The 55,910-nt window shown below is 62.0% G+C and carries 57 protein-coding genes, 1 other RNA gene and 1 pseudogene (2 of these 59 running past the window's edge); 34 read left to right on the top strand and 25 right to left on the bottom strand.

Translation table 11 applies throughout. The annotated features are described in order from the left end of the window. From tolQ to glmM, 9 genes are all read left to right on the top strand, one after another. Positions 1-276, top strand: the 3' end of a protein-coding gene (tolQ, locus tag HFC70_RS04295) for a protein TolQ (RefSeq protein WP_168471976.1). Its footprint begins 444 nt before the window's first position; 276 of the gene's 720 nt are visible here — the last part of the coding sequence; the start codon falls outside the window, past its left edge; it ends in the stop codon at positions 274-276. A gap of 55 nt (positions 277-331) precedes the next feature. Continuing rightward, on the top strand, positions 332-796 hold the full coding sequence (gene tolR, locus HFC70_RS04290; protein WP_168471975.1) for a protein TolR: 465 nt from the start codon (positions 332-334) through the stop codon (positions 794-796). Positions 797-805: 9 nt separating this feature from the next. Beyond that, entirely contained in the window at positions 806-1,918 is a 1,113-nt protein-coding gene (locus HFC70_RS04285) for a hypothetical protein (RefSeq protein ID WP_168471974.1), read from the top strand. A 20-nt stretch (positions 1,919-1,938) separates the two neighbouring features. After that, positions 1,939-3,246 (top strand): Tol-Pal system beta propeller repeat protein TolB, encoded by a 1,308-nt coding sequence (gene tolB, locus HFC70_RS04280; RefSeq protein ID WP_168471973.1) that lies wholly within the window; start codon positions 1,939-1,941, stop codon positions 3,244-3,246. 169 nt (positions 3,247-3,415) lie between these two features. Continuing rightward, positions 3,416-3,946, top strand: a complete 531-nt coding sequence (gene pal / locus HFC70_RS04275) for a peptidoglycan-associated lipoprotein Pal (protein WP_168471972.1) — start codon at positions 3,416-3,418, stop codon at positions 3,944-3,946. A 162-nt stretch (positions 3,947-4,108) separates the two neighbouring features. Then, a complete protein-coding gene (gene ybgF, locus HFC70_RS04270) occupies positions 4,109-5,074 on the top strand; it encodes a tol-pal system protein YbgF (RefSeq protein WP_168471971.1) in 966 nt (321 codons plus the stop codon). 16 nt (positions 5,075-5,090) lie between these two features. After that, positions 5,091-6,395 carry a tRNA lysidine(34) synthetase TilS gene (tilS, locus tag HFC70_RS04265; RefSeq protein ID WP_168471970.1) on the top strand — a complete coding sequence of 435 codons (1,305 nt, stop codon included), beginning with the start codon at positions 5,091-5,093 and terminating at the stop codon, positions 6,393-6,395. Between the two features lie 122 nt (positions 6,396-6,517). Beyond that, the gene (gene ftsH, locus HFC70_RS04260; RefSeq protein ID WP_168471969.1) at positions 6,518-8,467 is read left to right on the top strand and encodes an ATP-dependent zinc metalloprotease FtsH; all 1,950 of its coding nucleotides are present in this window, start codon (positions 6,518-6,520) and stop codon (positions 8,465-8,467) included. 215 nt (positions 8,468-8,682) lie between these two features. Further along, entirely contained in the window at positions 8,683-10,035 is a 1,353-nt protein-coding gene (glmM, locus tag HFC70_RS04255) for a phosphoglucosamine mutase (RefSeq protein ID WP_168471968.1), read from the top strand. A 130-nt stretch (positions 10,036-10,165) separates the two neighbouring features. Here glmM and HFC70_RS04250 read toward each other — a convergent pair whose 3' ends face one another. Both HFC70_RS04250 and HFC70_RS04245 read right to left on the bottom strand, forming a co-directional pair. Then, positions 10,166-10,486 (bottom strand): low molecular weight protein tyrosine phosphatase family protein, encoded by a 321-nt coding sequence (locus HFC70_RS04250; protein WP_168471967.1) that lies wholly within the window; start codon positions 10,484-10,486, stop codon positions 10,166-10,168. 80 nt (positions 10,487-10,566) lie between these two features. Next, positions 10,567-11,313 carry a YebC/PmpR family DNA-binding transcriptional regulator gene (locus tag HFC70_RS04245; RefSeq protein WP_168471966.1) on the bottom strand — a complete coding sequence of 249 codons (747 nt, stop codon included), beginning with the start codon at positions 11,311-11,313 and terminating at the stop codon, positions 10,567-10,569. A gap of 220 nt (positions 11,314-11,533) precedes the next feature. On the opposite strand from HFC70_RS04245, the gene HFC70_RS04240 reads away from it, so the two are divergent. After that, the gene (locus HFC70_RS04240) at positions 11,534-12,037 is read left to right on the top strand and encodes a pyridoxamine 5'-phosphate oxidase family protein (RefSeq protein WP_168471965.1); all 504 of its coding nucleotides are present in this window, start codon (positions 11,534-11,536) and stop codon (positions 12,035-12,037) included. 63 nt (positions 12,038-12,100) lie between these two features. Here HFC70_RS04240 and HFC70_RS04235 read toward each other — a convergent pair whose 3' ends face one another. The 5 genes from HFC70_RS04235 to HFC70_RS04215 form a co-directional block, all read right to left on the bottom strand. After that, positions 12,101-12,880 carry an MBL fold metallo-hydrolase gene (locus HFC70_RS04235; RefSeq protein ID WP_246735652.1) on the bottom strand — a complete coding sequence of 260 codons (780 nt, stop codon included), beginning with the start codon at positions 12,878-12,880 and terminating at the stop codon, positions 12,101-12,103. A gap of 187 nt (positions 12,881-13,067) precedes the next feature. Continuing rightward, the gene (locus HFC70_RS04230) at positions 13,068-13,892 is read right to left on the bottom strand and encodes a TIGR00282 family metallophosphoesterase (RefSeq protein WP_168471963.1); all 825 of its coding nucleotides are present in this window, start codon (positions 13,890-13,892) and stop codon (positions 13,068-13,070) included. A gap of 12 nt (positions 13,893-13,904) precedes the next feature. Beyond that, entirely contained in the window at positions 13,905-14,483 is a 579-nt protein-coding gene (locus HFC70_RS04225) for a 5-formyltetrahydrofolate cyclo-ligase (RefSeq protein WP_168471962.1), read from the bottom strand. 59 nt (positions 14,484-14,542) lie between these two features. After that, a complete protein-coding gene (locus HFC70_RS04220; protein WP_168471961.1) occupies positions 14,543-14,749 on the bottom strand; it encodes a hypothetical protein in 207 nt (68 codons plus the stop codon). A 47-nt stretch (positions 14,750-14,796) separates the two neighbouring features. Continuing rightward, positions 14,797-15,564, bottom strand: a complete 768-nt coding sequence (locus HFC70_RS04215) for a Crp/Fnr family transcriptional regulator (RefSeq protein ID WP_168471960.1) — start codon at positions 15,562-15,564, stop codon at positions 14,797-14,799. A 419-nt stretch (positions 15,565-15,983) separates the two neighbouring features. Between HFC70_RS04215 and HFC70_RS04210 the strand changes: the two genes are divergently transcribed. Both HFC70_RS04210 and HFC70_RS04205 read left to right on the top strand, forming a co-directional pair. Then, complete coding sequence (locus tag HFC70_RS04210; protein ID WP_168471959.1) at positions 15,984-18,026, top strand: methyl-accepting chemotaxis protein; 2,043 nt, start codon at positions 15,984-15,986, stop codon at positions 18,024-18,026. Between the two features lie 278 nt (positions 18,027-18,304). Next, positions 18,305-19,546: a cyclopropane-fatty-acyl-phospholipid synthase family protein gene (locus tag HFC70_RS04205; RefSeq protein WP_168471958.1), complete on the top strand. Its 1,242-nt coding sequence runs from the start codon at positions 18,305-18,307 to the stop codon at positions 19,544-19,546. A gap of 7 nt (positions 19,547-19,553) precedes the next feature. Here HFC70_RS04205 and HFC70_RS04200 read toward each other — a convergent pair whose 3' ends face one another. The 4 genes from HFC70_RS04200 to HFC70_RS04185 form a co-directional block, all read right to left on the bottom strand. Beyond that, on the bottom strand, positions 19,554-20,195 hold the full coding sequence (locus HFC70_RS04200) for an FMN-binding negative transcriptional regulator (RefSeq protein WP_168471957.1): 642 nt from the start codon (positions 20,193-20,195) through the stop codon (positions 19,554-19,556). A gap of 160 nt (positions 20,196-20,355) precedes the next feature. After that, positions 20,356-20,514: non-coding RNA, 6S RNA (gene ssrS / locus HFC70_RS04195), on the bottom strand. A 62-nt stretch (positions 20,515-20,576) separates the two neighbouring features. Further along, on the bottom strand, positions 20,577-20,963 hold the full coding sequence (gene zapA / locus HFC70_RS04190) for a cell division protein ZapA (protein ID WP_168471956.1): 387 nt from the start codon (positions 20,961-20,963) through the stop codon (positions 20,577-20,579). A 44-nt stretch (positions 20,964-21,007) separates the two neighbouring features. Continuing rightward, entirely contained in the window at positions 21,008-21,277 is a 270-nt protein-coding gene (locus tag HFC70_RS04185; protein WP_168471955.1) for a DUF4164 domain-containing protein, read from the bottom strand. 333 nt (positions 21,278-21,610) lie between these two features. Here HFC70_RS04185 and tkt point away from each other — a divergent pair, with 333 nt between their 5' ends. The 6 genes from tkt (at position 21,611) to HFC70_RS04155 (ending at position 30,366) form a co-directional block, all read left to right on the top strand. Further along, positions 21,611-23,593 (top strand): transketolase, encoded by a 1,983-nt coding sequence (gene tkt, locus HFC70_RS04180; RefSeq protein WP_168471954.1) that lies wholly within the window; start codon positions 21,611-21,613, stop codon positions 23,591-23,593. Positions 23,594-23,674: 81 nt separating this feature from the next. Further along, entirely contained in the window at positions 23,675-24,685 is a 1,011-nt protein-coding gene (gene gap, locus HFC70_RS04175) for a type I glyceraldehyde-3-phosphate dehydrogenase (RefSeq protein WP_168471953.1), read from the top strand. A gap of 283 nt (positions 24,686-24,968) precedes the next feature. Further along, positions 24,969-26,804, top strand: a complete 1,836-nt coding sequence (locus tag HFC70_RS04170; protein WP_168471952.1) for a potassium/proton antiporter — start codon at positions 24,969-24,971, stop codon at positions 26,802-26,804. A gap of 77 nt (positions 26,805-26,881) precedes the next feature. Continuing rightward, positions 26,882-28,084: a phosphoglycerate kinase gene (gene pgk, locus HFC70_RS04165; RefSeq protein ID WP_168471951.1), complete on the top strand. Its 1,203-nt coding sequence runs from the start codon at positions 26,882-26,884 to the stop codon at positions 28,082-28,084. Between the two features lie 256 nt (positions 28,085-28,340). After that, positions 28,341-29,237 carry a fructose bisphosphate aldolase gene (locus tag HFC70_RS04160; protein ID WP_168471950.1) on the top strand — a complete coding sequence of 299 codons (897 nt, stop codon included), beginning with the start codon at positions 28,341-28,343 and terminating at the stop codon, positions 29,235-29,237. A 217-nt stretch (positions 29,238-29,454) separates the two neighbouring features. Beyond that, positions 29,455-30,366: a PhzF family phenazine biosynthesis protein gene (locus HFC70_RS04155; protein WP_168471949.1), complete on the top strand. Its 912-nt coding sequence runs from the start codon at positions 29,455-29,457 to the stop codon at positions 30,364-30,366. Positions 30,367-30,372: 6 nt separating this feature from the next. Here HFC70_RS04155 and HFC70_RS04150 read toward each other — a convergent pair whose 3' ends face one another. Next, positions 30,373-30,528 (bottom strand): hypothetical protein, encoded by a 156-nt coding sequence (locus HFC70_RS04150; protein WP_168471948.1) that lies wholly within the window; start codon positions 30,526-30,528, stop codon positions 30,373-30,375. A gap of 175 nt (positions 30,529-30,703) precedes the next feature. Between HFC70_RS04150 and HFC70_RS04145 the strand changes: the two genes are divergently transcribed. The 4 genes from HFC70_RS04145 to HFC70_RS04130 all read left to right on the top strand — a co-directional run bounded on the left by HFC70_RS04145 (position 30,704) and on the right by HFC70_RS04130 (position 33,332). Next, entirely contained in the window at positions 30,704-31,996 is a 1,293-nt protein-coding gene (locus tag HFC70_RS04145; RefSeq protein WP_168471947.1) for an MFS transporter, read from the top strand. Further along, complete coding sequence (locus tag HFC70_RS04140) at positions 31,993-32,184, top strand: DUF1192 domain-containing protein (protein ID WP_168471946.1); 192 nt, start codon at positions 31,993-31,995, stop codon at positions 32,182-32,184. Before HFC70_RS04145 ends, HFC70_RS04140 begins: the two co-directional genes overlap by 4 nt. A gap of 434 nt (positions 32,185-32,618) precedes the next feature. Continuing rightward, positions 32,619-33,134, top strand: a complete 516-nt coding sequence (locus HFC70_RS04135; RefSeq protein ID WP_168471945.1) for a DUF1465 family protein — start codon at positions 32,619-32,621, stop codon at positions 33,132-33,134. A 36-nt stretch (positions 33,135-33,170) separates the two neighbouring features. After that, positions 33,171-33,332, top strand: a complete 162-nt coding sequence (locus HFC70_RS04130) for a hypothetical protein (RefSeq protein WP_168471944.1) — start codon at positions 33,171-33,173, stop codon at positions 33,330-33,332. A gap of 22 nt (positions 33,333-33,354) precedes the next feature. Here the strand turns inward: HFC70_RS04130 and rpmE are convergent, their stop codons facing one another. Continuing rightward, on the bottom strand, positions 33,355-33,576 hold the full coding sequence (gene rpmE / locus HFC70_RS04125) for a 50S ribosomal protein L31 (protein ID WP_168471943.1): 222 nt from the start codon (positions 33,574-33,576) through the stop codon (positions 33,355-33,357). Positions 33,577-33,765: 189 nt separating this feature from the next. On the opposite strand from rpmE, the gene HFC70_RS04120 reads away from it, so the two are divergent. After that, positions 33,766-35,568 carry an ABC transporter transmembrane domain-containing protein gene (locus HFC70_RS04120; RefSeq protein ID WP_168471942.1) on the top strand — a complete coding sequence of 601 codons (1,803 nt, stop codon included), beginning with the start codon at positions 33,766-33,768 and terminating at the stop codon, positions 35,566-35,568. Between the two features lie 10 nt (positions 35,569-35,578). Here the strand turns inward: HFC70_RS04120 and HFC70_RS04115 are convergent, their stop codons facing one another. The 7 genes from HFC70_RS04115 to HFC70_RS04085 form a co-directional block, all read right to left on the bottom strand. Further along, on the bottom strand, positions 35,579-37,222 hold the full coding sequence (locus tag HFC70_RS04115) for an FAD-binding dehydrogenase (RefSeq protein WP_168471941.1): 1,644 nt from the start codon (positions 37,220-37,222) through the stop codon (positions 35,579-35,581). 189 nt (positions 37,223-37,411) lie between these two features. After that, a complete protein-coding gene (locus HFC70_RS04110) occupies positions 37,412-38,443 on the bottom strand; it encodes a peptidoglycan -binding protein (protein WP_168471940.1) in 1,032 nt (343 codons plus the stop codon). A 3-nt stretch (positions 38,444-38,446) separates the two neighbouring features. After that, entirely contained in the window at positions 38,447-39,484 is a 1,038-nt protein-coding gene (locus tag HFC70_RS04105; protein WP_168471939.1) for a flagellar motor protein MotA, read from the bottom strand. Positions 39,485-39,587: 103 nt separating this feature from the next. After that, positions 39,588-40,388: an inositol monophosphatase family protein gene (locus HFC70_RS04100; protein WP_168471938.1), complete on the bottom strand. Its 801-nt coding sequence runs from the start codon at positions 40,386-40,388 to the stop codon at positions 39,588-39,590. Between the two features lie 150 nt (positions 40,389-40,538). Next, a complete protein-coding gene (locus HFC70_RS04095) occupies positions 40,539-41,810 on the bottom strand; it encodes a DUF4010 domain-containing protein (RefSeq protein ID WP_168471937.1) in 1,272 nt (423 codons plus the stop codon). A gap of 77 nt (positions 41,811-41,887) precedes the next feature. Then, complete coding sequence (locus HFC70_RS04090) at positions 41,888-43,000, bottom strand: tetratricopeptide repeat protein (RefSeq protein WP_168471936.1); 1,113 nt, start codon at positions 42,998-43,000, stop codon at positions 41,888-41,890. An 8-nt stretch (positions 43,001-43,008) separates the two neighbouring features. Beyond that, the gene (locus HFC70_RS04085; protein WP_168471935.1) at positions 43,009-43,662 is read right to left on the bottom strand and encodes a thiamine phosphate synthase; all 654 of its coding nucleotides are present in this window, start codon (positions 43,660-43,662) and stop codon (positions 43,009-43,011) included. 100 nt (positions 43,663-43,762) lie between these two features. Between HFC70_RS04085 and HFC70_RS04080 the strand changes: the two genes are divergently transcribed. Continuing rightward, the gene (locus HFC70_RS04080; RefSeq protein ID WP_168471934.1) at positions 43,763-44,527 is read left to right on the top strand and encodes a sulfite exporter TauE/SafE family protein; all 765 of its coding nucleotides are present in this window, start codon (positions 43,763-43,765) and stop codon (positions 44,525-44,527) included. Between the two features lie 90 nt (positions 44,528-44,617). Further along, entirely contained in the window at positions 44,618-44,878 is a 261-nt protein-coding gene (locus HFC70_RS04075) for a helix-turn-helix transcriptional regulator (protein WP_168471933.1), read from the top strand. A gap of 144 nt (positions 44,879-45,022) precedes the next feature. Here HFC70_RS04075 and HFC70_RS04070 read toward each other — a convergent pair whose 3' ends face one another. Next, positions 45,023-45,199, bottom strand: a complete 177-nt coding sequence (locus tag HFC70_RS04070; RefSeq protein WP_168471932.1) for a YdcH family protein — start codon at positions 45,197-45,199, stop codon at positions 45,023-45,025. Positions 45,200-45,433: 234 nt separating this feature from the next. On the opposite strand from HFC70_RS04070, the gene HFC70_RS04065 reads away from it, so the two are divergent. The 6 genes from HFC70_RS04065 (at position 45,434) to HFC70_RS04040 (ending at position 49,345) form a co-directional block, all read left to right on the top strand. Then, positions 45,434-45,637, top strand: coding sequence for a YdcH family protein (locus HFC70_RS04065; protein ID WP_168471931.1), 204 nt, complete (start codon positions 45,434-45,436; stop codon positions 45,635-45,637). An 18-nt stretch (positions 45,638-45,655) separates the two neighbouring features. Then, entirely contained in the window at positions 45,656-46,156 is a 501-nt protein-coding gene (gene purE, locus HFC70_RS04060) for a 5-(carboxyamino)imidazole ribonucleotide mutase (protein ID WP_168471930.1), read from the top strand. Beyond that, on the top strand, positions 46,153-47,208 hold the full coding sequence (locus HFC70_RS04055; protein WP_168471929.1) for a 5-(carboxyamino)imidazole ribonucleotide synthase: 1,056 nt from the start codon (positions 46,153-46,155) through the stop codon (positions 47,206-47,208). The genes purE and HFC70_RS04055 overlap by 4 nt, the downstream gene beginning before the upstream one ends. 169 nt (positions 47,209-47,377) lie before the next feature. Continuing rightward, on the top strand, positions 47,378-47,503 hold the full coding sequence (gene ykgO / locus HFC70_RS04050; protein WP_168471928.1) for a type B 50S ribosomal protein L36: 126 nt from the start codon (positions 47,378-47,380) through the stop codon (positions 47,501-47,503). 122 nt (positions 47,504-47,625) lie between these two features. Beyond that, the gene (locus HFC70_RS04045) at positions 47,626-48,246 is read left to right on the top strand and encodes a hypothetical protein (protein ID WP_168471927.1); all 621 of its coding nucleotides are present in this window, start codon (positions 47,626-47,628) and stop codon (positions 48,244-48,246) included. Positions 48,247-48,343: 97 nt separating this feature from the next. Then, the gene (locus HFC70_RS04040; protein WP_168471926.1) at positions 48,344-49,345 is read left to right on the top strand and encodes an alpha/beta fold hydrolase; all 1,002 of its coding nucleotides are present in this window, start codon (positions 48,344-48,346) and stop codon (positions 49,343-49,345) included. Positions 49,346-49,446: 101 nt separating this feature from the next. Here the strand turns inward: HFC70_RS04040 and pyk are convergent, their stop codons facing one another. Further along, complete coding sequence (pyk, locus tag HFC70_RS04035) at positions 49,447-50,886, bottom strand: pyruvate kinase (RefSeq protein WP_168471925.1); 1,440 nt, start codon at positions 50,884-50,886, stop codon at positions 49,447-49,449. Further along, positions 50,886-51,284, bottom strand: a pseudogene (locus HFC70_RS04030) (DUF1036 domain-containing protein); the annotation flags it as partial. The pseudogene HFC70_RS04030 and the gene pyk, both read right to left, overlap by 1 nt. A 282-nt stretch (positions 51,285-51,566) precedes the next feature. Here HFC70_RS04030 and HFC70_RS04025 point away from each other — a divergent pair. The 3 genes from HFC70_RS04025 (at position 51,567) to HFC70_RS04015 (ending at position 53,039) form a co-directional block, all read left to right on the top strand. Beyond that, a complete protein-coding gene (locus tag HFC70_RS04025) occupies positions 51,567-52,361 on the top strand; it encodes an N-formylglutamate amidohydrolase (protein ID WP_168471924.1) in 795 nt (264 codons plus the stop codon). Between the two features lie 15 nt (positions 52,362-52,376). Continuing rightward, a complete protein-coding gene (locus HFC70_RS04020) occupies positions 52,377-52,682 on the top strand; it encodes a DUF1244 domain-containing protein (protein ID WP_168471923.1) in 306 nt (101 codons plus the stop codon). Positions 52,683-52,775: 93 nt separating this feature from the next. Next, positions 52,776-53,039 carry a DUF2312 domain-containing protein gene (locus tag HFC70_RS04015; RefSeq protein ID WP_168471922.1) on the top strand — a complete coding sequence of 88 codons (264 nt, stop codon included), beginning with the start codon at positions 52,776-52,778 and terminating at the stop codon, positions 53,037-53,039. Between the two features lie 120 nt (positions 53,040-53,159). Here the strand turns inward: HFC70_RS04015 and HFC70_RS04010 are convergent, their stop codons facing one another. Both HFC70_RS04010 and HFC70_RS04005 read right to left on the bottom strand, forming a co-directional pair. Continuing rightward, positions 53,160-54,989, bottom strand: a complete 1,830-nt coding sequence (locus tag HFC70_RS04010; protein WP_168471921.1) for a DUF882 domain-containing protein — start codon at positions 54,987-54,989, stop codon at positions 53,160-53,162. A gap of 541 nt (positions 54,990-55,530) precedes the next feature. Next, positions 55,531-55,910: the 3' portion of a sigma-54 dependent transcriptional regulator gene (locus tag HFC70_RS04005; protein ID WP_168471920.1), read on the bottom strand. 1,183 nt of this gene lie beyond the right edge of the window; 380 of the gene's 1,563 nt are visible here — the last part of the coding sequence; its start codon lies beyond the right edge, outside the window; the stop codon is at positions 55,531-55,533.

Here is a 55,910-nt window from a genome sequence, read left to right as displayed (position 1 = left end):
CTGTTCGGCACCGTCGTCGGCATCATGACCTCCTTCCAGGCCATCGCCGGATCGAAGTCCACCAACCTGGCGGTCGTGGCGCCCGGTATCGCCGAAGCGCTGCTGGCAACCGCCATCGGCCTGGTGGCCGCCATTCCCGCCGTCATCGCCTACAACAAGTTTTCCGGCGAGGCCGGCAAGCTCTCGGCGCGCATGGAAGGCTTTGCAGACGAATTCTCTGCCATTCTTTCGCGCCAGATCGATGAGAAGCTGCAGCCGCGTCAAGCCGCGCAGTAAGGGCAGCGCGTTAGTGGCAGCGCAGTAAACAAGCTTGAAGGCTGAGGGTTAGACGATGGGTATGGCAGCTGGAGGAAATGGCGGCGGAGGCGGCGGTCGTCGCGGACGGTCGCGGCGCGGCGGTGGCAAGCGCGGCCTGGTCAGCGAAATCAACGTCACGCCGCTGGTCGACGTCATGCTGGTGTTGCTGATCATCTTCATGGTCGCCGCACCGATGATGACCGTCGGCGTGCCGATCGACCTGCCCGAGACCCAGGCCAAGGCGATGAACTCCGATACCCAGCCGATCACCATTTCGGTCAATCCGGCGGGTGAGATTTATCTGCAGGAATCCGTTATCGCGCTGGAGGAAGTGGTTCCGAAACTCGAGGCGATCGCCACCACCGGCTACAATGAACGCATTTACGTGCGTGGCGACACGACCGCCGCCTACGGCACTGTCATGAAGGTCATGGCGCAGATCTCTGCCGCCGGCTTCAAGAATATCGGCCTTGTAACACTGCAACAACAGGACGAGTGATCCGCCGCAATGAAGGGCAGCCTTGTCACATCTGCTATTCTGCACGTCACCGCGCTGGCATTCGCGCTGATGTCGCTCGGCTCGCCGGCCTCTTTCGAGGTCGCCGATGTCGAAGCGTTGCCTGTCGATATCGTGCCGATCGAGGAACTGACGCAGATCCAGCAGGGCGACAAGAGCGCGCCGCTGAGCGAAAAGCCCGCCCCCGTTCCGACCAAGAAGCCGACGCCCGTCGAAAATGCCGAAAACGTCGGCGACAACGATGTCGACCTGAAGACCCCGCCGACGCCGATCAACAAGCCCGTGGTCACCGAGACCGCGGCCGCGCCTGAAAAGGTCGAGAAGGTCCAGCCGACGATCGACGACGAGACCAACGACGTCAAGGAAGTCGCCAAGGAAGAAACGGTGACGGCACCGGCCACGGAAGTTGCCGCCAAGGCCGAGCCGCCGCGCGAGGTGACGCCGGAGACCAAGCCCGAACCGACGCCGCAGGAACAGCCGCCGGAAGAAGCCCAGGCCGAAGAAATCCCGCTACCCGAAAACGTGCCAGTGCCGGCTTCCAAGCCGAAGCCGGAGCCGACCAAGGTGGCCGAGGCAAAGCCCGCCGAGACCAAGCCCGCCGAAGCCCAGACCGCCAAGACCCCGGACCGCAAGCAATCCGACAAGGCCCAGGAAACCGCCAAGTCGAAATCCTCCAAGGAGAGCGATTTCAATGCCGACGAAGTGGCGGCCCTGCTGAACAAGACCGAAGCCGTCGGCGGCGGCGCCAAGCGCTCGCCCGACAAGGCCTCGGCCGGCGGCAAGAAGACCACCGGAACCAAGCTCAGCCAGAGCGAGATGGACGCGCTTCGCGGCCAGATCCAGAACAACTGGTCGATCATGTCCGGCATTGCCGATGCCGACGGCATCCAGATCACCGTGAAGTTCAGCCTCGACCAGGATGGCATGCTGGTCGGGGACCCCGAAGTGTCCGCCAGCGGCGGTTCGCCATCCGCACAGCGGGTGCTGATGGGTGGCGCCAAGCGCGCCGTCCTCAAATCGGCGCCCTTTAAGAACCTTCCCAGAGACAAATATGATGCTTGGTCCGAAGTGATCGTCCATTTCGATCCAAGCGAATTGCTGTAAGAGCTGAAAGGCTTGCCCTTATGAAGACATTCTCTCTCTTTCGCCTCCTGATCGTCGTTGCCGGTCTCGCGGGCGCCTTTGCGACACCGGCTGCGGCCGTGGTCGAGATCAACATCAACAAGGGCAATGTCGAGCCCATGCCGATCGCCATCACCGACTTCGTGTCGGGCGATGGCATCGGTGCCAAGATCTCCGCTGTCGTCGAAGCCGACCTCAAGCGCTCGGGCCTGTTTGCTCCGGTCAACCGGGCCGCCTTCATCGAGAAGATCTCCAATCCCGACCAGGCACCGCGCTTTGAGGACTGGAAGGTCGTCAACGCCCAGGCACTGGTCGTCGGCCGCATCACCAAGGAGGCCGATGGTCGCCTGCGCGCCGAGTTCCGCCTGTGGGACACCTTCGCCGGCCAGCAGATGACCGGCCAGCAGTTCTTCACCCAGCCGGAAAACTGGCGCCGCGTCGCCCATATTATCGCCGACGCGATCTATGAGCGCATCACCGGCGAAAAGGGCTATTTCGATACCCGCATCGTCTTCGTCTCGGAAAGCGGCTCCAAGGTCGACCGCAAGCGCCAGCTCGCCATCATGGACCAGGACGGCGAGAATGTCCGCATGCTGACCGGCACCAAGGACATCGTCCTGACGCCGCGCTTTTCGCCGAGCCGCCAGGAAGTGACCTACATGTCGTTTGAAGGCCAGCAGCCGCGCGTCTATCTGCTGCAGCTGGAAACCGGACAGCGCGAGGTGGTCGGCAATTTCCCTGGCATGACCTTCAGCCCGCGCTTCTCTCCCGATGGCCAGAAGGTCATCATGAGCCTGCAGCAGGACGGCAATTCCAACATCTACACCATGGACCTGCGCTCGCGCACCACGACCCGCCTGACCAACACGGCGGCCATCGATACCTCGCCGTCCTACTCGCCGGACGGTAGCCGCATCGTCTTTGAAAGCGACCGCGGCGGCCGCCAGCAGCTCTACGTCATGGGCGCCGACGGCTCCGGCCAGCAGCGCATCTCGTTCGGCGACGGGTCCTATTCCACGCCGGTCTGGTCGCCGCGCGGCGATCTTATCGCCTTCACCAAGCAGTCCGGCGGCAAATTCTCGATCGGCGTGATGAAGACCGACGGTTCGGGCGAGCGCATCCTGACCACCGGCTTCCACAACGAAGGCCCGACCTGGGCACCGAACGGCCGCGTGCTGATGTTCTTCCGCCAGTCTGCCGGTGCCGGTGGCCCTCAGATGTACTCGATCGACCTGACCGGCTACAATGAACAGCTGGTGCGCACGCCGACCTACGCATCCGACCCGGCCTGGTCGCCGCTGCTGGAATAGGATGTTAGAATAGCCGAGAGGCGCTCTGCCTCTTTGTTGCCGCAAAGTCTCGTGTAAGAACCCTGATAGGGCGCGATTTTAGACAAAATTAACCACGTTCGTTTGAGGCCGGTTAACCGAGAATGGTTATTGTTCGGCAACCCTAATGGACAATGCAAGGAGACCGGCGATGAGCCGCATTCACACTCCGGCGAAAAGCCGTATGCAGCAGCTGGCAACCAATCCGGTGATCGTGGCCATCGCCATGACGCTGGCACTGGCTGGTTGCGCCTCGAAGAAGAACCTGCCGAACAGCGCGTCCGAACTCGGCCTTGGCGCCGGCGCCGCGACGCCCGGCTCGACCCAGGACTTCACCGTCAATGTCGGCGACCGGATCTTCTTCGACACCGATTCGTCCTCGATCCGTGCCGACGCCCAGGGCATCCTGACCCGTCAGGCGCAGTGGCTGGCCAAGTATCCGCAATATGCCATTACCGTTGAAGGCCATGCCGACGAACGCGGCACCCGCGAATACAACCTGGCACTCGGCGCACGCCGTGCCGCCGCCACCCGCGACTTCCTGGCCTCGCAGGGTGTTCCTGCCCAGCGCATGAAGACCATTTCCTACGGCAAGGAACGGCCGGTCGCGGTCTGCGACGACATTTCCTGCTGGTCGCAGAACCGCCGCGCCGTGACGGTTCTCGGCGGCGCCGGAATGTAAAGTGCATCCGTTTCGGATGGGATGAGCGGGGCGGCCGAAAGGCCGCCTTTTGCTTTTGTCCACACTTTGGCCGAACTTCAGTTGCTTTTTGCGGGCAATTGGAAAAACTCCTGTCCGCGCCGTTGCGGCGCTTGGATCAAACTCGAAACAGGAAAGAACGACATGAAGAAACTTGTCATGGCCGGGATGCTGGGGCTGGCAGCATTCGTTGGCTTGCATGGCAGCGCAAGTTCCTTGCCGCTCCTGCCGATGGACGGTGCGCCCAAGGCATCGGCAAGGGCGCAAGCCGGGCAGCCGGTTCAGCTGGTGCAATTGGCGGACCCCGCCGTCCGCGTTCAGCAGCTGGAAGAGGAAATCCGCGCCCTGAACGGCCGGATCGAGGAAATGAGCTTCCAGATCCTGCAGATGCAGGAACAGATGCGCAAGACTCAGGAAGACAACGAATTCCGCTTCCAGGAGCTGGAAAAGAGCGAGACCGGCGCGACCCGCCCGCGCGACACGCCGGTCGCCCGCAATGTCACGCCCGATCAGGGAAGCTCGGTGACCGATATCATCACCCAGTCCCAGGACACCGCAGTGTCCCGGGACACCGGGGCTGGACAGGCGCCGCCGGAGACCGTTCTGGGCTCGATCGAGCTGGACGCCAACGGCATGCCGCGCGCGGCAACCCTCAACGGAGAGGCCGGCGCAAATGCCAGCCTCCCCGGCGTGGAAACCACCAACGCCCCGAAAGTTGCCTCGCTCGACCGCGAGGCCGATGTCTACCAGGTGGCCTACGGCCATGTGCTGTCCGGCGACTACGGTCTTGCCGAAACGGAATTCAATGATTTCCTGGCCCGCTATCCCAAGAGTGCCAAGGCAGCGGATGCCAATTTCTGGCTCGGCGAGGCGCAATATTCGCAGGGCGATTTCGGCAATGCGGCCAAGACCTTCCTCAACGCCCACCAGGCCTATGGCAAATCGGCCAAGGCGCCGGAAATGCTGCTGAAGCTCGGCATGTCGCTGGCCGCCCTCGACAACAAGGACACCGCCTGCGCCACCCTGCGCGAAGTGTCGAAGCGTTATCCCAGTGCCTCGCGCGCTGTCCTTGGCAAGGCGACCAGCGAACAAAAGCGGCTGGCCTGCTGATCAAGCGCCGCCGCCCGTGAGCAACGCCTCTCTTTCTCCTGAAAATGCCACCCTTCAGTTCCTGCGCAGCCTGCGACATCCGACCCGCCTGCTCGTCGCCATCTCCGGCGGCAGCGATTCGACCGGCCTGCTGATTGCTCTGCATCAGGCTTTGCGCGACAATTCGTTCCCCCACGTCACATTGACCGCCGCCACGATCGACCATGCCCTGCGCGGCAATTCCGCAGCCGAGGCCGAAGACGTGGCAAGACTCTGCGCCAGGCTCGGCATTCCCCACCGCATCCGCCGCTGGCACGGTGAGAAACCGGCAACCGGCATTTCTGCCGCCGCCCGGAACGCACGCTACCGCCTGCTGGCGGATGCCGCCGTCGAGCTTGGCGCCACCCTCATCCTGACCGCCCATACGGCCGAAGACCAGGCCGAGACCATCGCCATGCGCGCCGCCCGAAGCGATGACCATGGCGCCGCCGGTCTCGCTGGCATGGCCGATGCCGTGCTGTATGACCGCCGCATCTGGATCGCCCGGCCCCTGCTCGCCTGCCGGCGCGCCGACATCCGGCGACTGCTGAGCGATAGCGGCACGGGCTGGATCGACGATCCGAGCAATACGGATACCCGCTACGAACGCGTCCGGACGCGCCAGACCTTCGCCGGGACCGGCCTGCCGGCGCTGGACCCGCAACCGGCAGCCCGGCGGCTCGCCCTGTCAGCCCGCGCCGCCGACCGGCTCCGCAGCCATGCAAAAGCCATCGCCGGCGCCGTCTTGCAGATTGCGCCGGCCGGCCTGGCAGAGCCCGACGACGATCTGCGTCATGCGCTGGGCGCGGCCATCGCCACGGTCGGCGGTCGTGTCCATGGTCCCGGCCGCGACAGCATGGACCGCGTCATGGCCTTCCTTCGCCGACCGCCCGGAGGCCAGTTGACGTCAGGACGCACGGTGCTTGCCCATGGCCGCGACGGCCTGTTCGTCCTGCGCGAGAACCGCGGTATTTTGCCGCTGGCAATAGCGCCGGGCGAAGTTGGCCTATGGGACGACCGGTTCGACATTGCCAATCTCTCGGATCAGCTCCTTACCGTCGAAGGCGACGGCGACAGTCCCAAGCTTGTTGGTCACCTGCCGCCGGGGCTGGCTCGCCTTGCCCGCAAGGGCTTGCCGCGCGTCAGCCGCGGCGATGACGGCCAGCCTGTCGCGCCGCACGAGGCGCGGATCTCCGCCCGGATCGCCCCTTATGATCTTTTCCTGCCGCGCTTCGATCTGCAACTGGCCGATGCCATGGCAACTATATTCGGTCGCGACGGCTATTTGCCGCCGCCGTTTTAGGGCTTATTGACGGAAAACACAGATGGCGGCGCGGTTTGCCTTGGCAAGGACGCTCTGCAATCCTATGTTACAGCAACATAAAGCAGCCGCCCTGCGCGCTGAGCACATTCCTGGGGAGTTCAATGAACCCGAATCTGAGAAATTTCGCGCTTTGGGCCATCATTGCCCTCTTGCTGATCGCCTTGTTCAGCATGTTCCAGACGTCGCCGTCCCAAACCAGTTCGCGCGAAATTCCGTATTCGCAGTTTCTGCGCGAGGTTGATTCCGGCCGCGTCCGCGACGTGACCGTGACGGGCAACCGGGTGATCGGCACCTATGTCGAAAATGGCACGGCCTTTCAGACCTATGCCCCTGTCATCGACGACAACCTGCTTGAAAAGCTGCAGACCAAGAATGTCATGATCGTCGCCCGTCCTGAAACCGATGGGTCCTCGGGCATTTTAAGCTATATCGGCACATTGCTGCCGATGCTGCTGATCCTTGGCGTCTGGCTGTTCTTCATGCGCCAGATGCAGGGCGGCGGCCGCGGTGGCGCCATGGGCTTCGGCAAGTCGAAGGCCAAGCTGTTGACCGAAGCGCATGGCCGCGTCACGTTTGAAGACGTTGCCGGCGTCGACGAAGCCAAGCAGGACCTTGAGGAAATCGTCGAATTCCTGCGGGATCCGCAGAAATTCCAGCGGCTCGGCGGCCGCATTCCCCGCGGTGTTCTCCTCGTCGGTCCTCCGGGCACCGGTAAGACGCTGCTGGCGCGCGCCATTGCCGGCGAAGCCAATGTGCCGTTCTTCACCATTTCCGGTTCCGACTTCGTCGAAATGTTCGTCGGCGTCGGCGCATCCCGTGTGCGCGACATGTTCGAGCAGGCCAAGAAAAATGCGCCCTGCATCATCTTCATCGACGAAATCGACGCCGTCGGTCGCCATCGTGGCGCCGGTCTCGGCGGCGGCAATGACGAGCGCGAACAGACGCTCAACCAGCTGCTGGTCGAGATGGACGGCTTTGAAGCCAACGAAGGCGTCATCCTGATCGCCGCGACCAACCGTCCCGACGTTCTCGACCCTGCTTTGCTGCGTCCGGGCCGTTTCGACCGTCAGGTCGTTGTGCCCAATCCCGACATCGTCGGCCGCGAGCGCATCCTCAAGGTTCATGCCCGTAACGTGCCGCTGGCGCCGAATGTCGACCTGAAGGTTCTGGCCCGTGGTACGCCCGGCTTCTCCGGTGCCGATCTGATGAACCTCGTCAACGAAGCCGCCCTGATGGCCGCCCGCCGCAACAAGCGTGTCGTCACCATGGCCGAATTCGAAGACGCCAAGGACAAGATCATGATGGGTGCCGAGCGCCGCTCGTCCGCCATGACCGAAGCCGAAAAGAAGCTGACCGCCTATCACGAGGCCGGTCACGCCATCTGCGCCCTGAAGGTTGCCGTCGCCGATCCGCTGCACAAGGCGACGATCATTCCGCGCGGCCGTGCCCTTGGCATGGTCATGCAGTTGCCGGAAGGCGACCGCTATTCGATGAGCTACAAGTGGATGGTGTCGCGCCTTGCCATCATGATGGGCGGACGCGTTGCCGAAGAGCTGACCTTCGGCAAGGAAAACATCACCTCCGGCGCATCCTCGGATATCGAGCAGGCCACCAAGCTTGCCCGCGCCATGGTCACTCAATGGGGCTTCTCCGATGTTCTGGGCCATGTCTCCTACGGTGAAAACCAGCAGGAAGTGTTCCTCGGCCATTCGGTGTCGCAGTCGAAGAATGTTTCGGAATCGACCGCCCAAAAGATCGACTCGGAAGTGCGCCGCCTGATCGACGAAGCCTATACCCAGGCCACGCAGATCCTTACCGACAACCATGATGGCTTCATCGCCATTGCCGAAGGCCTGCTGGAATACGAGACCCTGTCCGGCGAAGAGATCAAGGCTCTGATCCGCGGCGAAAAGCCGGCCCGCGATCTCGGTGATGACGGTCCGTCGAACCGCGGTTCCGCCGTGCCGAGCACCGGCACGAAGAAGGACGGCCCGGCCGACGCCAAGGGCGGCGGTGAGCCCGAAGGCGGCCTGGAACCCCAGCCGCACTGAGCCGGTTACGATTGAGTAAAACAGGGCCATGTGCTGAAAGGCGCATGGCCCTTTTGTTTTCCGGTAACGGGTTATAATCGATTTTGATGGTAATTTACGTGCTTGGCGCTGCGAATTATGCGATGAGCGGCGATTGATAACCGCGCGATATCTTCGCCTGCCGATCGGATGCGGCACCTGCGATGGCGCGGACGACAGGATTTTCGGGAGAACCCATGACACGACGCTATTTTGGAACGGACGGGATCCGCGGGCAGTCCAACCTGTTTCCGATGACCCCTGATCTGGCCATGCGGGTCGGCATCGCCGTCGGCACGATTTTCCGGCGCGGCCACCATCGCCACCGGGTGGTGATCGGCAAGGATACGCGGCTGTCCGGCTACATGCTGGAAAACGCGCTGGTCGCCGGCTTCACCGCCGCCGGCCTCGACGTCTTCCTGCTCGGCCCCATTCCGACGCCGGCCGTCGCCATGCTGACCCGCTCGCTGCGCGCCGATATCGGCGTGATGATTTCCGCCTCGCACAATCCCTTTGCCGACAATGGCATCAAGCTGTTCGGCCCTGACGGTTACAAGCTTTCCGACGAGATCGAGGCGCAGATCGAGGCGCTGCTCGACCAGGACCTCTATGCGCAGCTCGCCAAGGCCGAGGATATCGGCCGCGCCAAGCGCGTCGACGGCGACATCTATCGCTATATCGAATTCGTCAAACGCACCCTGCCCCGCGATGTCACGCTGAATGGGCTGAGGATCGCCATCGATTGCGCCAATGGAGCCGCCTACAAGGTGGCGCCGGCAGCCCTCTGGGAACTCGGTGCCGAGGTCGTGACGATCGGCAACACGCCGAACGGCACCAATATCAATCTGGAATGCGGCTCGACCCATCCCTCCGCCCTGCAGAAGAAGGTGCATGAGATCCGCGCCGATATCGGCATCGCGCTCGACGGCGACGCCGATCGCGTCATCATCATCGACGAGAACGGTGCGATCGTCGATGGCGACCAGCTGATGGCGGTGATTGCCGAGAGCTGGGCCAACGAGGGCACCCTGAAGGGCGGCGGCATCGTGGCCACCGTCATGTCCAATCTCGGCCTGGAACGCTTCCTCGGCGATAAGGGCATGTCGCTGGCCCGCACCAAGGTCGGTGACCGCTACGTGGTCGAGCATATGCGCCAGAACAATTTCAACGTCGGCGGCGAACAGTCCGGCCATATCGTGCTGTCGGATTTCGGCACCACCGGCGATGGCCTGGTGGCAGCCCTGCAGGTGCTGTCGGCCGTCAAGCGCACCGGCAAGACGGTCAGCGAGATCTGCCACCGTTTCGATCCCGTCCCGCAGCTCTTGCGCAATGTGCGTATTTCCGGCGGCAAGCCGCTGGAAGACACCAAGGTCCTGCAGGCCATCGCCGATGCCGAGAGCGAGCTATCGCGCAACGGCCGCCTGGTCATCCGCCCCTCCGGCACCGAACCGCTGATCCGCGTCATGGCTGAAGGCGACGACCGCAGCCAGATCGAGCGCATCGTCAACGACCTGATCGGCGTGATTTCCCAGGCCAAGGTCGCGGCGTGAGGTCCGCCTGATCCTATTTTATAGATCTCATAAAACCACAGCTGCCTAGGTGCTGAGGGCCGAACTCCATCGGCCCGAGGCGGGCCTCGCCGCCGTGGGCGCACGTATAAAAAAATCGGCAGGCAAGCACCTACAGATATTGTGGTACTTTTGCTTTCAGCAGGAGGACGAGTGCCGGATCCATGTAATCATACTCATCCGGAATATGAAGGCATATCAGTCTCTTATCTTTCAAGGCTGATCGGTACTTCTGTTGCATCTTGTTACGATGGGCCTTCTCCATCACAAAGATGATGTCAGCCCATTCAATCTCTTCGTCCGACAAAGGATTCTCGGCGTCATTGTTCGTGCCGGCAGAGAGTGTTTCGATACCTGGCCAGTCTGCAAAAACCTGTTCAGCAGTGGGGCTACGAAGCTTGTTCTGACTGCAAACGAAGAGAATCTTTTTCATCGAAACGCCTCACCATCAGCTAAACAAAAAGCCCGGCATTCTCAGGTGCCGAGCTTCAAGTTCGCTTTGGTCCCCCGCAATCAAGCCGACAGCTTGGCCATCACTTCATCAGACACTTCGAAGTTCGAGAAGACGGTTTGCACGTCATCGTCGTCTTCCAGGGTGTCGATCAGCTTCATCAGCGACACGGCGCGTTCTTCGTCGACCGGCACGGTGTTCTGCGGCTTCCAGATGATCTTGACGGTCTCGGCTTCGCCCAGCACGGCTTCCAGCGCCTTGGAGACTTCGCCGATGCTTTCGAATGCGCAGATGATGGTGTGGCCATCCTCATCGGTGGAGACGTCTTCGGCACCGGCTTCGATGGCGGCTTCCATCACCTTGTCGGCACTGCCGGCGGACAGCTTGTAGCTGATTTCGCCGACCCGGTCGAAGGAGAAGGAGACCGAGCCCGTTTCGCCGAGCGCCCCGCCGGCCTTGGTGAAAGTCGAGCGCACGGTGGAGGCGGTACGGTTGCGGTTGTCGGTCAGCGCGACCACGATGACGGCGACTCCGCCCGGGCCGTAGCCTTCGTACCGGACCTCTTCGTAGTTTTCACCATCGGAACCCGAAGCCTTCTTGATGGCGCGGTCGATATTGTCTTTCGGCATCGACTGCGCCTTGGCGTTCTGGATCGCCAGGCGCAGGCTGGCATTCATGGCCGGGTCAGGCAGACCCGACTTCGCCGCGACGGTGATTTCGCGCGCCAGCTTGGAGAACATTTTCGACCGCACGGAATCCTGTTTTCCCTTGCGGTGCATGATGTTTTTAAACTGTGAATGGCCAGCCATGGCACCCCTGCTTCAGGTCTAATTGTTCGGAATGGGCGCCTTATACGGGCGTTGCTGCCGCCATTCAAGAGGATTGCCGGCTTTTAAAGGCCAAGAGGCTTCCACCGTCGGCCGGTACCGGCCAAGAGCTCGAACCATCGGCATCACCCGCTCTTCGGAACAAACCGCCCGCTGCAACCGTTCGGCCTTTCGAATGCGACTGCAAACGAGAGGAAACGAAATGGCCAGTTTTTCTGAAGCACGGGAAGCCCCCGCCAGCCAGCTGTGGGACGAGATCGACAAGATCCATGCCGGCATGTTGGGCCTTGAAGGCAGCCATATGCATATGCAGCCGATGGCGCCGTTCGCCGATCCGAAGACCAATACGATCTGGTTCTTCTCCAAGTCCACGACCGATCTGGTGCAGCAGATCCGCCCCGGCACACGCGCCCATTTCTGCGTAGTCGGCAAGAACCACGACTATCACGCCTGCCTCTCCGGCGTCATCGAGCAACGCAACGATCCGGCCAAGGTCGACGAATACTGGAGCTCGATCGTTGCCGCCTGGTATGAACACGGCAAGAAAGATCCGACGCTCGTCCTGCTGGCGCTGCATCTCGACGATGCCGAGATTTGGGCCTCGACCGGCAGCACGCTCAAGTTCGGCTGGGAAATCGCCAAGGCTAACCTCAACGACGAGAAACTGCCGGATGTCGGCGTGCACCGCCGTCTGGCCTTCGCCTGACCTTTTTGTCTTCACGATCCAGACAGGCGCAGTCGATCGGCTGCGCCTTTTCGTATGCGGCGATCACACGCCTTTCAAGACAAGAATGAGCGGCTTCTTCGGCAGGGTCCGCATCGACACCGTCACGCCCGGACTGTCCGACAGCCGCCAGTCGAAACTGGCGTCGAACATCGACAGGAAGCCCTCGATCGGCGGGCCGCGCCGGTGCATCGGCAGGATCAGCGCCGAGCGCAACCGCTTGATGGTGCGGCTCATGCTGTCGGCCCCCATGGTCAATCCACCGTCGACCGGCACCATCACGATATCGAGGCGGCCGATCTCGGCATAGTGCTTGTCGGTCAATTCGTGGTGCAGATGACCGAGATGGCCAATGCACAGGCCCGCCACCTCGAAGATGAAGATCGAATTACCATTGGCCTCGAAGCCGCCGAACGAGCGAATGTCGGTCGCGACATTGCGGACATAGGCATCGCCCAGCACAACATGATGCTCGACCTTTTCGCCGGGACTTGCCGCATTCCAGCCCTGCAGCACATGGGCAATGCCGGGATCGGGCGACAGCGTATAGTGGCTCGAATGGGCCTTGTTCATCGTCACCACATCCGGCAGCCGCGCCGAGCGCAGCCAGCCATTGTAGTCCGTGGCGATCTGAATGCCGCCGGGCGTATCGATCTGGAAGGTCGAATGGCCGAGATAGGTGATTGTCACGTCTTCGGCCAGCGCCGCGAACTGTTGCGGACCGGGCTCCGGCTTGAAGCTCGCAAAGGTGACGGACGGCAGCGCCTCGGCCACCAGCTGGCATTGACTGACGGGCGGGCGGTCCTCGGCCGCGATGCCAGGCATCCCGGTGGTCAACAGACCAAAAACTGCAAAGGCAAGTTTCAGCAGCATCATGCCGCTCCCGCGCCGAACCATTGTCGACGTAAAGGATGCGGCAGGCACTCCGCGAGGTAAAGCCTGAAGACGAGCCTCTCCGCTCACATTTTCGTCAACACCCCGGCCTGCCCACAGTTGAGGCAGAACCGTTCCATCAGCGCCAGAAATCCGGGATGGTCTCGGCCAGCCTCGGCCCGAGCCGTAGCGGGGCTATCTTTTCGGCCAGACCGGTGCTGTCGGAGATGTCCACGCCGACGCCGCAGATCGTCGCCGGACCGTGGGCAGCCTCGAAACGGCCTTTCGGCATCTTGGAAATGAAGCGGTTGAGCGGCTCTTCCTTTTCCATGCCGAGCGACGAATCGTAGTCGCCGCACATGCCGGCATCCGACATATAGGCCGTACCGCCGTTGAGGATCTGGCAATCGGCGGTCGGCACATGGGTATGGGTGCCGACCACGAAACTGGCGCGGCCATCGACGAAATGGCCGAAACACTGCTTCTCGCTGGTCGCTTCCGCATGAAAATCGAAGATGATCGCATCGGCCTGTTCCTTCAGCGGGCACGCCGCCAGAATGCCTTCCGCCGACTTGAAGGGATCGTCGAGTTCGGGATGCATGAACACCCGGCCCATGATATTGGCGACCAGGATGCGGGCGCCGTTGCGGGCGTAATAGAGGCCGGAGCCCTTGCCCGGCGTGCCGGCCGGATAATTGGCCGGGCGCAGGAACTGGTCGTGGCGCGTACAGAAGGTCACCGCCTCCTTCTGGTCCCAGACGTGATTGCCGGTGGTCACCACATCGGCGCCGGCATTGATGGTCTCCAGATAGATGTCTTCGGTAATGCCGAAGCCGCCCGCCGCGTTTTCGCCGTTGACGATGACGAAGTCGAGTTTCAGGTCGGAGATCAATCCCGGCAGCCTCTCCCACACCGCCGTCCGACCCGTCTTGCCAACCATGTCACCCAGAAAAAGCAGCCGCATTCCGTTGTCCAGTCATCCCCTGAATTGCCGATATCCGCTTTCGGTGAGAATGGCGTCCAATCCCACGTCATGCGGCTCAAAGGGCACATGTGCCACTTCCTGGCAGTCGAATGCAATGCCGATCAGCCGCGGCACAAGGCCTTTTTCCCGCAATCGGGCAATCGCCCGGTCGTAATGACCGGCGCCATAGCCGATGCGGTGACCGTCGGCATCGAAAGCCGACAGCGGAACCAGCAGCACCGCCGGATCCACCACCGGTGCCTCCGGTCCCGGCCCACGTGTGCCGAAACCCGTATCGACCAGGTCCTGGCCCGTGATCAACTCGCGAAACACGATGGTCTGGCGGTCCAGGATGACCGGCAGGCAAAGCCTCGCGCCGCGTGCCTTGAGTCTGGCCATCAAAGGCCGCAGATCCGCCTCGGAGCGGATCGGCAGGAAGCCGGAAATGATCGTGCCGGGCTCGAAGGTGATGGCATCCCCACCGAATTCGGCCATGGCCAGGCTGTGTTCTATTCGGATCTCCGGCGCAATACTGTCACGAACGCCAAGCCGCTCCGCCCGCAGCTGCGCCTTTTTCTCTCTGCTTGTCATATACCCCGGTCGTGCTGATTGAATTGCGAGCACAATATTCAAACGCTCCGGCAATGCAATTATTCTACGATCAGACTCAGGACGAGAGCGACCAGCCCATCCTTGCTGGTGATGCCCCGCTCAAATGCGTGACTAAGAACCGTCGCGAGATCGGAACCATCTTCGCCATCTGGCGAAATTCCATGTTGCTCGCAGGCTTCGTTAAATGCTTCCAGAAGACTGCTGTCGGATGTCGCATCGATGGGCTTGTCAAAAGCGGAGGTCATGCTGCGTCCTCGAAAGGTTGCCGAGGTTGGAATGCACAACGTGTGTGTCAGACCGGCCCGGAAAGTGGTGCATCGTCCTTCGCAATCGGCTTCGAATTCCCCAGAGGAATGCCGGTCAATCGCTCGTATTCTTCCTCGGCCGGCCCATACGTACCTTTGGTAAGGCTTATGAGTCCCTCTCGGTCCTTAACGACAATTTCGCCGCGCTGCGACCTGATCAGGTAGCCGGATTCAAGAATCTGCAACGCCACAGTCACGCCCGGGCGCCGAACTCCAAGCATCATTGCAAGAAACTCATGGGTGACAAAAAAGCCGTCGTGATCTACGCGATCGTCCACCATGAGAATCCATCGAGCCAAGCGCTCCTCCAGCTTGATTTGGCCATTGGCCAAGGCCGTGTAGGTGGTCTGGATGCCGAGCGAGCGCGCATAGTGCATCAGCAGATCTGTGATCGCGACACTCTGGGACATGGCTTTATGCAGGTTGTCGGCCGAGATTCGCATCGCCGAACCGTCCATCTGCGTGAAGCAATCGAACGGACTTTCTGTATCTCCCAACGCAAGGGAGGTGCCTGTCATGCCATCCCGCCCGAAGAGACCGACTTCGACCGTCGTGCCGCCTTCTTTTCTGGCCACCACCGAACCCAGCCCGGACTCAAGAAAATAGATTAGATCGATCCGCTGATGTGCCGTCTCAAGCGATTGCCGAAGCCTGAGCTGCACCCTCTCAAGACTGGGAGCAAGTAAACTGAGGTCGGCGGGCGAAAGTGCACTGAGCAGACGGTTTTTAAATACGCTTGTGTTTTGTTCAGTCATCGTGCTCTCCGGGGCGGGGGCGAAAGCATGATGATCTTCCAAACGTCAGCGCCCTTGCGTGGCTGGCGACGCATATGAAGATGCGCTTAAAAAAGGCAGGACGCAACAACTTTTGTACGAATTCGTACCAATAAGGCGAACCATAAGTTGTCGCTCGCTCTGCAACTTGGATTGCTGCTATTCCGGTAAGGTCCTTCATGGGTCTTTGGGACGGAATGGTTCGACAACACCCATGTCTTGTCGCTCAAATCGCCTCGCGCCAAACCTGCCTGCTGGAAGGCGGCCTTGAAGCGCGCTTTATCCGAATTGGCAATTCACTTCGTCAACAGCGCCCAGCATCCTCCCAAAAAAAGCGAAACGATGATTTAACAGAAGTCAAGTAGAACCAAGGTATCTTATGTTGTAGGAAGGCCTGTTCCATGAAACTCTTTTCGCGCTTCGGTCTTGTCGGAACCGTCACGGCGACGACGATATTGATCCTCGTCCTGTCGCTTGGCGCTGTCGCCTGGGCCATTTCGAGCAGCATCAACAGCCGCATCGCCGCCCAGGCGATCGACGGCCAGAATGCCAGCCTCAGAACGGCAGCGACGATCGTCGAGCGCGACATTCCCGGCACCACGGTGACCTGGGGCAAGGACGGCAATGTCGAGCGCATCGTCATGACCGCCGTTCCGGATGCCTTTGCCGACCATAAGATGATCGATACGATCGGCCGCATGACCGGCCAGACGGCAACGATCTTTGCCTGGAACCCGGAAAACAAGGATTTCTGGCGCAAGACCACCAATATCATCAAGCCGGACGGCAGCCGCGCCGTCGGTACGGCCCTCGGCCAGACCGGCGCCGTCTATCCGATCGCCACCAAGGGACAGACTTTCCGCGGCGAGGCCGTCATCCTCGACGTGCCCTACTATACCATCTACCAGCCGATCTTTGCGCCGGCCGGTGAGGTCATCGGCATTCTCTACGCCGGCGTCCGCTCGGCCGATATCAACAGCATCGCCAACCAGATGGCCTGGACCATCGGCATCACCGCCGCCATCGTGCTGATCTGTGCCACCATTGTCGTCATCCTTTTTGCCAGCAAGATCATGGGACCGCTGCCGCAGTTGACGGCAACGGCCGGAAAGATAGCCGAAGGCAAGCTCGACCTGACCGTGCCGCACAAGGATCTGCGCAACGAGATCGGTGCTCTTGCCAACGCACTGGAAGTGTTCCGCGAAGGCGCACTGCAGAAGCAGGACCTGGAGCGTCGCGCCGCCGAACACCTCTCCCAGAGCGAAGAAGAGCGCCGCGCCCGCGAAGCGGCAAAGGCGGCGGAAGCCCGCGAAGTACAAAAGGCGGTCGATTCGCTCGCCGCCGGCCTGCAGCGTTTGAGCGAAGGCGACCTGACAATTCGCATCGATCAGCCCTTCACGGACGGCCTCGACAGCCTGCGCCTGAACTTCAATCATTCGGCGGAAAAGCTCAACAGCACGCTGGCCCAGTTGCGCGACGAAACCTTGGCCATCGAGGCCAACTCCAGCGAAATGCGCGCTGCGTCCAACGAACTGGCTGGCCGCACCGAGCAGCAGGCCGCCTCGCTTGAAGAGACCTCGGCAGCCCTCGACCAGATCACCGCCACTGTCCGCAACTCGTCGGCCCGCGCCGACGAAGCCTCCGAAATGGCCTCGGCCGCCCGCCAGAGCACCGAGGGCTCCAGCAAGGTAGTGTCCGACGCCATCGCTGCCATGGGCCGCATCGAAAGCGCATCCAGCGAGATTTCCAAGATCATCAACGTAATCGACGAAATCGCCTTCCAGACCAACCTTCTGGCTCTGAATGCCGGCGTTGAAGCAGCCCGTGCCGGCGAAGCCGGCAAGGGCTTTGCCGTCGTCGCCCAGGAAGTGCGCGAACTGGCGCAGCGCTCGGCCAATGCCGCTAAGGATATCAAGGCGCTGATCACCAAATCCGGCACGGAAGTGGCCGGCGGCGTGAAGCTGGTGCGTGAAACGGGCGAGGCGCTGAGCCAGATCTCCGAACAGGTCGCCAAGATCAACAGCCATATCGGCTCGATCGCCACATCGGCCCGCGAGCAGACCACCGGCCTGCATGAGATCAATACCTCGGTCAACCAGATGGACCAGTTCACCCAGAAGAACGCTGCCATGGTCGAGGAAACGACGGCCGTGACCCATCGCCTGGCCGAAAGCGCCACGGCGCTGGCAGGCCTTGTCGGTCAGTTCCAGGTCTCGGGCGCCGGCGCGCCTTCATCCCGGACAAGTCAGCCGATGGCCGCAGCACCCAGGACACCTGCCCCGACACGTTCCGTCTTCGCCAAGGTCAAGCCCGCCGAAACCTCCGCCCGGCCGGTCGCTTCGCCAGCCCGCAACATGGTCGGCAAGCTGGCCCAGGCCTTTTCCGGCTCCAAGGCTCCGGCGGCTGCAAGCCCGGCGACCAGCAATGACTGGGAAGAGTTCTGAGATCGGTCGGGCAGATCGGCTGCGGTCAGACGCCTCTCCGATAAGCAACGATCACCGCTTCGAAAATCGCCTCCCCGAGTCTTGCTCGGCCTTGAGCCGAGGATCCATATGTTTCAACGGGCATGGATGGTCAGGTCAAGCCCGACCATGACGAAGGAGAGGTTGGCGCACTTTATCAATGCAGGAAAGGCAGCCCCAGGGCTGCCTTTCCTGCATTGCGAAGCCGCGCTTTTTCGCTAGCATATCAACCTCAGGATCACTCCCCGGCGAGGTCATGCATGTTTCTGCTGTCGCATATGATGAAATCCTTTATCCGCAAGGGCCAGTTGACGGTCATCGATGCCGATGGCAAGCGCCATGTCTTTGCCGGCGAGCATGGCCCGCATGTCACCATGCGCCTGACCGACGCCAGGCTGTACCGCACGCTGGTCTTCAATGCCGAACTGGCGGCCGGCGAGGCCTATATGGACGGCACGATGCGTTTCGAGGAAGGCTCGACGCTGCGCGACTTCCTCACCCTGTTCTCGATCAACCGCCTGTCGCTCGGCTCCTATCCGATCCAGAAGCTGCTGCGCGCCGTCAAGATGCGCTTCCGCAAGCGACAGCAGTCGAACCGCAAAGGCCAGGCCCAGCAAAACGTCGCCCATCACTACGATCTCGGCAACGACTTCTACAAACTCTTCCTCGACAGCAACATGCTCTACTCCTGCGCCTACTTTCGCGAGCCGGACGAGACGCTGGAACAGGCCCAGCGCAACAAGCTGCGGCTGCTGGCCGCCAAGCTCGACCTGAAGCCGGGCATGAAAGTGCTGGATATCGGCTGCGGCTGGGGCGATCTCGCCCTCTATCTCGCACAATTGGAAGGTGTCGAGGTGCTCGGCGTCACCCTGTCGAAGGAGCAGCAGGCGCTCGCCACCCAAAGAGCCGAGGCGGCCGGCCTGTCGAGCCGCGTGCGCTTCGAGCTGAAGGATTACCGCGACCTCGACCAGACCTTCGACCGCATCGTCTCGGTCGGCATGTTCGAACATGTCGGCGTGCATCACTATGACGAGTTCTTCAAGAAGCTGAACGCCCTGATGCCCGACGACGGCATCGCCGTCCTCCACTCGATCGGCCATATGAGCCCACCCGGCATGGCCAGCGCCTGGCTGCGCAAATACATCTTCCCCGGTGCCTATTCGCCGGCGCTCTCGGAAGTCTTCGAGGTGGTGGAACAGAACAGCCTCTGGGTCACCGATCTCGAATTCCTGCGCGTCCACTACGCAACGACGCTTGCCCATTGGGAAAAGCGCTTCCAGGACAACCGCGATCAGGTGGTGGCGCTTTACGACGAACGCTTTGCACGGATGTGGGAATTCTACCTGATCAGCGCCGAGATGATGTTTCGCACCGGCAGCCAGCTGGTGTTCCACATGCAGCTGTCGCGCCAACGCGATGCCGCGCCGATCGTGCGCGACTACATTACCGACAAGCAGCGCGCCTATATCGAGAAGGAGAAGACGCTGGATCTCGGGGTTTGACCATCCGCTATTCGACCCGGCCGTAGAGCCGGACCAGTTCCGCCATATCGGCGGCCGACCAGGATGTCTCGGTGTCGAGACCCTGAGCAACTCCGCTGCGGTCCGCTTCCGGCCGGTTCTGGCTGACCTTCCATTTGCCGTCGATCTCGGTGATCTCGATCTCAAGGCCAACGATACCTTTGATCTGCGCATCGAGGAAAGCTCTGGGTGCATCGTCGACTGCCCAGGGCTCGGACCGTGTGCCCTCCTGCATCTCCGTCAACCGCCTGATTTGCCCATGCAGCCAGTCCGCGTCATCCATGACCCGCACTGTTCCCCTGATCTGCACGATCGCATAGTTCCAGGTCGGCACGACCTTGCCGGTCTCGCGCTTGGTCTCGTACCAGGATGGCGTGACGTAGCTCTGGGCGCCCTGGAAGACCACAAGCGCGCTCGCGCCTTCGGACAAAGCCTTCCACTGCGGATTGGCTCGCGACAGATGCGCCTGCAGCGTGCCCTTGGCCGAACGCGCTGCGTCGAGTTGGAAGGGAATGGGATTGGCAAGAATGCCGTCAACATTGGCGGAGATCAGCAATCCCAACGGATGAGCGGCAATCAGCGCCTGCATCACGTCTAGGCGGTCTTCGCGAAATTGTGGTGGTTGATACATCCGATCGGCATCCCGTACAGCGTTTTCAAACGATGCTATCGCAAGCACAGCCGCGGTCAATCTCGAAGAATGCGCAAGGCCGACAGCATCAGCCTTCGCCTGGGACTGCAACGCCGATGCAGCATGCACCGCAGTCGTCACAACATCAAAAAAGGGAGAAGTGCGATCCACGGCAACCGGTGGTTTTTTACGATCCTGGGTGCCTACAAACGTAGGTGGGCGCCGTGTGTCCAAGCCCACGGGCCTGGCCAGGGACAGCTCCCTTTGGATCGAGTATGGCCCCAGGGATTGTGGTACCTGTCGAGAGGCGCAGACCGCATTTTGAGATATAGGGCCGATCGACGCAAAGCGCCAGAGGCAGACCGCAGATCTTTGAATGAATTACGTTTCGGCCGGCGCGCGCTGCGAGGCGGGTGCGGTCAGTTTGCGGCTGATGCCGTTGAGACGTTCGGTGAGCTCGGCAATGGCATCCGTCAGACGTTCTTCCCGCGCCTGCGCGCTTTCAAGCGCGGTATCGCGACCCTGCCGCAGCGTCGCCAGTTCGGCCTCCATGCCGGCCAGCCGGCGCTTCATTTCGGCCAGCTCGTCCATGATCATGATGCCGGCCATGACGGTGATGCGCAGATCGCCGATCTCGCCGAACTGCCCTTTCAGATGGTTCACATACTGATCGAACTGGGTGGCAAGATCGATCAGATGACCTTCCTGCCCCTCCTCGCAGGCCATGCGATAGGCCTTGCCGTCGATCGTTACCGTAACCTGAGCCATAGAGCCTTCCGAATTGCAAAATCTGTGTGACCGGGCCGCCCGGTTTACCGGTCGAGAACGGCGCGGATCGTCTCCATAGCAGTCACAAGGCGGCGCGACACCTCCCTGTTGACCTCCTCCAGCCGATTGGCGCGAAATTCCGACTGGTCGAGTTCCTGCGCAAGCCGGGCACGGTCGGCATGAACGCGCCTGACCTCGCCCTCGACCTCGCTGCTTTCCCGCTGCAGTTCGATACGCATGTCGATCGCATTTTCAAGGCCGGCAATGGCTTGCCGCAAAGCGCTGAGCGCTGTTTCCGTCTTGTCCGTCGGCATTCCTATGTCCAGGCTTTCCCAAAAGGTCACCGAATCGACTCTGTAGACCCACTACAAAGATTGGTGACAGTACCCATCTGGATTGCCGCCCGTCAACAAAGCCACGGTTTCAACGGCTCCCTGCTTGTGGACGACGGGGCAGAAAGCCGTTGCCGGCGGACCTCTCGAAGGCAATGCCCAGCAAACAGGCAGAAGGCCAGAATCTTGACCTCCAACGGTCCAAGCGCTGCCGCTTTTGTTGACTTGCGCGATCCACCTGATAAGGATCAGCCGCTTTCAGATGGTTGCTGGAAAAGCTTCCATTCCTTGAGACCCGGAACAAGCGGAACAGTCATGATCTCTCCCGAAAAACATCATCGCATGGCCAATGCGATCCGTTTCCTCGCCATGGATGCCGTCGAAAAGGCCAATTCCGGCCATCCCGGCCTGCCCATGGGCGCCGCCGATATTGCCACTGTTCTCTTCAGCCGCTACCTCAAATTCGACCCGAAGAACCCGCTCTGGCCGGATCGCGATCGGTTCGTGCTGTCAGCCGGTCACGGCTCCATGCTCCTCTATTCGCTTCTCTATCTAACCGGATATGAGGACATGACGATCGAGGACATCAAGCAGTTCCGCCAGCTCGGCGCCAAGACCGCCGGCCATCCGGAATACGGCCATGCCTCCGGCATCGAAACTACCACCGGTCCGCTCGGCCAGGGCATTGCCAATGCCGTCGGCATGGCGATCGCCGAACGCAAGCTGTCGCAAGAATTCGGCTCCGAGCTGCAGAGCCACTATACCTATGCGCTGGTCGGTGACGGCTGCCTGATGGAAGGCATCAGCCAGGAAGCCATCGCCATGGCCGGCCATCTGAAGCTGAAGAAGCTGATCGTCTTCTGGGACGACAACAAGATCACCATCGACGGCGCCGTCTCCCTGTCGGATTCCACCGACCAGATCGCTCGCCTCAAGTCGGCCAACTGGAACACGATGGCGATCGACGGCCACGACCAGGAGGCGATTGCCGCGGCGATCGAAGAAGCCCACAAGTCGGACCGTCCGACCTTCATCGCCTGCAAGACCATCATCGGCTTCGGCGCCCCCAACAAGCAGGGCACCCACAAGGTCCACGGTTCGCCGCTCGGCGCCGAGGAAATTGCCGCGGCCCGCAAGTCGCTGAACTGGGAATCGGAAGCCTTCGTCGTGCCCGCCGACGTGCTGGACAGCTGGCGGCTTGCCGGCCTGCGTTCGACCAAGGCCCGCAAGGAATGGGAAGCACGACTTGCCGGCGCTGACGCCGAAAAGCGCGCCGAGTTCAACCGCCGCTTCGCCGGCGAATTGCCCGGCGGCTTCGACGCTGCCATCGACGCCTTCAAGAAGAAGGTCGCCGCCAGCAACCCGACCGTCGCCACCCGCAAGGCCTCCGAAGACACGCTCGAAGTCATCAACGGCCTGTTGCCGGAAACGCTGGGCGGCTCGGCCGACCTGACGCCGTCCAACAACACCAAGACCAGCCAGATGACGTCGATCACCCCGACCGATTTCTCCGGCCGCTATATCCATTACGGTATTCGCGAACATGCGACGGCCGCCGCCATGAACGGCATCACCCTGCATGGCGGCCTCATCCCCTATGCCGGCGGCTTCCTGATCTTTTCCGACTATTGCCGCCCCTCGGTGCGTCTGGCCGCCCTCATGGGCATCCGTGTCGTGCATGTCTGGACCCATGATTCGATCGGTGTCGGCGAAGACGGCCCGACCCATCAGCCGGTCGAGCACTTCGCCTCGTTGCGCGCCATTCCGAACCTCTTGCTCTTCCGCCCGGCCGACGAGACCGAAACGGCCGAATGCTGGCAGCTGGCGCTCAAGGAAAAGCACCGTCCCTCGGGCCTGGCGCTGACCCGCCAGAACCTGATCCCGGCACGCACCGAATACGAAGAGAAGAACCTCTGCGCCTACGGCGCCTATGAGCTGATTTCGGCCAGCGACGCCAAGGTATCGATCTTCGCCTCCGGTTCCGAAGTCGAAATCGCCATCAAGGCGCAAGCCGCACTCGCCGCCAAGGGCGTCTCCGCCCGCGTCGTCTCGGTTCCCTGCTTCGAGCTGTTCTTCGAACAGTCGGCCGACTACCAGAAGGCGATCATCGGCAAGGCGCCGGTCAAGATCGCCGTTGAGGCCGGTATCCGCCAGGGCTGGGATTCGTTCATCGGCTCGGACGGCACCTTTATCGGCATGAAGTCCTTCGGCGCCTCTGCCCCCGCCAAGGACCTCTACAAGCATTTCGGCATCACCGCGGAAGCGGTCGTGGCTGCGGCCGAGGCCAACCTCGCCTAAAGTCCCAATTGACGGAGGGCACCTTCCCGGCGCCCTTACGCACCATCAACTGAAGCTCTGTTTTAAAGCGGGAGTGCATCTATGACTGTGAAAGTTGCCATCAACGGCTTCGGCCGTATCGGACGTAACGTTCTGCGCGCCATCGTCGAGTCCGGCCGCACCGACATCGAGATCGTGGCCATCAACGATCTCGGCCCGGTCGAGACCAATGCCCACCTGCTGCGCTACGACAGCATCCACGGCAAGTTCCCGGCCGATGTGAAGGTCGAGGGTGACACCATCATCGTGGCCGGTGGCAAGCCGATCAAGGTAACCGCGATCAAGGATCCGGCGACCCTGCCGCATGCGGCACTCGGCGTCGACATCGCCATGGAATGCACCGGCATCTTCACCTCGCGTGACAAGGCCGCCCTGCATCTCCAGGCTGGCGCCAAGCGCGTCATCGTCTCGGCTCCGGCCGAAGGCGCTGATCTCACTGTCGTCTTCGGCGTCAACCATGACCAGCTGACCAAGGATCACCTGGTCATCTCCAACGCATCGTGCACCACCAACTGCCTGGTGCCGGTCGTCAAGGTCCTGGACGACGCCATCGGCATCGACCATGGCTTCATGACCACGATCCACTCCTATACCGGCGACCAGCCGACGCTGGACACCATGCACAAGGACCTCTACCGCGCCCGTGCGGCAGCGCTCTCGATGATCCCGACCTCGACCGGTGCCGCCAAGGCCGTCGGTCTCGTGCTGCCGCACCTCAAGGGCAAGCTCGACGGCACCTCGATCCGCGTTCCGACCCCGAACGTCTCGGTCGTCGACTTCAAGTTCGTCGCCAAGAAGACCACCACGGTTGCCGAAGTCAACGAGGCCATCAAGTCCGCCGCCAACGGCGCGCTGAAGGGCATCCTCGGCTACACCGAAGAGCCGCTGGTGTCGCGCGACTTCAACCATGACAGCCATTCGTCGATCTTCGCCATCGACCAGACCAAGGTTCTGGAAGGCAATTTCGTGCGTATCCTCACCTGGTACGACAACGAATGGGGCTTCTCCAACCGCATGGCCGACACCGCTGTCGCCCTGAGCAAGCTCATCTGACAGCAACGCGCAGTCAAACCCATGAAAAAAGGACGGATCGGGCAATCGATCCGTCCTTTTATTTTTGTTCCATCGCCCTACTCTGATCATGATTGGCGGCAAGATTGATCACTGGCGATTCCGCCGCGTTTTCCAGGCTGTTGCGTCCGCCCATCCAAACCTTGGCATAGCCGACGTTTTTCGCGCCGGTTGCCCTGTCTTATTGGGATAGGCCGACCAGACCCGATGGACTGTACGCAGGCGGCAAAGCCGAGAGCGACGGGTGAAGCGGAGAGGCACGGGTTTGGAAAACTTTTACATCGTCATGCTAGTCCTGACTGCCCTCGTTCTTTTCGCCGCCTTTTCAAGCCTTCTCGCCTTCCGCTTCGGTGCCCCCCTCCTCCTGCTGTTCCTGCTGATCGGCCTGGCGGCCGGCGTCGATGGCTTCGGCATCGACTTCAGCAACAATTCCGCCGCCTATATGCTGGGCTCCGTGGCGCTCGCCATCATCCTCTTCGATTCCGGCTACCGCACCAATATCCAGTCGTTCAAGCTCGCCGCCGTGCCGGCGATCACGCTTGCCACCTTCGGCGTTCTGGTCACCGCCGGCCTGTTCGGGCTGGTGGCCAGCTGGGTGCTGGGTTTCTCGCTGCTCGAGGGCATGCTGCTCGGCTCCATCGTCGCCTCGACCGACGCTGCCGCAGTGTTCTTCCTGTTGCGCATCGGCGGCATCAGCATCCGCGACCGGGTCCGTTCGACGCTCGAGGTCGAATCCGGCACCAACGACCCGATGGCGATCTTCCTGACCATTGCCCTGGTCGGGGCGCTCAGTGCGCAGGAAAACGGATCTACCCTCGGCTTCGGCCTGCTCCGGCTGTTCGTCGAGCAGATGGGCATGGGTGTGGCGCTCGGCCTGATCGGCGGCGCGCTGATCGTCTTCGTCATCAAGCGATTGAATGTCGATCGCGGCCTGGCACCGATCATCGTGCTGGCGCTCTCCATGCTGGTCTTTTCCTATACCGGCGCCGTCGGCGGCAGCGGCTTCCTTGCCGTCTATGTCGCAGGCATCTATGCCGGCAACCGCAAGATCCCCGGCGGCGTCACCATCGCCCGTTTCCAAGACGGCATGACCTGGCTCGCCCAGATCATCATGTTCCTGGTGCTCGGGCTGCTCGCCACGCCCTCGCAATTTCCGCAGATCATGATCCCCGCGGTAGCGCTCGCTGTCTTCCTGGTGTTCATCGCCCGCCCGCTCGCCGTCTGGCTGTGCCTGCTGCCCTTCGACTACACCCAGCAGGAAACCGGCTTCATCGCCTGGGTGGGCCTGCGCGGCGCGGTCTCCATCCTCCTGGCCATCCTGCCGATCATCGGCGGCCTGGAGAACGGCCAGATCTATTTCAACATCGCCTTCATCGTGGTGATGATCTCGCTGGTCATTCAGGGCTGGACCATCAAGCCGGTGGCCAAGAAGCTCGGGCTGATCGTGCCGCCGCGCATCGGCGCGATCGACAAGCTGGAGCTGGACCTGCCGGGTGCTGCCCATCACGAGCTTCTGGCCTACCGCGTCGTGGCCGACAGCCCCGTGCTGCGCGGCGAGCGCATTCCCCGCTGGGCCATGCCGTCTCTGGTGATCCGCGACGGCAAGTCGATGCGCTACCAGTATGCCGGGCGTCTGAAGGAAAACGACAAGGTCTATCTGTTCATCGCGCCCGGCTATTCCCGCCTGATCGACAGGCTGTTTGCCAGCAAGCTCCCGGTCGATGCGAATGACACCGAATTCTTCGGCACCTTCGTCATCTCGCCATCGCGCTCGGCGGCCGAACTGGACATCGCCTACGGCCCGGATATCCTGACCGAAATCGACAAGACCCGAACCATCGGCGAGCTGATTGAGTTGAAGCTCGGCGGCAAGCCGGACTATGCCGACCGGGTGCGGCTCGGGCGCATCATCCTGATCGTCCGCGACCTCGATGAGTCGGGACATATCGCCTCAGTCGGCATCTCGATGGAGCCAGTGGCACCGGCAACCCGTTGGCCGATTTTCCTCAATATTCGCGAACTTGCCCATCTCCTGCGCGATTTTCTGCGGAAATATCGAGTCCGGCGGCAAACGTTCTGGCAGTCGAAAAAACGTTCCTGATCGCCTTGCGTCCGGTCGCAGGCATAGTATGGTCCGCGCCATAACCCTCCGATTTCAACAAGACAATGGGTGGAAACATGCCGGCCTTCAAGACTCTCGACGATTTGACCGACATCGCAGGCAAGCGCGTGCTTGTCCGCGTCGACCTCAATGTTCCGGTTACCGACGGCAAGGTCAGCGATGCGACACGCATCGAACGCGTCGCACCGACCATCCGCGAACTCTCCGAAAAAGGCGCCAAGGTCATCCTGCTCGCCCATTTCGGCCGGCCGAAAGGCGAGGTCGTGGCCGACATGTCGCTCGAGCCCATTGCCCATGCGGTCGAGGAGATCCTCGATCAGGCGGTGGCCTTTGCCAGCGACTGTATCGGCCCCGTCGCAACGGACGCGATTGCCAAGATGCAGAACGGTGACATTTTGCTGCTTGAGAACACCCGCTTCCACAAGGGCGAGGAAAAGAACACGCCGGAATTCACGCAGGCCCTGGCCGCCAACGGCGACATCTTCGTCAACGACGCCTTTTCCGCCGCCCATCGCGCCCATGCCTCGACGGAGGGCCTGGCCCACCATATGCCAGCCTATGCCGGCCGCACCATGCAGGCAGAACTCGAGGCCCTGGAAAAGGGTCTCGGCAAGCCGACCCGCCCGGTCGTCGCCATCGTCGGTGGCGCCAAGGTCTCGACCAAGATCGACCTGCTGATGAACCTGGTCAAGCGCGTCGACGCGCTGGTGATCGGCGGCGGCATGGCCAATACCTTCATCGCCGCCCGCGGCACCAATGTCGGCAAGTCGCTCTGCGAGCATGATCTAGCCGACACGGCCAAGCAGATCATGATCGAGGCCGCCACGGCCGGCTGCGCCATCGTGCTGCCGGAAGACGGCGTCGTCGCCCGCGAATTCAAGGCGGGAGCTGCCAACGAAGTGGTCAGCATCAACGCGATCCCCGCCGATGCCATGGTTCTCGACGTCGGACCGAAGTCGATCGAGGCGATCAATGGCTGGATCTCCAAGGCTGCCACCCTCGTCTGGAACGGCCCGCTCGGCGCCTTCGAAATCGAACCCTTCGACAAGGCAACGGTTGCTGCAGCCCGGCATGCGGCCGAGCGCACCAAAGCCGGCAAGCTGGTGTCGGTTGCCGGTGGTGGTGATACGGTCTCGGCGCTCAACCATGCCGGCGTTGCCGACGACTTCACCTATGTCTCGACCGCCGGCGGCGCCTTCCTGGAATGGATGGAAGGCAAGGATTTGCCCGGCGTCTCCGTCCTGATTGACGTCAAGTGACGAAAGGCAGGCGGCAGGCACATTCGGCTGCCGCTTGCAACCTCTCAGACGCTTTCCAAAACTTTCAAACGATTGAAACCATTTCAATCGTTTCAAGTACTTATGGGCTCATTCCCCTTTAAAAATACTTCTGTTATCCGCCGATGGTAGCCTTGGGATATCCGGGGATTGAACCATCCGGCGTTGCCGGTTGTTTGTAAAACCAGAGAACAGACGTGAGCGCGGAACGCGCCATTTTTAGCGATAGGAGTGAGACATGGTGGACGCGAAGATGTTGAACAAGATCAGCTCGGCGCCGGGATTCATTGCGGCGCTGGATCAGAGCGGTGGTTCGACACCCGGCGCACTGCGTCTCTACGGTATTTCCGAAACCGACTACCAGGGCGACGAGGAAATGTACCGCCTGATGCATGCCATGCGCGTCCGCATCATGAGCGCCCCTGCGTTTACGGGCGACAAGGTGATCGGCGCCATCCTGTTCGAGCGGACCATGGACGGCGAGGCCGCCGGTCAGGCCGTCCCCTCCTATCTCTGGGAAAAGCGCGGCGTCGTGCCCTTTCTCAAGATCGACAAGGGCCTTATGGCGGAAGAAAACGGCGTTCAATTGATGAAGCCGATGCCCGATCTGGATGCTCTCCTGATCCGTGGCCGGAATAAGGGAATTTTCGGAACCAAGATGCGCTCGGTGATTGGCCACGCCGACAAGGCGGGGATTGCAGCCGTCGTGCAGCAGCAGTTCGAGGTGGCGCGGCAGATCATCGGCCAAGGCCTCATGCCGATCATCGAGCCTGAAGTCTCGATCAAGAGCCCGACGAAGGGCGAGGCGGAAGCCATTCTTCGCGACGAGATCACCCGGCAGCTCGATAAGCTTCCCGCCGGCGACGATGTCATGCTCAAATTGACGATCCCGACATCGGCCAATTTCTACGCTCCTCTGGTCGCTCACAAATCGGTCGTCCGGCTCGTCGCCCTGTCCGGCGGCTACAGCCGCACGGACGCCTGCGAAAAGCTGAAGCAGAACCATGGCATGATCGCGAGCTTCTCGCGCGCGTTGACGGAAAACCTGCGTGTCACGATGAGCGACGCAGAGTTCAATGCGAGCCTGGCCGAGACGATCGACGAGATCTACGCCGCCAGCGTGAACAAGGCCTGATACGGCCCCGAGGCATGGGGAGCGGCAAGTCGGAAAATCTCGCCTGAGTCCTCTTATCGATCGACCTGAGACATCACGCCCGGCTGCGCCCCAGCAGTCGGGTTTTTGCGTGTCCGGGCAACCGTAATTGTCTCGGCGACAAGTTTGGGGGTTCCGCCACGACCGCCGGCCGATTTAGCTAAGGCCAAATCTCAAGCGACCATCGGAGCGCCTTCTTATGACGACCTATGCCTTTGTCACCGTCGATGTCTTCACCAACGAGCGCTTTGCCGGCAATCCGCTTGCCGTCATCCTTGATGCCACCGGCATGAGCGACGATCGCATGCAGGCGGTCGCCGCCGAATTCGGCTATTCGGAGACCACCTTCGTCCTGCCGCCGCAGGATCCGGCCCATACCGCTCAGGTGCGCATCTTCACCCCCGTCACCGAAGTGCCCTTCGCCGGCCATCCGAATGTCGGCACGGCCTTCGTGCTCGCCAATATGCCTCAAGTGTTCGGCAAGGCGCCGGGCGAGCGGCTGGTCTTTGAAGAAAAGGCCGGCCTCGTCGAGGTCGAGGTGCAGCGCCAGGACGGCAGGGCCGTCAGCGCCGCCATCGTCGCGCCGCAGCCCTTGAGCATCGGCAGCACGGTCGATACCGCCCTCCTGGCGCGCTGCGCCACCCTCGCCGGTCCCGACATCGAAACGGCCCGCCATGCGCCGGTCTTCGTTTCGGTTGGGCTGAAATTCATCGTCGCGGAAGTCGCGTCTCTCGAAGCGCTCGGCCGCTCCAAGCCCGACATTGCCGCCCTTGAAGAGGCCGTCCAGCGCTATGCCCACGAAAACTGCGACTGCGCGCTGTTCCTCTATACCCGCCAGGGCGGCAATCACCTGCGCGCCCGGATGTTTGCGCCCTTCGACAATGTCCCGGAAGATCCGGCGACGGGGAGCGCCTCGGCGGCCCTTGGCGCCTATCTCGCGACGCTTGCCGGCGAGGACGACCTGGAAACGGATTTCAGGATTGAGCAGGGCGTCGAGATGAAGCGCCGCAGCGAGATCGGCATCCGTGTCAGCAAGACCGGTGGCGTGGTGACACGGGTCGTTATCAGCGGCGCCAGCGTCGAAGTCCTGCGCGGAACCCTGGACGTCTGAACGGCGTCAGGGGCGGATCAGCAGCGTCACCGACCAGATCACGAAGGCGATCACCGCGATTTTCCAGAAGTCGCTGCGCTTCTTCAGGCCCGGCAGGCCGAGCGGCCTGATGATCTGGATGGCCATGGCCAGGATGAGAAACCCGGAAATCACCTTGGTCATTGCATATCCTTGATGAAGCAAAGGGAACAATGCCATAGGGAAGACACTTTCCCTTTCCAACATTGTCCACCATGGCGTTATCGCCAGACCCGCCGCTGCGCAAGCTTTTCGATGAACGGTGACGTTGCAGCTTACCCGCCCTTGCTTTTTCGGCAAACACACGCGACACGGGATCATGAGAAGAAATCTATTTCCTGTCCTCTCCCTGCTGCTTGGAACCCTCTTCCTCTTTCTCGGCAACGGCCTGCATGGGCTGCTGCTGCCGGTTCGAGGTTCGGCGGAAGGCTATTCCAACGAGATCCTCGGCTTGCTCGGCACGTCCTGGGCTTCGGGCTTCGTGCTGGGCTGTTTCTTTGCTCCGAAACTCGTCATGCGCGTCGGTCATGTCAGGGCGTTCTCCACCTTCATCTCGGTGATCGCCATCGTCGCCCTGACCACCGGCGTGGTGGTCGACCAGTATTGGTGGGTGGCGCTTCGCGCCCTGACCGGCTTCTGCACCGCCGGTACATCGATGATCATCGAAAGCTGGCTGAACGAGCGGGCCACCAACGAAAGCCGCGGCACGATCTTCTCGTTCTATATCTCGATCACCCTGTTCGGCGTGGTCGGCGGCCAGATGCTGGTGCCGTTCGGCGATGTCTCGACGCCTATTCTCTTCATGTTCTGCGGCATCTTCTATTGCCTGGCCATGCTGCCGACGACGCTGTCGACCGCTGCCTCGCCGCAACCGTTGAAATCCGTCAAGCTCGACCTGCCCCGGCTCTACCGCAACTCGCCGGTGTCCTTCGTCGGCATCCTGCTGATCGGCATCGCCAACGGCGCCTACGGCACGCTCGGCGCCGTGTTCGGCGCCAGGGCCGGCATGTCGGGTACGACGATCGCCCTGATGATGAGCCTGACGATCTTTGCTGGCGCCGCCATGCAGTTTCCAGCCGGCAAGCTGTCCGATGTGACCGACCGCCGCTTTGTGCTGGCCGGCATCGGCCTCGCGGCGGCCCTTGCGGCCCTGCTGATCGTGGTCTTCCAGCCGCACAATCCGATCGTGCTGATCGCCCTTGTCGCCTTTTACGGGGCAACCTCCAACGCGCTCTATCCGATTGCCGTCGCCCATGCCAACGACTTTGCCGATACCGGCGATTTCGTCAAAGTATCGGGCGGACTACTGCTGCTGTTCGGTATCGGCACCATCATCGGCCCGACGCTCGGCGGCCCTGTCATGACCCATCTCGGACCCTATGCGCTCTTTGCCGTGACGGCGAGCGCGCATATCCTGCTGTGCGCATACGCGCTGTTCCGCAGCCGGCTCAGAGCCGCGATCCCGGCCGCCGAACGCGGCAGTTTCTCGTCCATTCCGGTATCCACATCGCCGATGAGCACGCCTGAGAGCCTGTCGCTCGATCCGCGTGCCGCACCGTTGGACGGATCCGCAAGCCCTCACGACGACGCCATGAAGGAGGCCAAGGCATGAGCTTTCTCGACGAAGACCGCCCGAAGAAGCCCGCGGGCCACGAACTGGGTTGCGATCTTTCCTTGCTGTCGGCAGACGAATTGACGAGCCGAATCGCCCTGCTGCGCGAGGAAATCGAGCGCCTTGAAGCCGAACGCACCAGAAAGACGGCGGGCCGGCAGGCGGCCGAGAGCTTTTTCAAGTCGTAAAGACGGGCGCCGCAGACCCTGAGTCGGCCGAAGGCCGCATGTCAGCTAGCCTTCTCATGCCAAGTATTATTTCAAAATGGGCAGTGGTATTCGATAACGGGACGTGGGCGTTGCCGTTTATTCAGTCGGTTAACCCAAAATTAAGCGTCATGTGGGATTGTATAGTCATCCGGAGCTTCTGGATTCAGGCAGTTTCACCGCTTGGCGAATTGGTCTGATTTTTCTCCCTGTTTTACCTTGAGAGCCGCATTTGCGGCTCTTTTTTTGTTTCTGCCACAATCCTAACTCAAAACTGTGGGAATTAACCCTTCTTTAAGAAACGGCTTGCGCATTTCGGGTATTGGTATCATCGTTAGGCCAATCAGACGGCAGCCGGCTCCCCGGACACGCTGTCATACCTGAAGTAAGTGATGCGTAAGGCAGGGATCATGTCAATGTCGGAACTTGGATTGAATACAGTCAGCTTTGCCGGACGTGCCGCCGCATCGTCGCAATTCAAGGCGACCTATGCTGAAGGCATGGGCCTGGTCGAAGAAACCGCCGCCTATCTCGACGGACCGGGCCGCTCGGCTGCCAAGGTTCTACCGCGTATGGCCTCCGTGCTTTACGCAGCCGAATCCATGCGCCTGACCACCCGCCTGATGCAGATGGCCTCGTGGTTGCTGCTGCAGCGCGCCGTCAACAATGGCGAAATGAGCCGCGAACAGGTTATCTCCGAGAAGAGCAAGGTCCGCCTCGATGGCTTCAACGTCGACCGTTCGGCGCCGGGCTGGCTCGATCTGCCGGAAGCCTTCCGCGATCTGGTCGAGCGCTCGTTGCGCCTGCAGAACCGCATCGCCATTCTGGACCGTGAGATCTATCGCCCAAGCGAAGCTGCCATCGTTCCCGACAACGAAAACAGCGTTCAGGCCCAGCTCAACCTGCTGCGCACGGCCTTCGGCACCAACTGATCCTTTGACGAGCGCCCCGGCGGCAACGCCGGGCTGATGCCTCAAATCGAGACAGATGCTTTCATTCAACCCGGCTTTGCCCCGCGCAATGCCGGGTTTTTCATGGTGACCAAAGCCAAGCCTGAAAAAGCCGAGCCTGAACTTGAAGTATCGACGCTCCGATCAACGCAAAAAAGCCCGGCACTGCCGGGCTCTTGAAATGCGGTAATCCGACGAGCGATTAGAGGCCGAGGCCGCCGAAACGCTTGTTGAACTTGGAAAGACGGCCGCCGCGGTCCATAAGCTGCTGATTGCCGCCGGTCCAGGCCGGATGCGACTTGGAGTCGATTTCAAGGTTCATGACAGCGCCTTCCGAACCCCAGGTGGAGAACGTTTCATATTCGGTGCCGTCGGTCATGACCACCTTGATCATGTGATAGTCGGGATGAATGCTAGCCTTCATAACGATCTTCCTGCTGTGCCGGAGGGTCCATTTGCCGCAATTGCGTCTAGTGACCCTATTCAATAAATGAAGCCGCAGTCTGATCAGGCTACGGCTTCCCAATTCGATTGGGAGCCTATACATCAAGGTCGCAAAGATAACAAGTACCCAGACGTCAAGACGATGGCGTGATGGGGGGAGAAAGCACCCGTGTCAGATACTGTCGATGTCCAGCAGAAAAACCGCCGGAATCTACGCCCCCTCGCCCGCCTCTGGCCTTACCTGCTGCGCTATCGCGGCATGGTTCTCGCCGCTCTGTTCTTTCTGACCCTGGCGGCAGCAACCACGCTTGCCCTGCCGCTGGCCGTGCGCCGCATGATCGACCACGGCTTTGCCGCCACCGACAGCGCCTTCATCAACAAGTATTTTGCCATGCTGATCGTGCTGGCGGTCGTCATGGCGATTGCCAGCGCCATGCGGTATTATTACGTGATCTCGATCGGCGAGCGCATCGTGTCCGATATCCGCCGCGAGGTCTTCGCCCATGTGACGCGGCTGTCGCCGGCCTTCTTCGACGTCAACCAGTCCGGCGAAATCGTCTCGCGGCTGACCGCCGACGCCACCCAAATCAAATCCGCGGTCGGCGCTACGGCTTCGGTAGCGCTACGCAACACCATCATGTGCCTCGGCGCCATGGTCATGATGATCTACACCAGCCCCGGCCTGTCTGTGCTGGTGCTGGCCGCCATCCCGATCATCGTCTTCCCGCTCGTCGCCTTCGGCCGCTCGGTGCGCAAAAGGTCACGTGCCGCGCAGGACACGCTGGCGCTCGCCTCCGCCTTTGCCGGCGAGACCATCGGTGCCGCCCGCACGGTTCAGGCCTTCAACGGTGAAGCCGTGGCCGCCGCCCGTTATGGCGATGCCGTCGAGGAGGCCTACCAGGCCGCAAAAGCCGCGGTGAAATCCCGCGCCCTCTTGACCGGCTTTGCCATCATCCTCGTCTTCGGCAGCATTGCCGCCGTGTTGTGGTATGGCGCGCAGGGCGTGCTGTCCGGCACGATTTCAGCCGGAACGCTTGGGCAGTTCGTGCTTTATTCGGTGATTGCCGGCAGTTCGCTCGGCCAGTTGTCGGAAGTCTGGGGTGAACTGGCGCAGGCCGGCGGCGCCGCCGAACGGCTGACGGAGCTTCTCCAGGAAGTTTCGGCCATTGCCGCGCCGGCCGCTCCGGTCGCCCTGCCGACGCCTGCCAAGGGCATTGTCGAATTCTCCGACGTTCACTTCGCCTATCCGTCCCATTCCTCCCGCTCGGCCCTGAAAGGCTTGAGCTTCAAGGCCGACAGTGGCGAAACCATCGCGATCGTCGGTCCGTCCGGGGCTGGCAAGAGCACGATCTTTTCGCTTGTGCTGCGCTTCTACGACCCGGTCAGCGGCACGGTGAAGCTCGATGATATCGACATCCGCACGGTCACGCCGGAGGCGCTGCGGTCACGGCTGGCCATCGTGCCCCAGGATGTCACGATCTTTGCCGCCGCCATCCACGACAACATCGCCTTCGGCACGCCGGGTGCGACACGCGACGACGTCAAGGCCGCAGCTGTCGCCGCCCAGGCCGACGAATTCATTGCAAGGCTGGAAAACGGCTACGACACCGCCGTCGGCGAACGCGGCATAACCCTGTCCGGCGGCCAGCGGCAGCGCATCGCCATTGCCCGCGCCATCCTGCGCAATGCCCCCGTATTGCTGCTCGACGAGGCAACCTCGGCGCTTGACGCCGAAAGCGAAACCCTGGTGCAGAAGGCGCTCGACGGCTTGATGAAGAGCCGGACCACGATCGTCATCGCCCACCGGCTGGCGACCGTGCTGAAGGCCGATCGCATTCTGGTGCTGGATGATGGCCGGATCGTCGAGCAGGGAACCCACCAGAGCCTGATCCAGCACGGTGGCCTTTATGCCAAGCTGGCAAGGCTGCAGTTCGAAAGCGGCGCCCAGGAGTTTCTGGCCGCCGCGAAATAAGCGACACAAATCAATTCGTGACGGAGCGACCGGCGATCCGGCCGGAAAACAGGCAACCGCCGAGGAACGTGCCCTCCAGAGCGTTATAGCCATGCATGCCGCCACCGCCGAAACCCGCCACTTCGCCGGCGGCATAAAGGCCCGGAACCGGCTGGTTGCGGCCGTCCAGCACTCGCGCCTTGAGGTCGGTGTGCAGTCCGCCCAGCGTCTTGCGTGTCAGGATATGCAGGCGCACGGCGATCAGCGGTCCGAATTTCGGGTCGAGCAGCATATGCGGCTTGGCGGTCCGCATCAGCCGGTCGCCGACATAGGCTCGCGCGCCGCGGATGGCGGTGATCTGCGCATCCTTGCTGAAACTGTTCTCCATGGCGCGATCGCGTGCCTCGATCTGTCGTCGCAGATGACGGATGCCGATCCGGTGTTCGCCGCTGATCTCGTTCATCGCGACGACCAGATCCTCCAGCGTCTCCCGCACGACGAAATCCTCGCCTTTGTCCATGAAGGCCTGCACAGGACCCGGCGGATTGCTGCCGAGCCGCTTCATGAGCAACCGGATGTTCTTGTCCGTCAGATCCGGATTCTGCTCCGAGCCTGACAGGGCGAACTCCTTCTTGATGATCGCCTTGTTGAGGATGAACCAGCTGTAGTCGGCACCGCTGTCGCGGATCGCCTTCAAGGTCGCCATCGTGTCGAAACCGGGCAGTGCTGGAGCTGCAAACCGATTGCCATCGGCATCGCACCAGAAGGACGAGGGTCCTGGCAGGATACGGATGCCGTGGTTTGGCCAGATCGGATCGAAGTTGCGCACACCTTCAGTATAGTGCCACATCCGGTCGCCATTGATCACCTCGCCGCCGGCCCGCTGCGAAATCGCCAGCATGCGCCCGTCGACATGTTGGGGAACACCGCTCACCATGCTTTTCGGTGGAGCACCGAGACGGTCCACCGGCCAGCTCTTGCGCACCAGATCGTGATTGCCGCCGATGCCGCCGGAGGTGACGATGACAGCGCTGGCACTGATCTCAAACTCGCCCACCGACAATCGCGAGCTTGCCGCGCCGCGCGCCACAGCATCCGGTTTCAAAACGGTGCCCCGGGCGCCGCAGACGACGCCATTGGTAAGGATCAACTGGTCCACCTGATGGCGGAACCGAAACGAAACAAGCCCCTGCTCTTCGGCGGCGCGCACGCGCCTGACGAAAGGCGCCAGCACGGCTGGCCCCGTGCCCCAGGTGATGTGGAAGCGCGGCACGGAGTTGCCATGGCCATCGGCAAACGAGCCGCCGCGCTCCGCCCAGCCGACAACCGGAAACCAGCCCATCCCCTGGCTTTTCAGCCAGTCGCGCTTTTCGCCGGCGGCAAATTCCAGGTAAGCCTCGGCCCATTGGCGCGGCCAGTAATCCTCGGCCCGGTCGAAACCGGCAGATCCCTGCCAGTCCTGTCGGGCCAGCTCGACACTGTCTCGGATGCCCAATCGCCGCTGCTCGGGACTGTCGACAAAAAACAGTCCCCCCAGCGACCAGAAGGCCTGTCCGCCGAGATTCTGCTCCCCCTCCTGGTCGAGCACACAGATCCGCAGGCCACGGTCGGCTGCCTCCGCCGCCGCGACCAGGCCGGCAAGGCCGGCCCCAATCACCAATACGTCAAAATCCATCCGCAAGCCTCCGCCCACAAGGTGCGATAACTTACTCTTACGAGAACGTAAAATATCCGCAACCCCCGAGAGGCGCCCGTTCGGCGCAATCGATCCCAAGTGACAAACTTTTACGGGAATTCGCCAACCTGGAAGTTGTACCCGACACCAAGGGTCGCCCGCCGTCAACGCGAGACCTGATCCCGAGCGTTACCGCTCCGTCAGTTTCAACTCGATTCGCCGGTTCTGATTGCGCGCCTCGGGTGTGTCGCCCTCGGCAATCGGCTGGTATTCGCCAAACCCTGCCGCCACCAGCCGCTCCGAAGGCACGCCCTTGGAAATCAGGAACTTGACGACCGAAATGGCGCGTGCCGCCGAAAGCTCCCAGTTGTCGGCATAGCGGCCGGAACCGGACAGCTGGACATTGTCGGTATGTCCGTCGACGCGCAGCACCCAGTTGATTTCGGCTGGAATCTCCTTGGCAAGATCAAGCAGGGCGGTGGCGAGCTTTGCCATCTCGACCTGGCCCTCAGGGTTGAGCTCGTTGCCGCCGGAAGGGAACAACACTTCCGATTGAAACACGAAGCGGTCGCCGACAATGCGGATATTCTCCCGGTCCGACAGGATTTCCCTCAGCCGGCCGAAGAAGTCGGAGCGATAACGGTTCAGTTCCTGCACCCTCTGCGCCAGAGCGACGTTCAGGCGACGGCCAAGATCGGCGATCTTGGCCTGGGAATTCTGATCTTTCGCCTCGGATGCCTGCAAAGCCTCTTCGACGGCGGCGATCTGCGCGCGAAGGGCTGCGATCTGCTGGTTCAGAAGCTCGATCTGGCTGAGCGCCCGGCCGCTCACCTGTTGCTCCTGCTGGAGCTTGTCGGTCAGCGCACCGATCTGCGCCCGCGAACTGTCGGCCGAGCCGGCGCCTGAGTCGAGCAGTGCCTGCAGCCGCGTCCGCTCGTCCTCGGACACAGACAGCGACGACTGCAGCGAGGCAAGCGTATCTTCCAGATCCTGCTTGCCGCTCTTTTCCAGCGCCAGGAGCTGGGTAAGCTCGGCGATCTGGCTGTTGAGACGATTGAGAACCTCATCCTTGCCGGAAATCTCGCGGCTGAGAATGAACTGCGCCAGCACAAAAACCGTGAGCAGGAACATGATGGCCAGCAGCAACGTGGACAGGGCGTCCACGAAACCCGGCCAATAATCGACCCCGCGATCTCCGCGGCGATTGCGCCCCAGGGCCATCGGTTACTTGCTCCCGCCGATCTTGTCGTTGAGCCGGTCCAGGGTCTTGCGCATGGCGCGGGCGTCTTCCTGCTGCGCCTCGATCCAGTCACGCAGCATCTGCTGCTCGTTGCGCATGTTCTTGACGAGCCCCTGAATGCCTTCGGCAAGCCCGGCGATGGCCGTGACCGACCTGTCGTTGCCTTTGGCTGCGGGCTGGTCGGCGATCCGCGTCAGCTGTTCGATCAGCCGGTTCAGGTCTTCGGCGGCGATCGTTGCACCGGGTTCGCTGACCTGTACCATGTCGGAGCCGACATCGGTCACCGACGACAGCCAGTTTTCCAGCTCTGTATAGAAGCGGTTCTGCGCTCTGCCGGCCTGCAGATCGAGAAAACCGAGGATCAGCGATCCGGACAGACCGAGCAGCGAGGACGAGAACGCCGTACCCATGCCCTCAAGCGGACCGGCCAGACCCGATTTCAGCGCCTGCAGAATGTCGTTGCTGTCGCCGGAGCTCGGATCGAGCGACTGGATGACGTCACTGATCGAGCCGATCGTGCCGAGCAGGCCCCAGAAGGTGCCGAGCAGGCCGAGAAAGACCAGAAGGCCGATCAGATAACGCGAGGTGTCACGCGATTCGTCGAGACGCGTGGCAATCGAATCAAGGATCGAGCGCAGGGCCGCGGTCGAGATCGCCACCGAGCGGCGATTGCCGATCAGCGCCCGCATGGGCGCCAGCAGACGCGGATCGCGGCCGACCTTCTCCGCATTGCCGGCGGCCCGGAAGGAATTGAACCAGCGCACTTCGGGGATGAGGCCGAGCACATGGTTGAAAACCAGAATGATGCCGACTGCCAGAACGCCGAGGATCAGGCCGTTCAGCCCCGGATTGGTCATGAATGCGGTTTGCGCCTGCCGGAAGAGAATGGCAGCGATGAACCCGACGATGATCAGGAAGATCAGCATCGTCGAGAAGAATGGCATTGGGCTTGAAAGCTTGTTGCCGTAGGCGCCGGCGTCAGCCTCTGTTGCTTCCAAGTCCGCCAGTTTCACTTTCGCCATATCGTCCTGCGCCTCCGGGAATCTCGCCGCCGGAGGCTAGTGGATAATTACGACGAATTGAAGAGAAAAGCCGGCCACGGCAAGTCTCTGACGAAAAAAGAAGTTATGCTTTTGGAACGGGTCGGTTGATGACCTCGGTAAGCGCCTTGTGGATATATTCGTTGCCGGCCACGATGCTGCGCGACCCGAACATATCCGTGCCGCCGGACATATCACCGACGAAGCCGCCTGCTTCGCGGATCAGCAGGATGCCGGCAGCGATGTCCCAGGGCGAAAGCTCGACTTCCCAGAAACCGTCGAAACGGCCGGCCGCGACATAGGCCAGATCGAGCGCTGCCGCACCCATGCGGCGCACGCCGGCGACCTCGTTCATCACATGGCGCAGTTCCACCAGGAACTTGCCGTGATTGCCGCGGCCGAGATGCGGAACCCCGCAGGCCACCACGCAATCCGACAGCACCTTGCGGGCGGCAACCCGGATACGGCGATCATTCATGAAGGCGCCGCCGCCGCGCTCGGCCGTGTAGAGTTCGTCGGTTGCCGGATTGAAGATCACGCCGGCAACGATCTCGCCGTTGCGCTCCAGCGCGATCGACACGGCAAACTGCGGAATGCCATGCAGGAAATTGGTGGTGCCGTCGAGCGGATCGACGATCCAGCGATGCGCGCCATCCGTGCCCTTGAACTCTTCGCTTTCCTCGCCGAGGAAACCATAGGTCGGCCGCGCCTTCATCAGCTCGTCGCGTACGATCTTCTCGGCTTTGATATCGGCCTGGGAGACGAAATCGCTCGGTCCCTTGACGGAAACCTGCAGGTTCTGCACCTCGCCGAAATCGCGCGACAGCGACTTTCCGGCCTTGATCGCGGCCTGGACCATGACATTGAGAAGGGCAGAGCGAGCCATGTTGATTTATTCCTTGAATTGGCGGCATCGGGCCGGCTGACAGCGCCATCGATGGCAAGGCTGCGGTATGCGGCGATCGGTTGGCGGGTTCAAGACCATAAAAATCGCCGGAATTCAAGGGGCATGCGCCAGAGGCTTGGGTTCGGAGCCTCAAACCGAGGGCAATAGCACCATGAAGACGGCCAGCCCGGCACCACCCGCCAGAAGCGACGAAACCCAGACATGCAGCGCAAAGGGACGCGATCCGATGAGCGATGCGTAAAGCGCCTTGGCAGCCAGGTTCGACAGCACGGCAACGCCGATGGCCCGCGCCGCAAGCCCCGGCTCAAGCGAGCCCAGCATGCCGGTCACGGTGACCGTCGCCGCGTCGACGTCGGCCAAGCCGGAGAGTGCCGATGCTACAATCAGGCCGGCACTGCCGAAATATTGGGTTGCAGCCCGAGCGGCGAATGCCACCAGAACCAGGAGCGCCGCCATTTTCGTGACCGCCCAGAGCTCGAACGGATTGGCAGGCGAGCCCTGGGCCGGTTCGGGCACATGCCGCCAGGCCAGCACCAGGCCGTACAGCGCCATCACGGCGGCACCGGTCAACAGCGGCGCCAGCAGACTGGGCAAAAGCACAGCGGCAAGCGAGACGACGACCATGGCGGTTCGCGCCATCGACACGGCCCCCGCCGCAATCGCCCCCGATGCCAGCGTCTGTGCCGCCTCGCCGGCCTTCGAGCGCCGGGCAAAGGCCACCGTCGTGCCGGTCGAGGACACCAGTCCGCCGATCGCACCGGCCACGATATCGCCGCGCGACGGCCCAAGCAGCCGCACGGCCACGTAGCCGGCAAAGGAGATCGAGCCCAACATCAGCGCCAAAAGCAGGATGCTCGACGGAGAGACGCCGCCGAACGGACCGAGCGGCTCGGTCGGTACGATCGGCAACAACACGAATGTCATGGCCAGAAGGATGATCGCCGAACGCAGTTCCGCCCATTGCAGCCGGCGGATCGCCGCATGCAGGAATTCCCGGCTGGCCAGGATAGCCACCAGCACGACACCGCCCGCCGAAGCGATGGCCATGTCGCCGAGAACGGCCAGCGCACCGAGCGCAAAAGTCAGCATCGCCGTGACGACTGAGGTCACGCTATAGCTTTGCTCGGCAATCGCCTGGCGCAGCCCAAAGATCGCCATGACAAGGGTCAGCGCCAGGAGGAAACCGGACAGCACGACGCCGGAATAGGCCGAATCCGTGGCGATGCTGCGTTCGATCAGGCCGGCCGCGCCGCCCATCATGCCGATCAGGGTAAAGGTCCGGATACCGGCGGTGCGCTGGCCCTCGCCCTCGTCCCGCTCGCGCCAATGGCGCTCCACCCCGACCGAGGCACCGATGGCAACGGCCAGACCCATGCGCTGAAACAGTTCGAATTCGTCCATCAAACCCAACCCCTGGTCCGCGCAACAACGGCAGGCCACCCCATCAGCAATGCCACGTGATCGGTCGGCGATCGTGCTCAGCCGGTGCGGAACTTGTTGGCCCCGTCTATGGCCTTTTTCTGCTGCTCTTCTGTCAACCCGAGATAATGGTCCTCAAGCAGAGGATCCTTCAGGCCGGCCCGTCGCGACAGCACATACCATTTCGCCGCTTCCACCGGGTCCGGCCGGGTGCCGAGCGCGTTGATATAGAGATGCGCCAGCCGGTTCTGCGCCACCACGTTGCCGCGGTTGGCGGCGATTCTCAGCCAGTTGAATCCCTGGTCATAATCGCGATCGCCGCCGATGCCATTGACCAGCCAGAGGCCGATATCGAGCTGGGCGGTGTCGAAACCCGCCTTGGCGGCGCGCGCCAGCCAGACTCGTGCTGCGGCTTTCTTCTCGGCCGAAATATCGGCAAGGGCGTTATAGACCTGAGCCACCGCATATTGGGAATCGGCCACGCCCTGCTCGGCAGATTTTTCATAGTAAGGCAGGGCCAGTTTCAGGCCCTTCTCGCCGGGATTGTCGGCAACCAGCGTCTGCGCCCAATTGAACTGGGCGGAACTGTTGCCGGCATCCGCCGCCTTCTTCATGTATTCGTCGGCCTTGACCTTGTCGCGTTCGACATCGCGGCCTTCCATCAGCAGAAGCGCATATTTGAACATCGCCGCCGGATCGCCGCCGGCCGCCGCCTGGCCATACCAGAAGGCCGCCGTCTTCGGATCGCGCTTGGTGCCGAGACCGCGCGACATCATCTCGGCAATCAGCGTCTGGGCCGACGCGTCGCCTAATTGCGCACGCGGCAGGGCCTTGTCGAGCGCCGTCGTGAACAGGCCGCGCTGGTAGGCGCCGAAGGCGTCATCGACCGGCCCCTTGTATTCCGTTTCCGGCGGCAGGGCCGGCAAGGGCGCACCCATGCGTTCAAACAGCGTGATGCCGGACGACGGCTCGGTGGCCTCAGCCCCTTTGGCATCGATCTTCGAGGTCTTGTCCAGCGTCTCCGGCGGCCGCACGACACGCTCCGTCGTATCCGCTTTGCCGATGTCGAGGGCCGGCTCTTCCTGGGCAAGGGCAAGGGTTCCGGAACCCGCAAGATAGGCGGTCAACAGGGCGGTCAGGATGGATCGCGATAGGGTACGGCTTTTCGGCATGAAGACCTTCAAGCGCCAAACCGTGGCGCTTTTTCGTCAAGCATTGCATTTACCTGTGCAATGATGGTGGCCGCCATGGCCGGATCGTCGAACACCGCGCGGCGAAGCGCCACGAATTCCGCGCCGGACTCGGCAACCGTCAGGACAGACGCCGGATCGCTGCCGCCCATGACGATGCAAGGGATGGACACCATCGAAGCCCACCATTCGCCCAGATCGACATTCTTCGAATGGGCTTCGGGCTTGATATCGCCATCCAGCTTGCCGAAAAACACGTAGTCCGGATTGGCTTCGCCGACCTCGAGCGCCACATGGCGTTCCATGGCGCGGCCGGCGCCAATGATCATCTTCGGCGAAAATTTCTCGACCGCCTCGGCAAGTTCCTCGGCGCTGCCGGTCAGATGCAGGCCATCGGCCTTGGCCCGGCCGGCGACACGGCTGTTGTCGACGACGATGGCGGCCGCATTCGCCGCCTGGATTTCCGGCACCAGCGCTTCGACACGCGCCTGGAAGGCATCGTCGCCAGACCCGTATTGCGGGATGATGACGGACGCGACATCTCCGCCCTTCAAGGCATCGGCGAGGATACGGACACCGGTCGCGTCATCGGCAAAGTCCGGCACGATCAGGACGAGGCGGCAGCGGCTCTCGGGACGGGTCATGGCATATTCCGTTTCATCGGTTTTGCTTGCGAGCGAAAACCACTCGTTTTGGGCGATCAATTCCGATAGACCGGTCTTGCGAAAGGATCAACTGAAACAAATGCTCCCGGACATCCAGTTTTTTTACGCTGCCATCCCGGCAGTCGCTCTTGTTGGCCTTTCCAAGGGGGGGCTGGGCGGCGCGCTGGCGCTGCTTGGCGTGCCGATCCTCGCCATGGTCGTGCCGCCGATGCAGGCGGCCGCCATCTTCTTGCCGATCCTGCTGGTCATGGATGCCGTGGCGCTGTGGGCCTGGCGCCATCACAACGACCGCAAGACGCTGGTGCTGATGCTGCCCGGCGCAATTGTCGGCATTGCGCTCGGTTGGGCCACATCCACCTATATTTCCGCCAATGCCATGCGCCTGGTCTTGGGCACGGTGACGATCGTCTTCGTCGCCCGCTATGTCTATGACACCTACGGGCCGAACTCCAAAATACAAACGCCGCCGAAGCCGCAGCGGCCGCTCGCCGCCGGTCTCTGGAGCACGCTGTCGGGCTATGGCAGTTTTGTCGCCCATGCCGGCGGGCCGCCTTTCCAGATCTATGTCCTACCTTTGAAGCTCGATCCGCGCACCTATACCGGCACCAGCGTGCGCTTCTTCGCCATCATGAACACCGTGAAAGTGGTGCCCTACTTCGCCCTTGGCGAGTTGGACGCCGCCAACCTGACGCTGTCGGCCTTCCTACTGCCCGTGGCCCTGGTCTCGACGCTGGCCGGCGCCCGTCTTGTCCGGCTGATGAAGCCGCAGACCTTCTATCCGCTGATGTATGCGATGGCCTTCCTGGCCGCCCTCAAGCTGCTCTGGGACGGATCAGGCTTTTAGACCTCGACCCCTTGCAAATAGGGCTGTTTCGGTTCGCTGCGCTGCAATACACGCTTGCCGCGAGAGCCCGCATGCCGTAGCTTGGTCTTCATGTCGAACACGGACCCCTTTACCGCAATAGCCGACCCGAACCGGCGCTACCTGCTGGAGGAATTGCGGCGCGCGCCGCGCACCGTCAACGACCTCGCCAAGGGTCTGCCGATCAGCCGTCCGGCGGTCTCCCAGCATCTCAAAGCCCTGCTCGACTGCAACCTGGTGACCGTCACCTCCAAGGGCACGCGGCGGATCTACTCCGTGAATGCCCACGGCTTCGACAAGCTCAATCTGTGGCTCGACCAGTTCTGGTCTTGAACCCAAACAAAAACCCCGAAAGCCGCTCTGGCTTCCGGGGTTCAATCTGTGGCCGATATAGCGAACGCCGGCCTTGCTGAATTGTCTTGGGCGGCAGCACATGCCGCGAACACGATGGCCGCGATGTCCTCGCGGCGCTACGCCTTAATGGCGCGTGGAAGACCGCAGGCGTTCCATTTCGTCCTTGATGCGCAGCTTGAGACGCTTGATTTCGAGAATTTCCTTGTCATCGACGGAGGGAGAGGCAAGAGCGGTATGGAGCTTTTCCTCAAGAGCTCCGTGCTTCTTTGCAAGCGATTCAAGATGAGCCTGTATGGTCATTTGATACGTCCTTCCTTTTGCCTACCTCCAGCAATCCATCGCTGGAGTTTCAGGGTTTGCGAAAGTAATGTGACACGAACTGGGGACTTTGTCGAAGGCGAAAACCAGGTATGAACAAGGCAATTTCAAGATTAGGGATAACTTCCCGTTACCGCTGTTTGGTGATAGGAGCTTGCGCGAATCCAGTATGCATCTCAAGAAAAGATGCGGGAACGCGATAATGGGGACAGGACGATGCCGGATCAGGAACAGGCGGATGCAAGGCTTCAGCTCGCACGGCTTCGCCAGGAGCATGAGGATTACGACGTGGCGATCAATGCCATGATCGATACCGGCTGCGATGCATTGCGGATCCAGCGGATGAAGAAGAAGAAATTGGCGATCAAGGACAAGTTGACCAAACTTGAGGACCAGATCATTCCCGATATCATCGCCTGACGCGTGGGAGGCAACAGCATGCATGACGAGCGTCCACCGGTGGCCATCATCATGGGTAGCCAATCGGATTGGGAAACCATGAAGAATGCCGCAGATACCCTCGATGCCCTGGATGTCAGCTACGAGGCCCGCATCGTCTCGGCCCATCGCACGCCCGAACGCATGTTCGAATTCGCCCGCCAGGCGCGTGACGAAGGGTTCAAGGTCATCATTGCCGGTGCCGGCGGCGCAGCCCACCTGCCCGGCATGACGGCGGCCATGACGCCCCTTCCCGTCTTCGGCGTGCCCGTGCAGTCGAAAACCATGTCCGGCCAGGACAGCCTGCTTTCCATCGTGCAGATGCCGGCCGGCATTCCGGTCGGAACGCTGGCGATCGGCAAGGCCGGCGCCATCAATGCCGCCCTGCTGGCCGCAGCCGTGCTCGCTCTGTCCGACGATGACCTCGCCGGTCGTCTCGACGACTGGCGCGCCCGCCAGACCGCAAGTGTTGCGGACTATCCCATAGACGAGGCCCCATGACCGTCCGGACCATCGGCATCATCGGCGGCGGCCAGCTCGGCCGCATGCTGGCAATGGCTGCAGCACGACTGAACTTCCGCACCGTGATTCTGGAACCCCAGGCCGACAGCCCGGCAGCGCAACTGGCCGACCGCCAGATCGTCGCCGAATACAGCGACCCGGTCGCGCTTGGCGAACTGGCGGCGCTGTGCGACGTCGTCACCTATGAATTCGAGAACGTGCCCGTCGAGGCGGCCGAAATGCTGGCCCGCAATGTCACGGTCTTTCCGCCGCCGAAGGCCCTGCAGGTGGCGCAGGACCGGCTGACGGAAAAGCGTTTCCTGAACGGCTGCGGCATCGAGACGGCCCGCTTCCACGCCGTCGACAGCCAGGCCGATCTTGAAGCAGCCCTCGCCGATTTTGCAGGCAAGGGCGTGCTGAAGACCCGGCGCATGGGTTATGACGGCAAAGGCCAGCGCGTCTTTCGCGGCCCGCAGGACCGGCCGGAGGGCGGCTTTGCGGCGCTCGGCGGCGTTCCGCTGATTCTCGAAAGCTTCGTCGCCTTCGAGCGGGAAATCTCGATCATCGCCGCCCGCGACCCCGATGGCGCCATTGCCTGCTACGATCCGGCCGAGAATGTGCACCGCGACGGCATTCTCGACACCTCCACCGTGCCGGCCCGAATCAGTCCGGCCACGGCAACCACCGCCCGTGACGCCGCCGCCAGGCTGCTCACGGCGCTCGACTATGTCGGCGTGGTCGGCATCGAGTTCTTCGTCCTGCCGGATGGCGCGCTGATTGCCAACGAGATCGCCCCGCGCGTTCACAATTCCGGCCACTGGACCGAAGCCGCCTGCATCGTCTCGCAGTTCGAGCAGCATATCCGGGCGATTGCCGGCCTGCCGCTCGGCGATCCGCTCCGCCATTCCGACTGTGTGATGACCAATCTGATCGGCGACGATATCGATGCCGTGCCGGCCTGGCTGTCGCGCAGCAATGTTCTGGTTCATCTCTACGGCAAGTCCGAAGCCCGCCCCGGCCGCAAGATGGGCCACGTCACGGAGTTGAAATAGCAGGAAAAACCCGGTGGATCGGCCGAAAAGGCCCGGCGCCGGTTGACACAGAGGGGGCATCGGGGTATTTGCCACCAACCCTGAAGGAGCGCGCCCCGCGGCGCGCTTTTGAATGTTAAAGACACTGGCGGAATAACAGAATTCCCCGGCAACCGTGCGGATCAGAAAAATGAAGATCAAGAATTCGCTGAAAGCGCTGAAGGCCCGTCATCGCGACAACCGTCTGGTTCGCCGCAAGGGTCGCGTATACATCATCAACAAGTCCAACCCGCGTTTCAAGGCTCGTCAGGGCTGATACCGGAATTGGACTTTGTGCGCGTGAGGGGTTGGCGAGCAATCGAAAGCCCACTCACTGACATTGTGTTGATCGCGCATAATTTGATTTGAAACATGGCGCAGGCGCGTTACTTTACGTGCATGCGCTATTTTCATTTGGCTTTCCTTGCACTCACCGTCTCGTTCGGCTTTCCGCCCGTCAGCGCCTCCGGCGTCTGGAACATAGCCTATGCCCAGGACGCGGCCGAACAGGCCAGCATCGCGCCGGACGCAAACCCTGCCGACAAACCGATCGACAGCCTGCTGACGGATCTTCGCCGCGCCCGCGATCCCGAGACCGCCCAGAGTATTGCCAGCAATATCATGACGGCCTGGGGCGATTCGGGCAGCGCTACGGTCAATCTTCTGATGCAATGGGCCAACGAGGCCATCAGCGAGAAGCGCAACGCCGCCGCCCTTGATTTTCTCGATCAGGCCATCGTGCTGGATCCGGCCTTTGCCGAGGCCTGGAACCGCCGGGCGACGCTGCATTACACCATGGGCAGCTACCGCAAATCGATGGCCGACATCAATCATGTCCTGACCCTGGAGCCGCGCCATTTCGGCGCGCTGGCCGGCCTTGCCTCGATTCTTGCCGAATCGGGGCGCGACGAGATGGCGTTGAAGGCCTGGGAGCGTTATCTGAACGTCTACCCTGCCGATCGCGAGGCGCAGGAAACCGTGACCAAACTCTCTGAAAAACTTGCCGGCAACCGGACCTGACGCCGAACCGTCCGGTGTCCCTCCCATGGAACCCGGAGGTTATCCCCTGCCAGCTTCCCATTTCAAAGCGCCCAAACTCTCGCAACGGTATCGCCTGATGCTCTTCCCCCTCCTCGCCATCGCAGCGCTGATCGGTTGCGCCGGCGTGTTTTCCAGCATCCAGAGCCGCAAGATCGAAAGCCGGTATCCCAATATCGGCGAACTGACCGATATCGGCGGCATGCGGATGAATGCCCTGCATATTCCGGCTGGCGACCAAGCCGATCTGCCGCCGCTCGTCTTCATCCACGGCGCCAGCGGCAATCTTCGCGACCAGGCAACCGCCTTTCGTGATAGCCTGGAGGGACGGGCTGAATTGGTCTTCGTCGACCGGCCGGGCCACGGCTATTCGGAGCGTGGCGGCCCGGAAAACGCCACGCCAGACGGCCAGGCAGCAGCGATCGCCCGGCTGATGGACAAGAAGGGAATAGACCGCGCCATCATCATTGGCCATTCCTTCGGCGCGTCGATTGCCGCGAGCTTTGCCGTGCTCTACCCGGAAAAGACCGCCGGCCTGCTCTTCCTGGCGCCGGCCACCCATCCCTGGCCGGGCGGCGTCGACTGGTACTACGACGTCACGTCAACGCCGGTGATCGGCCCGCTCTTTGCCCGCACCCTTGCCATGCCGGCCGGCCTCATGCGGCTGGAGGCGGCCATTGGCTCGGTTTTCGGACCGAACCCGGCACCGGCCGACTATATCGACAAGACAGGCCCGGCGCTCGTTCTGAGGCCGGAGAGCTTCCGCAACAATGCCCTCGATGTGGCAGGGCTCCACGCCTATGTCACCCGCATGGCACCGCGTTATCGGGAAATCGCAGCACCGACGGTAATCATCACCGGCGACAGCGACGATGTCGTGCTGGAAGAGATCCATTCGCGCGGCCTGGAGCGCGATATTGCCGGCTCGGAACTCGTCTGGATCCGCGGCCTCGGCCACAAGCCGGACTATATCGCGACCGATATCGCCGTGGCTGCCCTGGAGAAGATCGCTGGCCGGGACCGGGATCTACAGGCCATGGCCCGCACCCTGGAGATCCGCCTGCGGCAGCAGGCGCAATAGCAGCCTGCTCGTCCCACGCCTCGCTGGCCAACAAAAAACCGCCGCAGAAAGTGCGGCGGTTGTGGATTGGCGGACAATGACGGAAAGCGGAGCAGGCGTCTTCAGACGCCGCTGAGGCCGTCCGAGCCGATATAGGCGATGCGCAGCATGTTGGTCGCACCTGGCGTCCCGAGCGGCACACCGGCCGAAATGATGATCCGGTCGCCCGGCTTGCCGAAGCCTTCCGACGCAACGATGCGGCAGGCACGGTTGACCATGTCGTCCAGATCCGTCGGTTCGCTGGAAACCACGCAGTGCAGGCCCCAAACGATCGACAGGCGCCGTGCCGTTTCGATGATCGGCGAGAGCGCGATGATCGGCACCTCAGGGCGTTCGCGCGAGGCGCGCAGGCCGGTATTGCCCGACGAGGTGTAGCAGACGATCGAGGTCAGCTTCAGCGTCTCGGCAATCTGGCGGGCCGCCAGGGAGATCGCGTCGGCGCCGGTTGCTTCCGGCTGCGGGCGCTGGGCGTAGATGATGCCGGGATAATGGGGCTCGCGCTCGATCGTATAGGCGATCGAAGCCATGGTCGCCACGGCCTCGACCGGATACTGGCCAGACGCCGATTCGGCCGACAGCATGATCGCATCGGCGCCTTCGAAGACGGCGGTCGCGACGTCGGACACTTCGGCGCGGGTCGGCACCGGTGAGGTGATCATCGATTCCAGCATCTGGGTCGCCACGACGACCGGCTTGCCGGCACGCCGACAGGCGCGGATAAGCTGCTTTTGCAGGCCCGGAACCGCTTCCAGCGGCATTTCGACGCCAAGGTCGCCACGGGCCACCATCAGAGCATCGGACAATTCGATGATCTCATCGATCCGCTCGATCGCCTGCGGCTTCTCGATCTTCGACATCAGGCCGACGCGGCCGCGCGCCACTTTGCGCACATCGGCCAGGTCTTCGGGACGCTGGATGAAGGACAGCGCAACCCAGTCGACTTCATTGGTGGCCAGAACCGCATCGAGGTCGGCCCAGTCCTTTGGCGTCAAAGCGCCGGAGGTCAGAAGCGTGTCGGGCAGGCTGACGCCCTTGCGGTCGGAGATTTTCGTGCCGGAGACCACCGTGCAGACGATCGTCTTGCCGTCGCACTTCTCGGCACGCAGATGCAGCTTGCCGTCGTCGATCAGCAGGCGGTGGCCAGGCTTGACCGACTGGAGAATTTCCGGATGCGGCAGGAAGACGCGCGTGTTGTCGCCGAGCGCTTCATTGTCGTCGAGGGTAAAGGTCTGCCCGGGCACCAGTTCGACCGTCGTATTGGCAAACTTGCCGACGCGCAGTTTCGGTCCCTGAAGGTCGGCGAGAATGCCGATCGGACGGCCGCATTCCGCTTCCACGGCGCGAATGCGCTTGATCAGGTCGCGCATTCCGTCATGGCTGGCATGGCTCATGTTGATGCGGAAAAGATCGGCGCCGGCCTCGTGCAGCTTGCGGATCATTGCTTCGTCGGACGAAGCGGGGCCGAGCGTCGCCAGGATTTTTACTTTACGGTTGCGCTTCATCAGTTCTGGCCTTCCTGGGTGCCTGGGGTATCGGAAAGCTGAACCATCCAGCTTCCCTGTCGGCCGGTGTCGTATTCCTTGAATCCCATCTGCTGATAGCCGCGCGTGAAGCAGTCCTGGACACCGACAATCTTGAATTCGTTTTCAGCCACGCACATGTTGACGCCACCGGTCCAGCGACCGCCGCGGGCGGCATCCTCGGCGTAGAGATAATAGTAGCGGGACTGCAGCTCGCCTTCGATCAGCGTGGCGCAGGTGGTCGCAGGTACCTGCCACCAGCCTTCACTGATCCAGCCTTCGGCAGACCGGTAGCCGATCGCCACGCCAACCAGGTTCTGCGTTCCGTTGCACACCCGGAATTCGGCATGCGCGGACCCAGCCGCCATGAAGGGAAGAGCGAAAAGGCCAGCGAACAGCAAATGGCGCGAGTAGCGCCGGAACCTGACAACGGAAGAGAGTGTATTTCGATTCGGCACGGTTTCCGACGGAACTCCATTTTTCTTCAGTGCTGCTTTCTTGCGACGATGGGGCAAGAATGTCAACGCAACTCTAATCGATTATAATTCCAAGGCAAATCTTCCGCCGCGAGTTTGGCACAATGGTGGCGACAGCCAAATCTTGCACTCGCCACCGCCCCATGCCATCAAGCGTGACAATATGCAGGGGCGGCCGAATATCCGATGCACGAATTCATCCCTTTCGAGATTATCCCAGGCGATCATGACAAGGGTTTGGTGCTGCTGGCCGATCACGCCATGAACCGCCTGCCGGAGCGGTACGGCCGGCTCGGTCTGCCGGACACGGCATTTTCCCGTCACATCGCCTACGATATCGGCATAGAGGGCCTGACCCGGAACTTGGCGGACAAACTTGGCGTACCCGCCGTTCTCGGCTGCTTCTCGCGCCTGCTGATCGATCCAAACCGTGGTGAGGACGATCCGACCCTGATCATGAAGATCTCCGACGGGGCGATCATTTCCGGCAACCACCCGATCAGCACCGAGGAATGGAATAGCCGCGTCGAAACCTTCCACCGGCCCTACCATCACGCCGTCGCCCGCACGATCGACGCGGCGGCAGAGCAGTCCGGCAAGGCGCCGCTGGTGCTGTCGCTGCATTCCTACACCCCGGCCTGGAAAGGCGTGCCACGGCCCTGGCATGCAGCCGTGCTGTGGGATAGTGACGAACGGGCCGTGAGGCCGCTGCTGTCTGGACTACGGGCCGCCGGCGACATTCTGGTCGGCGACAACGAACCCTATGACGGCGCGCTGAAAGGCGATACGATGTACCGCCACTGCATGGTGACGGGTATCCCGCACGCGCTTTTGGAAGTCCGTCAGGACCTGATTGCCGACGATGCCGGCATTGCCGCCTGGGCCGAGCGTCTTGCACCGATCTTCGAAGCGCTGAATGCCGATCCTGCCCTGCATGCCTACGAGATCCACCCTTCCCGCACCGGTCCCTATGCCGGCTGACGACAGGACAGTACCATGACCCTACCCACCGACCAGCAGCAGATCGAATTCGAGGCCGCCGCCTTTCGCCGCCTTCTGGGGCATCTGCGCGAGCGCAGCGATGTACAGAATATCGATCTGATGAACCTGGCGGGATTTTGCCGCAATTGCCTGTCCAATTGGTATCAGGACGCCGCCAAAGACGCCGGCGTCGCAATATCCAAGGACGAAGCCCGCACCATGGTCTACGGCATGCCCTACGAGGACTGGAAGACGCTCCACCAGAGCGAGGCGTCCGACGTCCAGAAAACCGCATTCGAGGCGAGCCGACCCCACGAATAATCGCAAATCCGGCAATGGGGCTTGACGCGACGCCCGCTTCGCGGCAGGTCACGCCTCACCGAAAACACCGTTTCCCAACAATAGGAGATTCAGATGTCTGATGCTCATGGCGTCGCCCGTGACCAACTCCGCGCTTTTGTAGAGCGCATCGAACGACTGGAAGAAGAAAAGAAGACCATCGCCGACGACATCAAGGACGTCTATGGCGAAGCCAAGGGCACCGGCTTCGACACCAAGATCCTGAAAAAGGTCATCGCCCTGCGCAAGAAGGACGCTCAGGAGCGCATGGAAGAGGATCTGATCCTCGACACCTATCTGCACGCCCTCGGCATGATCGAATCCCCGCCCGAGGAATAAGCCGAACTTCCTTTCCTCAATGGTAAGGACAGGCATGAAAAAACCCACTGCCGGCGGCAGTGGGTTTTTCTGTATCTGGAGATGGCAAAGGCGAAGGTCTGATCCATTCGCCGGCATTGATCAGGGCTTGGCAGCGCCAAAACGGCCCGGATCGATCGGTGCGGGGCCGCTGGAGAAGCCGACTGGATAGACGGCGGCAGGCTCAGCACTCAGCGAACGGCTGACGATGCGCGGCGCCTTGCCGGCCTTGGCCACCGTGCCGACGCGTTCCTTGTTCAAGGCCCATTGCGACAGCATGTTGCCCGTCAGCTTCGTGCCGCCGGTCATGGCCCGGTGCGCGGCTTCGGCTTCGGTCAAGCTTGGACGGCCGCCCTTGGCCGGCAGGCCGGCCTCGACGCTTGTATCGACAGGTTTCGGCTCGTCGAACACATCGCCGAAATCAACCGTGCGCGTGGAAGGCTTGGCCGGCGCGATGGCGGCCACTTCGGTTGCCCGCGGCTTGGCGACGGGAACGGCCGCAACCGTGGCGATCGGCTTGGACGGTGCCGGGATCGGGGTCGGAACCGGAGTGGTAACCGCCGTTTCCTCAGGCTCGGCCGGCGGACGCGGCGGCATCTGGCTCTGGCTCTGTTCCAGCGCACGGGCGGCCTCCGGAGAGAGAATAGCCTGTTCCACGGACATCGGCTCGGACTGCGGTGTCACCTCGGAGGTCGCAGCCAGCGCATCGGCAAGGGCCGGACGGCCAGCCGGGATGGGAATACCGGCGGCACCATCCTCGACGGGCGGCAGTGAACCCGGCGCCACGGATGCAGTCAGGATATAGGTTTCGGCATCGCCCTTCATGCCGCGCTGGCCAAGTAGGGTGGGCACGGGAATCTTGTAGGTCTGCAGGTCGGCAAAGCCCTCGTCCGCAGCCTGCTCGGGATCGACCGCGGCAGCGATTTCGGGCGGCTGCGGCGTGGCCACCTTCTGCAAGGCATCCTCGGCGGCACTGCGGTTCGGCGAATAAAGTGCGACAGCCAGGCTCTCGTTGCCCGTCTGCGGACGGAAGGCCGGACGCGACAACGGCACGGGCGCAACGATCGACGGATCGGCAGAAGCTTCAGCCGGCGACGGCTCTGGCGGCGGCACCGCGGACGCCACAAGCACGGGCTGCTCAGCAGTTACCACAGGCTTGGCGATGGCGGGACGCTCGGCCGGCACGACGACGTCTTCTTCCTCGTCCTCGTCCCCACCGCCAAACAGCATGGCCAAAAGGTTCTTGCGCTTGGTCGGCTCTTTGGAGTCCGCAATCAGGATCTGTTGCTTTGAACTCAGGCGCTGCTTGTATTCAGCCATCGCCTGCTGGTAGCCCGGAAGGGGCTTTCCGTCGGAAGGAATATGGACCGTCTTGCCATCGGGAAACAGACGGGAAAGCTCGCCGCGCGACATACGGGGCCAGGCGCGCACGCCGGCGACATCCATATGCACGAAAGGCGAACCGGAATTGGGATAATAGCCGACGCCGCCGGCCTGCATCTTGATGCCGAGTTCGCGCAGGGTCTTCAAGGGTACGCCCGGAATGTAGAAGTCCATTGCCGTGCCGCGCATATGCTGGCTTTCCTTGGCAACACCCTTGGACCGCGACCGCAGCATGGAATTGGTTTCGGGCGAGCGATAACCCGAGACGACATTGATATAACCGCTGGCGCCAGCCCGCTTGTAGACTTCCCAGACCAGGTCAAACAGGCGCGGATCCATCTTGGTCGGCTGGTTGCGCCGCCAGTCCCGGACGATGTTGTTGAGCTGCTTCAGGCCGTTGGCGTCGTAGCGTCCGTTGCGCTTGAAGGTGATCGCCGCCTTTTCGCCGGTATGGACGAAATGGATTTTGAGAGTGCGTGTCTCGGCAGCAGCCTGCGACGCCGAACCGAACAACGCGGATACGCCGATCGCCAACAGCACCAGAGCCATGAAGACGAACCGCGAAGCGGCCGATCCTCTTGCGGACTGCCGGCAAAGCCGATCATGCCCGGAAGGCTCTACAATTGCACGAGATATCCGCAAACCAATCCCCGTCCGAAAGACAACGTCCCACATCGTCCCAAATGAATGTCAAATGCGGTAACTACATGGCAAAACTGCCACACCGTCGACATCGATTCATATATAGTGAACCAATGTCTAACAAGTGATTTACCAGAGGTAATAAATCATCCTTACCCCAGGGTTAACAATCGGTTGGGGAAAACTTTTTTCTGCAAGAGGCGGTTTGGCGGGAGAAACACCTCCGCCGAGGGGCGAACGGCACAGAACAGCAAGTGAAAGCGATCAAAAATATCGTGTTCTTTCATAAGTTTGGCCGGGAACCGTCCCCGCCGGGCCGGCCTCGGCCTCGAAACGCCGAAATATCAGACACCCTTGCGCCGGTAATGCCCGTGCGACACTACGCCCGACCCATCGCTGCGAATATCGAACCGGGCAAGCCATGCCGCCCGGTTCAACAGGCAAAAGCCTAAGCCGCATGCTTGTGCGGATTTTCCGGGTCGATGCCATAGTCCTTGAGCTTTCGGTACAGGGTGGACCGACCGATTCCCAACTTGCGCGCCACCTGGCTCATCTGCCCGCGATAGAATTTCAACGCGAATCGGATCAACTCCTCCTCGATATCGGCGAGCCGGCGGACATTGCCGCTGTCATCGGTGCTGACGATGACATTGTCCTTAGAACCGCTGCCGTCCTCGTCCACCCGCACGGCGCTGATCCGTTCCGCCAAGGCCGTAGTATCGGCACGTTCCGGCATGCGCACCAGCTGCGGGGCCGGCGGCGGGCTCGAGGGCACCAGTTCCAGTCCGGCAAAGCCCGGCCATACATCCTGCGAGGCAAGGCCGCCGG

This window comes from Agrobacterium sp. a22-2 (genome assembly GCF_012276985.1).
Classification (GTDB): domain Bacteria; phylum Pseudomonadota; class Alphaproteobacteria; order Rhizobiales; family Rhizobiaceae; genus Allorhizobium.
The sequence above is the reverse complement of the archived record's forward strand: the minus strand, read 5'-3'. Positions and strand labels throughout refer to the sequence as shown.

Coding starts and splice junctions, on each gene's coding strand:
- tolR (WP_168471975.1), top strand. CDS start 332: ATGGGTATGGCAGCTGGAGGAAATGGCGGCGGAGGCGGCGGTCGTCGC.
- HFC70_RS04285 (WP_168471974.1), top strand. CDS start 806: ATGAAGGGCAGCCTTGTCACATCTGCTATTCTGCACGTCACCGCGCTG.
- tolB (WP_168471973.1), top strand. CDS start 1,939: ATGAAGACATTCTCTCTCTTTCGCCTCCTGATCGTCGTTGCCGGTCTC.
- pal (WP_168471972.1), top strand. CDS start 3,416: ATGAGCCGCATTCACACTCCGGCGAAAAGCCGTATGCAGCAGCTGGCA.
- ybgF (WP_168471971.1), top strand. CDS start 4,109: ATGAAGAAACTTGTCATGGCCGGGATGCTGGGGCTGGCAGCATTCGTT.
- ftsH (WP_168471969.1), top strand. CDS start 6,518: ATGAACCCGAATCTGAGAAATTTCGCGCTTTGGGCCATCATTGCCCTC.
- glmM (WP_168471968.1), top strand. CDS start 8,683: ATGACACGACGCTATTTTGGAACGGACGGGATCCGCGGGCAGTCCAAC.
- HFC70_RS04250 (WP_168471967.1), bottom strand. CDS start 10,486: ATGAAAAAGATTCTCTTCGTTTGCAGTCAGAACAAGCTTCGTAGCCCC.
- HFC70_RS04245 (WP_168471966.1), bottom strand. CDS start 11,313: ATGGCTGGCCATTCACAGTTTAAAAACATCATGCACCGCAAGGGAAAA.
- HFC70_RS04240 (WP_168471965.1), top strand. CDS start 11,534: ATGGCCAGTTTTTCTGAAGCACGGGAAGCCCCCGCCAGCCAGCTGTGG.
- HFC70_RS04235 (WP_246735652.1), bottom strand. CDS start 12,880: ATGCCTGGCATCGCGGCCGAGGACCGCCCGCCCGTCAGTCAATGCCAG.
- HFC70_RS04230 (WP_168471963.1), bottom strand. CDS start 13,892: ATGCGGCTGCTTTTTCTGGGTGACATGGTTGGCAAGACGGGTCGGACG.
- HFC70_RS04225 (WP_168471962.1), bottom strand. CDS start 14,483: ATGACAAGCAGAGAGAAAAAGGCGCAGCTGCGGGCGGAGCGGCTTGGC.
- HFC70_RS04220 (WP_168471961.1), bottom strand. CDS start 14,749: ATGACCTCCGCTTTTGACAAGCCCATCGATGCGACATCCGACAGCAGT.
- HFC70_RS04215 (WP_168471960.1), bottom strand. CDS start 15,564: ATGACTGAACAAAACACAAGCGTATTTAAAAACCGTCTGCTCAGTGCA.
- HFC70_RS04210 (WP_168471959.1), top strand. CDS start 15,984: ATGAAACTCTTTTCGCGCTTCGGTCTTGTCGGAACCGTCACGGCGACG.
- HFC70_RS04205 (WP_168471958.1), top strand. CDS start 18,305: ATGTTTCTGCTGTCGCATATGATGAAATCCTTTATCCGCAAGGGCCAG.
- HFC70_RS04200 (WP_168471957.1), bottom strand. CDS start 20,195: ATGTATCAACCACCACAATTTCGCGAAGACCGCCTAGACGTGATGCAG.
- zapA (WP_168471956.1), bottom strand. CDS start 20,963: ATGGCTCAGGTTACGGTAACGATCGACGGCAAGGCCTATCGCATGGCC.
- HFC70_RS04185 (WP_168471955.1), bottom strand. CDS start 21,277: ATGCCGACGGACAAGACGGAAACAGCGCTCAGCGCTTTGCGGCAAGCC.
- tkt (WP_168471954.1), top strand. CDS start 21,611: ATGATCTCTCCCGAAAAACATCATCGCATGGCCAATGCGATCCGTTTC.
- gap (WP_168471953.1), top strand. CDS start 23,675: ATGACTGTGAAAGTTGCCATCAACGGCTTCGGCCGTATCGGACGTAAC.
- pgk (WP_168471951.1), top strand. CDS start 26,882: ATGCCGGCCTTCAAGACTCTCGACGATTTGACCGACATCGCAGGCAAG.
- HFC70_RS04160 (WP_168471950.1), top strand. CDS start 28,341: ATGGTGGACGCGAAGATGTTGAACAAGATCAGCTCGGCGCCGGGATTC.
- HFC70_RS04155 (WP_168471949.1), top strand. CDS start 29,455: ATGACGACCTATGCCTTTGTCACCGTCGATGTCTTCACCAACGAGCGC.
- HFC70_RS04150 (WP_168471948.1), bottom strand. CDS start 30,528: ATGACCAAGGTGATTTCCGGGTTTCTCATCCTGGCCATGGCCATCCAG.
- HFC70_RS04145 (WP_168471947.1), top strand. CDS start 30,704: ATGAGAAGAAATCTATTTCCTGTCCTCTCCCTGCTGCTTGGAACCCTC.
- HFC70_RS04140 (WP_168471946.1), top strand. CDS start 31,993: ATGAGCTTTCTCGACGAAGACCGCCCGAAGAAGCCCGCGGGCCACGAA.
- HFC70_RS04135 (WP_168471945.1), top strand. CDS start 32,619: ATGTCGGAACTTGGATTGAATACAGTCAGCTTTGCCGGACGTGCCGCC.
- HFC70_RS04130 (WP_168471944.1), top strand. CDS start 33,171: ATGCCTCAAATCGAGACAGATGCTTTCATTCAACCCGGCTTTGCCCCG.
- rpmE (WP_168471943.1), bottom strand. CDS start 33,576: ATGAAGGCTAGCATTCATCCCGACTATCACATGATCAAGGTGGTCATG.
- HFC70_RS04115 (WP_168471941.1), bottom strand. CDS start 37,222: ATGGATTTTGACGTATTGGTGATTGGGGCCGGCCTTGCCGGCCTGGTC.
- HFC70_RS04110 (WP_168471940.1), bottom strand. CDS start 38,443: ATGGCCCTGGGGCGCAATCGCCGCGGAGATCGCGGGGTCGATTATTGG.
- HFC70_RS04105 (WP_168471939.1), bottom strand. CDS start 39,484: ATGGCGAAAGTGAAACTGGCGGACTTGGAAGCAACAGAGGCTGACGCC.
- HFC70_RS04100 (WP_168471938.1), bottom strand. CDS start 40,388: ATGGCTCGCTCTGCCCTTCTCAATGTCATGGTCCAGGCCGCGATCAAG.
- HFC70_RS04095 (WP_168471937.1), bottom strand. CDS start 41,810: ATGGACGAATTCGAACTGTTTCAGCGCATGGGTCTGGCCGTTGCCATC.
- HFC70_RS04090 (WP_168471936.1), bottom strand. CDS start 43,000: ATGCCGAAAAGCCGTACCCTATCGCGATCCATCCTGACCGCCCTGTTG.
- HFC70_RS04085 (WP_168471935.1), bottom strand. CDS start 43,662: ATGACCCGTCCCGAGAGCCGCTGCCGCCTCGTCCTGATCGTGCCGGAC.
- HFC70_RS04080 (WP_168471934.1), top strand. CDS start 43,763: ATGCTCCCGGACATCCAGTTTTTTTACGCTGCCATCCCGGCAGTCGCT.
- HFC70_RS04075 (WP_168471933.1), top strand. CDS start 44,618: ATGTCGAACACGGACCCCTTTACCGCAATAGCCGACCCGAACCGGCGC.
- HFC70_RS04070 (WP_168471932.1), bottom strand. CDS start 45,199: ATGACCATACAGGCTCATCTTGAATCGCTTGCAAAGAAGCACGGAGCT.
- HFC70_RS04065 (WP_168471931.1), top strand. CDS start 45,434: ATGCCGGATCAGGAACAGGCGGATGCAAGGCTTCAGCTCGCACGGCTT.
- purE (WP_168471930.1), top strand. CDS start 45,656: ATGCATGACGAGCGTCCACCGGTGGCCATCATCATGGGTAGCCAATCG.
- HFC70_RS04055 (WP_168471929.1), top strand. CDS start 46,153: ATGACCGTCCGGACCATCGGCATCATCGGCGGCGGCCAGCTCGGCCGC.
- ykgO (WP_168471928.1), top strand. CDS start 47,378: ATGAAGATCAAGAATTCGCTGAAAGCGCTGAAGGCCCGTCATCGCGAC.
- HFC70_RS04045 (WP_168471927.1), top strand. CDS start 47,626: ATGCGCTATTTTCATTTGGCTTTCCTTGCACTCACCGTCTCGTTCGGC.
- HFC70_RS04040 (WP_168471926.1), top strand. CDS start 48,344: ATGCTCTTCCCCCTCCTCGCCATCGCAGCGCTGATCGGTTGCGCCGGC.
- pyk (WP_168471925.1), bottom strand. CDS start 50,886: ATGAAGCGCAACCGTAAAGTAAAAATCCTGGCGACGCTCGGCCCCGCT.
- HFC70_RS04025 (WP_168471924.1), top strand. CDS start 51,567: ATGCACGAATTCATCCCTTTCGAGATTATCCCAGGCGATCATGACAAG.
- HFC70_RS04020 (WP_168471923.1), top strand. CDS start 52,377: ATGACCCTACCCACCGACCAGCAGCAGATCGAATTCGAGGCCGCCGCC.
- HFC70_RS04015 (WP_168471922.1), top strand. CDS start 52,776: ATGTCTGATGCTCATGGCGTCGCCCGTGACCAACTCCGCGCTTTTGTA.
- HFC70_RS04010 (WP_168471921.1), bottom strand. CDS start 54,989: ATGGCTCTGGTGCTGTTGGCGATCGGCGTATCCGCGTTGTTCGGTTCG.